The sequence below is a fragment of the Corynebacterium amycolatum SK46 genome (assembly GCF_000173655.1).
In the GTDB taxonomy this organism is placed as follows: domain Bacteria; phylum Actinomycetota; class Actinomycetes; order Mycobacteriales; family Mycobacteriaceae; genus Corynebacterium; species Corynebacterium amycolatum_A.
The window spans coordinates 57,672-109,730 of the sequence record NZ_ABZU01000009.1; the positions used below are offsets into that span (position 1 = coordinate 57,672).

General features: G+C 58.9%; 48 protein-coding genes and 2 tRNA genes (1 of these 50 cut by a window edge). 19 read left to right on the top strand and 31 right to left on the bottom strand.

Annotated elements, in window-relative coordinates:
* Together aceE and CORAM0001_RS10905 are read left to right on the top strand one after the other, a co-directional pair.
* Positions 1–227 carry the end of a pyruvate dehydrogenase (acetyl-transferring), homodimeric type gene (gene aceE, locus CORAM0001_RS07040; RefSeq protein ID WP_005511071.1) on the top strand. The gene continues 2,530 nt to the left of window position 1, outside the view, so only the last 227 of its 2,757 coding nucleotides appear in the window; its start codon lies off the left edge, out of view; it ends in the stop codon at positions 225–227.
* A complete protein-coding gene (locus tag CORAM0001_RS10905; RefSeq protein ID WP_005511016.1) occupies positions 227–592 on the top strand; it encodes an acyl carrier protein in 366 nt (121 codons plus the stop codon). Before aceE ends, CORAM0001_RS10905 begins: the two co-directional genes overlap by 1 nt.
* Here the strand turns inward: CORAM0001_RS10905 and CORAM0001_RS07050 are convergent.
* The 4 genes from CORAM0001_RS07050 to CORAM0001_RS07065 form a co-directional block, all read right to left on the bottom strand.
* Entirely contained in the window at positions 568–1,191 is a 624-nt protein-coding gene (locus CORAM0001_RS07050; protein ID WP_005511047.1) for a DUF3145 family protein, read from the bottom strand. The two genes, CORAM0001_RS10905 and CORAM0001_RS07050, sit on opposite strands and share 25 nt — an antisense overlap.
* A 266-nt stretch (positions 1,192–1,457) precedes the next feature.
* A complete protein-coding gene (locus CORAM0001_RS07055; protein ID WP_005510991.1) occupies positions 1,458–2,312 on the bottom strand; it encodes a serine hydrolase domain-containing protein in 855 nt (284 codons plus the stop codon).
* A 10-nt stretch (positions 2,313–2,322) separates the two neighbouring features.
* Positions 2,323–3,675, bottom strand: coding sequence for a dicarboxylate/amino acid:cation symporter (locus CORAM0001_RS07060; protein ID WP_005511009.1), 1,353 nt, complete (start codon positions 3,673–3,675; stop codon positions 2,323–2,325).
* Positions 3,676–4,002: 327 nt separating this feature from the next.
* Complete coding sequence (locus CORAM0001_RS07065; protein WP_100066810.1) at positions 4,003–5,646, bottom strand: DHA2 family efflux MFS transporter permease subunit; 1,644 nt, start codon at positions 5,644–5,646, stop codon at positions 4,003–4,005.
* Between the two features lie 219 nt (positions 5,647–5,865).
* Between CORAM0001_RS07065 and CORAM0001_RS07070 the strand changes: the two genes are divergently transcribed.
* Positions 5,866–5,939, top strand: a tRNA-Ile gene (locus CORAM0001_RS07070).
* Positions 5,940–5,959: 20 nt separating this feature from the next.
* On the opposite strand, the gene CORAM0001_RS07075 is transcribed toward CORAM0001_RS07070, so the two are convergent.
* Entirely contained in the window at positions 5,960–6,526 is a 567-nt protein-coding gene (locus CORAM0001_RS07075; RefSeq protein ID WP_040361499.1) for a thymidine kinase, read from the bottom strand.
* A gap of 94 nt (positions 6,527–6,620) precedes the next feature.
* Between CORAM0001_RS07075 and CORAM0001_RS07080 the strand changes: the two genes are divergently transcribed.
* Positions 6,621–7,619, top strand: coding sequence for a PfkB family carbohydrate kinase (locus CORAM0001_RS07080; RefSeq protein ID WP_005511007.1), 999 nt, complete (start codon positions 6,621–6,623; stop codon positions 7,617–7,619).
* 79 nt (positions 7,620–7,698) lie between these two features.
* Here the strand turns inward: CORAM0001_RS07080 and phoH2 are convergent, their stop codons facing one another.
* The 3 genes from phoH2 to CORAM0001_RS07095 all read right to left on the bottom strand — a co-directional run bounded on the left by phoH2 (position 7,699) and on the right by CORAM0001_RS07095 (position 11,293).
* On the bottom strand, positions 7,699–8,973 hold the full coding sequence (phoH2, locus tag CORAM0001_RS07085) for an RNA 5'-3' helicase PhoH2 (protein WP_005511083.1): 1,275 nt from the start codon (positions 8,971–8,973) through the stop codon (positions 7,699–7,701).
* Between the two features lie 170 nt (positions 8,974–9,143).
* Entirely contained in the window at positions 9,144–10,580 is a 1,437-nt protein-coding gene (locus tag CORAM0001_RS07090; protein ID WP_005511058.1) for an FtsX-like permease family protein, read from the bottom strand.
* Positions 10,577–11,293 carry an ABC transporter ATP-binding protein gene (locus CORAM0001_RS07095; RefSeq protein ID WP_005510994.1) on the bottom strand — a complete coding sequence of 239 codons (717 nt, stop codon included), beginning with the start codon at positions 11,291–11,293 and terminating at the stop codon, positions 10,577–10,579. The genes CORAM0001_RS07090 and CORAM0001_RS07095 overlap by 4 nt, the downstream gene beginning before the upstream one ends.
* Positions 11,294–11,419: 126 nt before the next feature.
* On the opposite strand from CORAM0001_RS07095, the gene CORAM0001_RS07100 reads away from it, so the two are divergent.
* The 3 genes from CORAM0001_RS07100 to exaC all read left to right on the top strand — a co-directional run bounded on the left by CORAM0001_RS07100 (position 11,420) and on the right by exaC (position 14,578).
* Positions 11,420–12,214 (top strand): sensor histidine kinase, encoded by a 795-nt coding sequence (locus CORAM0001_RS07100; protein ID WP_005511005.1) that lies wholly within the window; start codon positions 11,420–11,422, stop codon positions 12,212–12,214.
* Positions 12,211–12,936 carry a LuxR C-terminal-related transcriptional regulator gene (locus CORAM0001_RS07105; RefSeq protein WP_005511017.1) on the top strand — a complete coding sequence of 242 codons (726 nt, stop codon included), beginning with the start codon at positions 12,211–12,213 and terminating at the stop codon, positions 12,934–12,936. Before CORAM0001_RS07100 ends, CORAM0001_RS07105 begins: the two co-directional genes overlap by 4 nt.
* A 121-nt stretch (positions 12,937–13,057) precedes the next feature.
* Entirely contained in the window at positions 13,058–14,578 is a 1,521-nt protein-coding gene (gene exaC / locus CORAM0001_RS07110) for an acetaldehyde dehydrogenase ExaC (protein WP_005511030.1), read from the top strand.
* A gap of 172 nt (positions 14,579–14,750) precedes the next feature.
* On the opposite strand, the gene CORAM0001_RS07115 is transcribed toward exaC, so the two are convergent.
* A complete protein-coding gene (locus tag CORAM0001_RS07115; RefSeq protein WP_040361501.1) occupies positions 14,751–15,197 on the bottom strand; it encodes a hypothetical protein in 447 nt (148 codons plus the stop codon).
* A 292-nt stretch (positions 15,198–15,489) separates the two neighbouring features.
* Between CORAM0001_RS07115 and CORAM0001_RS07120 the strand changes: the two genes are divergently transcribed.
* Complete coding sequence (locus CORAM0001_RS07120; protein WP_005511015.1) at positions 15,490–15,963, top strand: hypothetical protein; 474 nt, start codon at positions 15,490–15,492, stop codon at positions 15,961–15,963.
* Positions 15,964–16,726: 763 nt separating this feature from the next.
* On the opposite strand, the gene CORAM0001_RS07125 is transcribed toward CORAM0001_RS07120, so the two are convergent.
* A tRNA-Asn gene (locus tag CORAM0001_RS07125) sits at positions 16,727–16,798 on the bottom strand.
* Between the two features lie 330 nt (positions 16,799–17,128).
* Between CORAM0001_RS07125 and CORAM0001_RS07130 the strand changes: the two genes are divergently transcribed.
* A complete protein-coding gene (locus tag CORAM0001_RS07130) occupies positions 17,129–18,295 on the top strand; it encodes an S-(hydroxymethyl)mycothiol dehydrogenase (RefSeq protein ID WP_005511078.1) in 1,167 nt (388 codons plus the stop codon).
* Positions 18,292–18,924, top strand: coding sequence for an MBL fold metallo-hydrolase (locus CORAM0001_RS07135; protein WP_005511039.1), 633 nt, complete (start codon positions 18,292–18,294; stop codon positions 18,922–18,924). Before CORAM0001_RS07130 ends, CORAM0001_RS07135 begins: the two co-directional genes overlap by 4 nt.
* A gap of 14 nt (positions 18,925–18,938) precedes the next feature.
* On the opposite strand, the gene dnaG is transcribed toward CORAM0001_RS07135, so the two are convergent.
* A complete protein-coding gene (gene dnaG, locus CORAM0001_RS07140) occupies positions 18,939–20,870 on the bottom strand; it encodes a DNA primase (protein ID WP_081451112.1) in 1,932 nt (643 codons plus the stop codon).
* 119 nt (positions 20,871–20,989) lie between these two features.
* On the opposite strand from dnaG, the gene CORAM0001_RS07145 reads away from it, so the two are divergent.
* Positions 20,990–21,508 carry a guanyl-specific ribonuclease gene (locus tag CORAM0001_RS07145; RefSeq protein ID WP_005511100.1) on the top strand — a complete coding sequence of 173 codons (519 nt, stop codon included), beginning with the start codon at positions 20,990–20,992 and terminating at the stop codon, positions 21,506–21,508.
* A 4-nt stretch (positions 21,509–21,512) separates the two neighbouring features.
* Here the strand turns inward: CORAM0001_RS07145 and CORAM0001_RS07150 are convergent, their stop codons facing one another.
* Positions 21,513–22,805 (bottom strand): deoxyguanosinetriphosphate triphosphohydrolase, encoded by a 1,293-nt coding sequence (locus CORAM0001_RS07150; protein ID WP_005510988.1) that lies wholly within the window; start codon positions 22,803–22,805, stop codon positions 21,513–21,515.
* Positions 22,806–22,833: 28 nt separating this feature from the next.
* Here CORAM0001_RS07150 and CORAM0001_RS07155 point away from each other — a divergent pair, with 28 nt between their 5' ends.
* Positions 22,834–24,867: a TPM domain-containing protein gene (locus tag CORAM0001_RS07155; protein ID WP_244262015.1), complete on the top strand. Its 2,034-nt coding sequence runs from the start codon at positions 22,834–22,836 to the stop codon at positions 24,865–24,867.
* A 27-nt stretch (positions 24,868–24,894) separates the two neighbouring features.
* On the opposite strand, the gene CORAM0001_RS07160 is transcribed toward CORAM0001_RS07155, so the two are convergent.
* From CORAM0001_RS07160 to CORAM0001_RS07170, 3 genes are read right to left on the bottom strand one after another with little or no spacing between them, the layout of a single operon-like run.
* Positions 24,895–25,311, bottom strand: a complete 417-nt coding sequence (locus CORAM0001_RS07160) for a hypothetical protein (protein ID WP_040361503.1) — start codon at positions 25,309–25,311, stop codon at positions 24,895–24,897.
* Positions 25,299–25,868, bottom strand: coding sequence for a hypothetical protein (locus tag CORAM0001_RS07165; RefSeq protein WP_005511064.1), 570 nt, complete (start codon positions 25,866–25,868; stop codon positions 25,299–25,301). Before CORAM0001_RS07165 ends, CORAM0001_RS07160 begins: the two co-directional genes overlap by 13 nt.
* Positions 25,868–27,250 (bottom strand): glycine--tRNA ligase, encoded by a 1,383-nt coding sequence (locus tag CORAM0001_RS07170; RefSeq protein ID WP_005511098.1) that lies wholly within the window; start codon positions 27,248–27,250, stop codon positions 25,868–25,870. The genes CORAM0001_RS07165 and CORAM0001_RS07170 overlap by 1 nt, the downstream gene beginning before the upstream one ends.
* Before the next feature lie 190 nt (positions 27,251–27,440).
* Here CORAM0001_RS07170 and CORAM0001_RS07175 point away from each other — a divergent pair, with 190 nt between their 5' ends.
* Positions 27,441–27,935 (top strand): Fur family transcriptional regulator, encoded by a 495-nt coding sequence (locus tag CORAM0001_RS07175; RefSeq protein WP_005511059.1) that lies wholly within the window; start codon positions 27,441–27,443, stop codon positions 27,933–27,935.
* 28 nt (positions 27,936–27,963) lie between these two features.
* On the opposite strand, the gene CORAM0001_RS07180 is transcribed toward CORAM0001_RS07175, so the two are convergent.
* The 12 genes from CORAM0001_RS07180 to CORAM0001_RS07235 form a co-directional block, all read right to left on the bottom strand.
* The gene (locus tag CORAM0001_RS07180; RefSeq protein WP_167317512.1) at positions 27,964–28,686 is read right to left on the bottom strand and encodes an isoprenyl transferase; all 723 of its coding nucleotides are present in this window, start codon (positions 28,684–28,686) and stop codon (positions 27,964–27,966) included.
* A gap of 28 nt (positions 28,687–28,714) precedes the next feature.
* A complete protein-coding gene (gene recO / locus CORAM0001_RS07185; RefSeq protein WP_005511001.1) occupies positions 28,715–29,464 on the bottom strand; it encodes a DNA repair protein RecO in 750 nt (249 codons plus the stop codon).
* Positions 29,465–29,468: 4 nt separating this feature from the next.
* A complete protein-coding gene (era, locus tag CORAM0001_RS07190; RefSeq protein ID WP_050773626.1) occupies positions 29,469–30,410 on the bottom strand; it encodes a GTPase Era in 942 nt (313 codons plus the stop codon).
* Positions 30,411–30,414: 4 nt separating this feature from the next.
* Entirely contained in the window at positions 30,415–31,743 is a 1,329-nt protein-coding gene (locus CORAM0001_RS07195) for a hemolysin family protein (protein ID WP_005511037.1), read from the bottom strand.
* Positions 31,740–32,273, bottom strand: coding sequence for an rRNA maturation RNase YbeY (gene ybeY / locus CORAM0001_RS07200; RefSeq protein ID WP_005511056.1), 534 nt, complete (start codon positions 32,271–32,273; stop codon positions 31,740–31,742). The genes CORAM0001_RS07195 and ybeY overlap by 4 nt, the downstream gene beginning before the upstream one ends.
* A gap of 16 nt (positions 32,274–32,289) precedes the next feature.
* Positions 32,290–33,318, bottom strand: a complete 1,029-nt coding sequence (locus CORAM0001_RS07205) for a PhoH family protein (protein WP_005511086.1) — start codon at positions 33,316–33,318, stop codon at positions 32,290–32,292.
* Between the two features lie 12 nt (positions 33,319–33,330).
* Complete coding sequence (locus CORAM0001_RS07210) at positions 33,331–34,110, bottom strand: 16S rRNA (uracil(1498)-N(3))-methyltransferase (protein ID WP_005510985.1); 780 nt, start codon at positions 34,108–34,110, stop codon at positions 33,331–33,333.
* A 44-nt stretch (positions 34,111–34,154) separates the two neighbouring features.
* Positions 34,155–35,285 (bottom strand): molecular chaperone DnaJ, encoded by a 1,131-nt coding sequence (dnaJ, locus tag CORAM0001_RS07215; RefSeq protein ID WP_005511084.1) that lies wholly within the window; start codon positions 35,283–35,285, stop codon positions 34,155–34,157.
* Between the two features lie 2 nt (positions 35,286–35,287).
* Positions 35,288–36,325, bottom strand: a complete 1,038-nt coding sequence (gene hrcA, locus CORAM0001_RS07220) for a heat-inducible transcriptional repressor HrcA (RefSeq protein ID WP_005511093.1) — start codon at positions 36,323–36,325, stop codon at positions 35,288–35,290.
* Between the two features lie 9 nt (positions 36,326–36,334).
* Positions 36,335–37,498, bottom strand: a complete 1,164-nt coding sequence (gene hemW / locus CORAM0001_RS07225) for a radical SAM family heme chaperone HemW (protein WP_005511011.1) — start codon at positions 37,496–37,498, stop codon at positions 36,335–36,337.
* Positions 37,495–38,181, bottom strand: a complete 687-nt coding sequence (locus CORAM0001_RS07230) for a hypothetical protein (RefSeq protein WP_005511067.1) — start codon at positions 38,179–38,181, stop codon at positions 37,495–37,497. The genes hemW and CORAM0001_RS07230 overlap by 4 nt, the downstream gene beginning before the upstream one ends.
* Before the next feature lie 205 nt (positions 38,182–38,386).
* Positions 38,387–40,219, bottom strand: coding sequence for an AMP-dependent synthetase/ligase (locus CORAM0001_RS07235; protein WP_005511088.1), 1,833 nt, complete (start codon positions 40,217–40,219; stop codon positions 38,387–38,389).
* A gap of 154 nt (positions 40,220–40,373) precedes the next feature.
* On the opposite strand from CORAM0001_RS07235, the gene malQ reads away from it, so the two are divergent.
* On the top strand, positions 40,374–42,593 hold the full coding sequence (gene malQ / locus CORAM0001_RS07240; RefSeq protein ID WP_005511054.1) for a 4-alpha-glucanotransferase: 2,220 nt from the start codon (positions 40,374–40,376) through the stop codon (positions 42,591–42,593).
* 357 nt (positions 42,594–42,950) lie between these two features.
* On the opposite strand, the gene CORAM0001_RS07245 is transcribed toward malQ, so the two are convergent.
* Positions 42,951–43,166 carry a hypothetical protein gene (locus tag CORAM0001_RS07245; RefSeq protein WP_005511099.1) on the bottom strand — a complete coding sequence of 72 codons (216 nt, stop codon included), beginning with the start codon at positions 43,164–43,166 and terminating at the stop codon, positions 42,951–42,953.
* 75 nt (positions 43,167–43,241) lie between these two features.
* Positions 43,242–45,296, bottom strand: coding sequence for a M3 family metallopeptidase (locus CORAM0001_RS07250; RefSeq protein ID WP_005511036.1), 2,055 nt, complete (start codon positions 45,294–45,296; stop codon positions 43,242–43,244).
* A 108-nt stretch (positions 45,297–45,404) separates the two neighbouring features.
* On the opposite strand from CORAM0001_RS07250, the gene CORAM0001_RS07255 reads away from it, so the two are divergent.
* From CORAM0001_RS07255 to CORAM0001_RS07275, 5 genes are all read left to right on the top strand, one after another.
* Complete coding sequence (locus CORAM0001_RS07255; RefSeq protein ID WP_005511066.1) at positions 45,405–46,679, top strand: carboxylesterase family protein; 1,275 nt, start codon at positions 45,405–45,407, stop codon at positions 46,677–46,679.
* Positions 46,680–46,921: 242 nt separating this feature from the next.
* Positions 46,922–47,410 carry a PH domain-containing protein gene (locus CORAM0001_RS07260; RefSeq protein WP_005510980.1) on the top strand — a complete coding sequence of 163 codons (489 nt, stop codon included), beginning with the start codon at positions 46,922–46,924 and terminating at the stop codon, positions 47,408–47,410.
* A 60-nt stretch (positions 47,411–47,470) separates the two neighbouring features.
* Positions 47,471–48,574 carry a PH domain-containing protein gene (locus CORAM0001_RS07265; RefSeq protein WP_167317513.1) on the top strand — a complete coding sequence of 368 codons (1,104 nt, stop codon included), beginning with the start codon at positions 47,471–47,473 and terminating at the stop codon, positions 48,572–48,574.
* A 32-nt stretch (positions 48,575–48,606) separates the two neighbouring features.
* Positions 48,607–48,789 (top strand): hypothetical protein, encoded by a 183-nt coding sequence (locus tag CORAM0001_RS11695; RefSeq protein WP_005510984.1) that lies wholly within the window; start codon positions 48,607–48,609, stop codon positions 48,787–48,789.
* A 53-nt stretch (positions 48,790–48,842) separates the two neighbouring features.
* Positions 48,843–49,853 (top strand): LacI family DNA-binding transcriptional regulator, encoded by a 1,011-nt coding sequence (locus tag CORAM0001_RS07275; protein WP_005511025.1) that lies wholly within the window; start codon positions 48,843–48,845, stop codon positions 49,851–49,853.
* Between the two features lie 10 nt (positions 49,854–49,863).
* Here the strand turns inward: CORAM0001_RS07275 and CORAM0001_RS07280 are convergent, their stop codons facing one another.
* The gene (locus CORAM0001_RS07280) at positions 49,864–50,589 is read right to left on the bottom strand and encodes a DUF1868 domain-containing protein (RefSeq protein ID WP_040361518.1); all 726 of its coding nucleotides are present in this window, start codon (positions 50,587–50,589) and stop codon (positions 49,864–49,866) included.
* 19 nt (positions 50,590–50,608) lie between these two features.
* The gene (locus tag CORAM0001_RS07285; RefSeq protein ID WP_050773624.1) at positions 50,609–51,946 is read right to left on the bottom strand and encodes an extracellular solute-binding protein; all 1,338 of its coding nucleotides are present in this window, start codon (positions 51,944–51,946) and stop codon (positions 50,609–50,611) included.
* Positions 51,947–52,059: the final 113 nt, after the last annotated feature.

A 52,059-nucleotide genomic window follows, 5' to 3' on the forward strand; every position in this document is an offset into this window, starting at 1 on the left:
GCAAGTGGGTTCCGGGTGACTACACCGTCCTCGGCACCGACGGCTACGGCTTCTCGGATACCCGTCCGGCCGCTCGCCGCTACTTCAACTCCGACGGTGAGTCAGTCGCTGTCGCAGCTCTGGCCGCACTGGCACGTGCTGGCAAGCTCGACATGAATGTCGCCCAGGAAGCAGCTGAAGAGCTGCAGATTACCGATCCAACCGCAACCACTCAGGACGCTGAATAATGACCTCTAGTCTTGGAGATCAGCTCAGCGCCCTACTGGGCACACAGGTCACCGGTGCCGGTGACGCTGACGATGCCTCACCCAATGCAGCGAACGCGGGCTCGAAGAAGGGTTCCGCCGACGCAGACCTGCCTGCAGGTGTGCACGGCGATGTCGCCGCAATCGTCAAAAAGATGGCTAACGACGAGGTGGAGTCCTTAGAGCTCTCCACTCCACTGACCGACTACGGCTTTGACCGCTTGAGCGTCGTAGAGTTGGCCGTCCGTTGTGAGGAAGAACTGGGAGTCCGCATTGAGGACGAGGACATTTCCTCGTTTAAGACCCTTGGCGATGTAGTTGACTACATCGCCGCCCGGCGCGGGTAGAGCTGCAGCACGTTAGCTGCCTCTATCCCACCGAGGTCTGCGTTGCCAGCGGTCGAGTTGCCGCTGACACTGTCGGGTCCGGAAGGGGTGGACGTCGTAAAGCACTCTTCGGGGGCGTAGCCTGCCGTCATCATGCGCATCGGCTCTAACACGCGGTCCCACGGCCCGCCGATGGCCGCGTCGAGGGCGTCTTCGATGTCGCCGCCGCGTGCCATGATGGAACGCAGCGCGTCTTCGTTGACCACGATGTTTCCGGCGGCATCGGTCTGTCCGGCGAAAGTCCCCAGCTGCGGGGTATGGCAGTAGCGCATGCCATCGATGACGTAGCCGTCATCATCCACGGCTGGGTCTTGCGCCAGCTCGAAATAGAGGCGCGGCCACCTAGCCAGTTTGTCCACCAGTGTGGCGATGGTGTCAGCACTTGTAGTGAAAGGCACCTCGGCGCACAAAGTGGCATCCTGGTCGGTCTCACGCCAAATATCCCGGCCTGGCTTAGTGCCATCGGGCATGCTGAGTCGGGCCAGCGCCCACGTGATGTGTGGTTGCAGCGGCCCTGGCATGCTGTGAATCCACAGAACGCCTGAAAGTTGGGTGCGCATAGACGAAGGTCCTCGGAAAAGTTGCGGTCAATTGGTGTAAGACGAGATTCGTCTTCCCCTACGAACTCATCCAACGACACTTGCCACACTGCAGAAAAGCACTGCGGTTAAACAACACTTCTGAGGTTTGCGTTGCACGTGTTTCTGATTGTTATTTCCGAGACGGCTGCTGGCAACCCTCAAGTTGTCCTTAATCCCCCAGATGTGATTTAGCGCCGAGACGAAAAATCGGCGCCACAAGCGACGCCGACTTAGCTCATATCTCCTTAATCCTCAGCGTGTTCTTCCAGCTCACGCCAGAGTTCATCATTGAAATCTGTCCACAGCGGCTTTGCCCACTCGCCGAATGCTCGATCGGTTAAAGCGATCGCCGCCCGTCCGGTTGGACGATGCAACCACAGGAACGTGCCCGCCTGCCCGAAGTGGCCTGCGACATCCTTGGGCATCGAAGCACCAAACCACAGCCCCTGTTTGGAATCGGGGTGTCCGAAGATCTCAAAGCCCAGGCCCCAATCGGCCGGACGTTGCATACCATAGCCCGGCACGACACCATTCAGGCCCGGGAACTGCACGGTCAACGCTTCGGTCACGGTATCGGGATGCAGAAGAGTCGGGGTGAAGATCTCATCGACGAAGGCCATCAAATTAGCGACGCTGCTCCGCGCGCCATGCCCTGCCGAGCCATCCAGCACGGAATCATCCATCCCCAGCGGCTCAAACACTGCCTGGCGCAGGTATTCACTAAACGGCATCTCCGCCTCAGCCGCGATTACATCGGCGATGATGTCAAAGCCCGCGGAGGAGTAAATGCGCCGCTCCCCTGGTTCTTTCTCCAGATCACGCCTGGCAAACCCCACCCCGCCGGAGTGCGCTAAGAGGTGTCGCACAGTCGCCCCGTGACCGGGTGGCGTGAGCTCTTGGTCGAGCTCCACCGCACCCTCTTCGACGGCCACAAGCATTCCCACGGCGGCTAGCAACTTGGTCACACTGGCCAGTTCAAAAACGCGACCGCTATCACCGTGGGTGTGCCAACCGCCATCGTCGGCACGCACGGCAGCCGCGACCGTGTCAACTGGCCACTGGTCAACTTGCGCAAGAACAGAGGGCTTCCAAGAAGTCATATCCTCAAGACTACGCAAGCGCGGCGGACGTGGACTTTTCGGCAGGCGCATCCGCAGACTCGTCGGCTGGCGACAGGTCGGCGTTGGCGCTGGCGTCCCACTCGTCCTTGTCCCAGATTCCCGCACGCTTTGCGACGACCAACGGGACCACGGCCTGACCGGTGACGTTCACCGCAGTGCGACCCATATCCACGATCGGCTCAACAGCCAGCAGGAGGCCGACGCCGGCAAGTGGCAGGCCAAGGGTCGACAGGGTCAGGGTCAGCATGACAGTAGCGCCGGTGGTACCAGCAGTTGCAGCCGAACCAATAACGGAGACGAAGATGATGAGCAGGTAGTCCGTGAAGTCCAACGGCACACCGTAGAACTGCGAGACGAAGATAGCCGCGATAGCCGGGTAAATGGCGGCGCAACCATCCATCTTCGTGGTGGCGCCCAGCGGTACTGCGAAGGAGGCGTACTCATCCGGTACTGCCAGACGACGGGAGACAACACGCTCAGTGACCGGCATGACGCCCATAGACGAACGGGTGAAAAAGCCGAGCGAGGTCACTGGCCAGACGCGACGGAAGAAGTCGATTGGGCTAATGCCGTGCATCTTCAGAATCACCGGGTACACGACTGCGATAACCAGGAACAGGCCAATGTAGATGGCAATGGCGAACTTGCCCAGGCTGCCGAGTGCTTCCCAACCGTACTCAGCGACCGCATGGCCGATCAGAGCCGCAGTACCGATTGGTGCCAGGCGGATGACCCACCACAGCACCTTCTGAACGATGGTCAAAAGAGAACCGGAAAACTCGATGAATGGCTCAGCCTTCGGACCGACCTTCACTGCAGCAATACCGAAGACAATGGCGATGACCAGCAGCTGCAGGACATTGAAGTTCAGCGAGCCGGAGACAGCACCATCGGTTTCGCTAATCTTCACTCCAAGGCCGAGGAAGTTCTGCGGGACAATGCTCTGCAGGAATCCCCACCACGAGCCCACGGAATCCGGTTCCTGCGCAGCCGAGGCATCGACGCCGGAGTTAACGCCCGGTTTGATGACCAAGCCAAGCACGATGGCGATGACCACCGATACAAAGGATGTGATAGCGAACCAAATAAGCGTCGAAACAGCCAGCTTGGCTGCACCTGCGACCTGGCGCAGGTTGGCAATCGACACCACAACCGCAGTGACCACCAGCGGCGGGATGAGCAGCTTCAACAGCGTGACGTAGGTACTGCCGACCTCGTCGAGCGCTGTGCGCAGCGAGGAGTCATCGCCAGTACTGCGGGCCATGAAGCCCAAAATAAGACCAATAATCAGGCCATAGACAACTTGGGCACCGAAGCCGGTCGCCCATTTGAATTTATTCACTTTTCCTCCTGGATTTTTATTTCTCTGAAAACACTTGTGCCACGCCTTATGCCGTCTGACAAATGCGTGCGACGGAATCCGAAGCCGCTGAACTCAGTCTCGAAGAGACAGACGCAGCGAGGCGGAAGCCCGAAGTGTTTAGCGACAGGAGGAAGTGGAGATTCGGCCGTAATCAAGCCAACGCCGCTTTGTGAGCATTTTCATGTTGGTCATTTCTATCTAGCAAGTCCGGTTAAGAGACAAACGATAAGACTGCCACGATTGATGTTGTGACACCAATTTCCAACACGGATCCTCACCCGAATATTCCGAATCCTTAATTCATCTTTAATTCGATTTCTCAGCCTGCCTGCGCAAGTGCAGTACCTTCAGCGAGCAGAGGAAGCCAATAGTCAACGCGCCGACAGCGGAGTACAGCGCAAACTGTGTGGCATGTGCAAACGCATTTGTCAGCGGCACCAACACACCGTCGAGAGCACCCTGCGCGCGCAGGCCAATCAGTATGGAGCCGGCGGAATCCTTCAACCCCTCCCCCATCTGTTCCAATCCTGGCGACAGCTTCGCAATCTCACGATCCAGCCCAATCGTCAGCGCCATGCCGCCGAGCGCAGCACCGAGCGCCGAACCAATCTGCCGAATTGTCGACTGCGTTGCCGATGCCTGCCCCGACAGCCGCACTGGAATATCACCAAGCACCAGCGAGGTCAGCTGCGCCGATGCCAGACCAAGCCCCAGACCGTAGACAATCAATGCAAACACAACCAGCCACAGCGGCAGGTCAACGCGCTCTTCCGCCGCCAACTGCAGCGAACCAAAGACCTCGAGCCCCAGCCCCACAATCACCACGCCGGCCGGGGTAATCCGAGCTGCCAGATGACGCGCCATGGCACCTGCGAAGAACGCACCGAGAGCCATTGCTGCCAGGACCAGGCCGGTTGCAATCGTCGATAAGCCAATCGCCGACACCAGATAGAGTGGCAGCACGAAGACCAGCGCGAACTCCCCCACCGCGACGAGCATCGCCGTGGTATTTCCCCAGCTGAACGTGGCGTAGGAGAACATCGACACGTCCAAAAGGGCGGGATCCGCGTTCTTCCGACGACGGTTTTCCCACAGCACGAAGGCGACGAGCACCACCGCACCAATCAAGAGCGTGACGACGGGTGCGGAGGGAAAAGCAAACCCTATCTTGGCGCCCTGAATGATGCCGAAGACCACGGCACCAAAGCCAATTCCCGACAGCACCAGGCCAAGGACGTCGAAACCGCCATCGCCATTGGTATCGCCTGCGGTGTTCGGCACCCAGCGCAGCGCAAGGACGAAAAGCACGACTGCGATGGGCACATTGACCCAGAAGATAGCTTCCCAACCAGCAAACTGCGTAAGCACACCACCCAGGAGCGGGCCGACCGCCGCTGCGCCGGACATGACCGCGCCCCAGATGCCGAATGCAGTGGCACGATCTTTGTTACGGAACAGTGCGTTCACGCTGGACAGTGTCGACGGCAGAATGCACGCACCACCAATGCCCTGGATGACGCGGGCTATGACCAATGGTGCCAAGGCGGTGGAAAGTGCGGCCACGACGGAGCCGACCGTGAAGATGACCAGGCCGACGAGGAAAAGCGTTCGACGGCCGAAGCGGTCACCAGCACGTCCGGAAGTTAAGAGCAGTGCAGCAAAGACGACGGAGTAGATCGTGGTAATCCACTGCGCGCCCACGATGTCGAGGCCCAGCTCCGAAATGATGGTCGGCAATGAAACACCGACGATGGTTCCGTCGAGAACAATCATGCCGAGGCCAACCGCGAGCACGAGCAACCCCCACCATCGCTGTGGCGACGCCGCGAACTCAGCGATCTGATCCTCGTTGGCGATTGCCGTAGCGGTGGTGCCCTTCACTTTCGCTGTGGCACCGGTTTGTGCGTCGGCTGAGACGTCGGCGCTGCTCAAGGAAGGTTTCGTACTCATAGGAACAATTTTAAAAATGCTCTAAGCCCGATTCATCAACCAAAAGTCGTAAATCCTCCAAATTAGTTGGATAATCTGAAGAAAAAATCACCGAAAATGCTAACGAAGCCTCTGGATATCGGCCTTTTATCAATGCACGGTGACTGATTGCTATGATGCAATGAGGCCTTGGGCGCTGATTGCTGGTTCCTTCTTTCCACTTCACAGTTCCCAAGCCTTGCCCCTATAGCTCAGTCGGTTAGAGCAGAGGACTCATAATCCTTTTGTCCCAGGTTCGAGCCCTGGTGGGGGCACTAAAAGCTCCGGGCTCTACTCACGCCCACTTACCCGACATCCGGTTGTAACAGCTGGCACACAGGGAGATGTACTTCGGCGCTTCGAGTGCCTCAATTTCCACGGTCTCACCGTCGAGGATAATGCTGCCGTCCGGATTCAACCGTGCAGTAAAAATCGCTTTCTGCCCACAGGTGCAAATTGTCTTAATTTCCTCAATGGTGTGGGCGACTTCGAGCAAGCGCTGGGAGCCCGGGAAGGCGTGGGTGCGAAAGTCGGTACGCAGGCCATAGCAGAGCACCGGGGTACCGCGAAGGGTGATGCCCAGCAACTGATCGACCTGGCCAGGGGTAAGAAACTGTGCTTCATCGATGATTAGGCAATCGTAGCCGTCGGCAAGCGAGGAAAGGTCATCGCCGTCGTGGATGAGGTGCGCGCGTTCCGCGATTCCGATGCGGGAGTGCACGTCGCCGTCAGCCAATGTATCGACGGCCGGCTTGGCAATCAACGGTCGCATGTCGCGCTCGCGGTAGTTGTGGGCGACGCGGAGGACCTCGATGGATTTTCCGCTGTTCATGGTTCCGTAGCGGAAGTACAGTTTTGCCATAGCCATTGATTGTAGGGCATCGATTCGCGGGCTCTGACGGGCGTGAGACCGGGCGGCCAACGCGGATCTGAAATCCCGACTATCCTATGTTTTTATGCAGCCGATTCCTGACCTGAATGAGAATCCAACCGTTGTTGTATGTGGCTCTATCCACCTAGATACCCTGGTCAAGGTCGATAGCGTCCCCGCCGAAGGCGGCACGCTCATCGTTGATGACGGCACTAATTCGCTAGGTGGCAAGGGGGCCAACCAGGCCGTTGCTATTGCTTACGACGGTGTTCGTGCGGTCATGGCCGGCACGGTTGGCGAGGACCGCGCCGCCGATGTCGTAGTCGAGGAGCTCAACGCACACGGCGTGGATGTCCACTCCATTCAGACTTCCTGGGATCTGCCGACCGGCAGCGCTTTTGTGGCAACGAACCGTAAGGGGCGGCCAGTCATTTTTGTCCAGCGCGGTGCCGACGCACTGACGGACCCCACCGATTTCGTCGACGAGTTCGCATCTGCAGATGTCGTGCTCGCACAGGGCGAGCTCCTCCCCGAAGCAACTGAGGCGATCGCGTCCGTCGCGTCTATGTACAACGCACGACTGGTGCTGAACCTAAACCCGGTCACAACCGTCACACCTGCGCTGATTGACCATGCTGATCCGCTGATCGTCAATATGAAGGGTGCCTGGGAGACGATTCGTCGTCTGGACATCGCCGAGGGCATCCGCGCCACCGACTACCGCGCACAGCTCGAGGCGCTACTGCAGTACTGCCCCAGCGTCGTCATGCTCCGCGGCGACAACGGCTGTCTCTTCGCACAGCACTCCGACGGCCTCGACGACGACCCGACAATCTACGAACATCCTGCGCTCAAACTGCCAGAGGAGAAGATTGTCGACGGCACCGGCTCCGGCGATGCGTTCGTCGGCACGCTCACCGCAGAGCTGGCTAAGGGCACCTCGCTTTACGACGCCGTCCCTCTGGCCACCGCAGCAGGTGCGGCAGCCGTACAGGCGGTTGGCGCATGCTCCGCGTTTGTCCGCCGCGACAAGCTGCTCGAGATGGTCGAGGCGGAGGATTTTCCCGCTATCCGCGTTTATTAGTGGTTTTCTAAGCGACGGTTCTGGGTAGGCGACGGCTTACCTTCTTACTAGAGGGCGATGCCAAACTTAGGCATCGCCACTAATCCAGCATGCTGGTGACCAGCTCTGCAATCTTCGAGCGCTCCGAGCGCTTCAGTGTGATATGCGCAAAAAGCTCGTTGCCCTTGAGCTTTTCAATCACCGCCTGCACACCGTCATGGCGGCCGACGCGCAGGTTGTCGCGCTGTGCGACGTCATGAGTGAGAATGACCCGCGAATTGCTACCAAGACGAGACAGCACCGTCAGCAGTACGTTACGCTCCAGCGACTGCGCCTCATCGACGATCACGAAGCTGTCATGCAGGCTGCGACCGCGAATGTGGGTCAGCGGCAGAACTTCCAGCATGTCGCGCGAGGCAATCTCATCCATGACATTCTCCGAGACCAGCCCCTCCAGAGTGTCGTAGACAGCCTGCGCCCACGGGTTCATCTTTTCGTCCTCACTACCGGGCAGGTAGCCAAGGTTTTGGCCACCGACCGCGTAGAGCGGACGGAACACCACGATTCGGCGGTGCAGCCCACGCTCCAACACCGACTCCAGCCCCGCACACAACGCGAGCGCCGACTTACCCGTACCGGCTCGACCACCGAGGGAGACAATTCCCACCGAGTCATCCAACAGCAGGTCGAGCGCAACACGCTGCTCCGCCGACCGCCCCTTCAGACCAAATGCCTCAGTATCGCCCCGCACAAGCTTGACGACGCCCGGGGCGCTCACTCGTGCCAGCGCAGACTGGCTACCAGCGCTGAGCTGCACACCGCAGTGCAGCGGCTGATCCTGGATCTGCTCGAGCTCAAGGAACCCATTGGCGAAAAGACGATCAATTTCCTCCGGGTCGACGTCCACTTCCACCATTCCTGAGTACCCAGTTAGAACGACGTCTTGGGCGCGGTAATCGTCGGCAGGCAAACCGACCGCACCAGCCTTAACGCGGAGCGGAATGTCCTTGGTGACCAGCACGACATCATGGCCATCGTGCTGAAGATTGAGGGCGCAAGCGAGAATGCGGTGATCGTTTTCGGCGGTGCGGAAGCCTGCGGGAAGGATGGAGGGATCAGAGTGGTTGAGCTCAATATGCATAAACCCGCCAAGATCATTGGCGGGCACAGGCCGGTCCAGGTGGCCGTAGCGGTAACGCAGCTCTTCGAGAAAACGGAGCGCTTCTCGGGCGAACCACCCCAGCTCTGGGTGGTGGCGCTTGGCCTCCAGTTCACTCACCACGACCAGTGGAAGAACAACTTGGTGCTCATCGAACTTCTTGGTGGCGTGGGGATCGGACAGCAGGACCGAGGTATCAAGCACGTAGGTACGCATGACTTCAGGCTAAAAGTCAGAGGTAGAAATTACGTGGTTGTGAGATGAATGCTTGGTTATCAGATGACCCACAATTGGTTACAGGCTCTAATCCTCAAGTTGAACCCTAAGGAAGTGGCCGAGCACCGAGCACCGCTGCCCGGCCTCTTCACTGTCTTCAGTAATGACAACTAGTCGTTGTGGCGAATCTGTCGCCCCAGCAGCTTGTGGCGAAGTGGATCAACCGCCAAGGTCACAACGCCAACTGCTACAACTCCCACGAGATACGCCAGCGCAACAACAAGTGAGCGTTGGCTAAAGGAAACTTCATACGCGCCCGAACCGAACATGACCACTCCCAACAGCGCACCCATGACAAAGCCGATGATGCTGGTCGCAAACATGGGGAAGAATGTCTGCTTGAAAGTGACCGTGCGATGGAAGGTGATTGGCGTACCAATGAAGTCCAATGCCTTTGTCAGCGAGGCCTCTTCATAGACGGCTGAGGCCTGCGTCAACACCGTCGATACCAGCAGCAGAATGAAGCCAATTACAAAGGTGATAGTCACACCGGTTGCAATATCGTGCGCGAATGTAACATCCGCAACTTCTTCAATCTTGTCTTCGCTCGGCATCATCATCGTGTACCCGAGCAGCAAGGACAGGAAAGTCATGGAACTGACTCGACGCCATGATTCCTTGGCATTAGTGGCCACTCGCCTTGTCGCCACAAAGTCGCTCGAAGTACCGAAGAAGCTGGCGATACGAGCAACCACCTGAATGAAGAAAGGCGCCACCAGGCCAATTGCCCAGACCATCAGGTACATCATTGCTGCGACACCAAGCGTGGTAGCCACGGTTCCACCCGCGATATTGGAGTTGCCTACCGCGTACAGGACGCCCGCACCGATGACAACGGCCACAATCATGCGCCATGACTTCATCGCCTTAGGCACTTCCTTGCGAGAAACACCAAGTGGCGAAATCATCACCCTTCGCAAACCGACCACAGCCGCAAAGAGCGCGAGGAGCACCACCGCTACCCAGACCAGTGGGTAGCCCCACCAGGGCAGCAACATGTCCCAGGTATCCAGGTAGTCATTGTCGAACTTGATCATCGCCCAGAATGGTGCGGTGGCAACCGACAACAACGTGCCCACCACAAGCCCAACAGCAGCCAACACGAGGGTCTCGATAACTACCATGCGTGTAACTGCCCCGTTGGAGAGACCAATCAAGCGCAGAGTTGCCAACCTCTGCTCACGTCCTGCAGCGCCAAGCACCGCCGACTGTGCCACCAGCGAAACCATTGCCGGAATCACAAACACACAGGCCACCAGCGCCAACTGCAGGTACATCTCGCCCTGGCCTTGATTCATGTAATCCTCAGGGGTTGGGTTCGGCGGCAGCTTCGGCTCAGCCTGCCAACGGCGGTAAAACATCGCCGTGCCGCCAACCACGACCAACGCCAACCACGTACTCACGGTCATAGCTACCACGGACAGTGCGGATAACCAGCCGTTTCCCGAATGCGATTCACGCCCGGCGCGTTGTAGCCGCGTGCTCAAGTCCGCTAGTGCACCGGTAGGAATTCTCTGGGGTTTCGCTGATTCAGTTACGGTGCTCACTTTGTAACCTCCGCTCCTGCCAGCATGCGATCATCGTGAATCAGGCCATCGCGGATCTCCACACGTCGACGACACCAGTCGGCCACCTTCACATCGTGAGTAACCATCACCAACGTCGTGCCGGTTTGCTCCACCAACGCAATCAGTTGCTGCATGACCTCATGACCTGTGGACTGGTCCAACGCGCCAGTCGGCTCATCAGCAAAGATGACACCTGGCTCACCGGCCATCGCGCGAGCAATGGCGACACGCTGCGCTTGACCGCCGGACATCTGTCCTGGGCGACGGCGCGTGAGGTCTGTTAGCCCCAGGCGGTTGAGGACATCGTCGGCAAGCTCGAGTGACTTTGAGCGCTTCTTGCCCTGCAGAATCATTGGCAGAGCAACGTTTTCCCTGGCAGTCAGCTCGGGAAGGAGCTGGCCATCCTGGAAAACGAAGCCGAAGTCGTGCAGGCGGAGGGCGGAGCGGTCGGCATCGGAAAGCGAATTGATCTTGGTGTCACCGAAGATGACATCGCCGTCGTCCGGCAGCAACACGCCGGACATGCAGTGCAGCAGTGTCGACTTACCAGAACCTGACGGTCCCATGACTGCAACGGTTTCGCCGGGCTCAATGGTCAGCGAAATGCCGGTGAGAACGGGAGCGGAATTGTAGGACTTAGTGATGTCACGAATACAAAGTCGTGCGTTTCTTGGGCTGTTGTTGTCTGTCATGGCACTCATTTCACTCGCACGGAGGCGTTTTCAACACCGTGCCCACTTTCCTTTTGCGGTAGTGCTAGGTCTACTATGCCGGAAATTAATTCCTCCGCACGCAGAGCTTTCGTACCATAGGAAACTATGGAGCTGAAGGATTATTTCCGCAAATATATCGGCGCGAACCGCCGCGAAAAAGCGCATAAACGCAGCTACGAGGAATCCGCCGCCGCTCGCATCGCCGAACTTACCGCTTCACGACGAACAATTGCCGAAGCCTTCGAGATTGAACGTCGCCGCATTGAAAATGACCTCCACGACGGAGCTCAGCAATATATTGTTGCGGCTTCAATGAAATTGGGCCTTGCGGAGTTAGAGGCCTCCAATACGGACAATGAGGAACTAATGCAGCTCCTGGCGGAAACGCGCGGCCATTTGGAGGATGGACTGCGGGCCCTGCGGCGAACAGTCCACGGAATTCACCCGCAGGTGTTGCGCGATCGCGGTCTGCAAGCGGCTGTTGAAGAGATTGCTGAAGGGTACGGCCCTCACGTTGTTGTGCACACTCCCTATCCCCTGCCGGAATTGGAAGAAAGTGTGCTCGCCGCGGCATATTTTTTCTGTGCAGAAGTGCTGACTAATGCGGCGAAATATGCTCCGAATGCCCCAGTTTCTGTGCTGCTCACCTCAGATCAAACACTGAATATTTCAATTACGGACCAAGGTCCAGGCGGGGCAAAATTGGGGCGCGGATTGCGGGGCATGAAAGAGCGTCTGGCCACTTTCGACGGTGCGATGACCATGCACTCTCCCGAAGGCGGACCAACGCAGGTAATAGCCAGAATTCCCTTGATGCTAAACCGCTGGGAATCGGGCATTGGAGAAATGGAAGGTGCGGAAATGGAAAGCGTGGAAATGAAAGGTGCGGAGAAGAAATGAAAATTGTCATTGCGGATGACTCGGCACTCCTGCGGGAGGGGGTCGCGGGGCTCGTCGAAAAGCGTGGACATGAAGTGATTGCGATGGTCGACACTGCCCACGGCCTGGTGGCGGACATCGATGACCGTTTTGATGACACGGGCGAGCTGCCAGACTTGGTGATTACCGATGTGCGCATGCCTCCAAAGATGAGCGATGACGGCCTGCGGGCGGCGGTCGAGTTGCGCGAGCGCTATCCGCAGCTGAATGTGATGGTGCTGTCGCAGTATGTGGCGCCGGCGTATGCGCGTGAATTGTTCTCGTCGAGCGGTGCTGGAGGTAGCGCTGGGGTTGGTACTGGGGTCGGCTCGAGTGGCAGCAGCTCGAGTGGCGGGACCGGGTATCTGCTCAAAGACCGCGTTGGCCAGGTGTTGGACTTCTTGGGTTCGCTCGAAGTTGTCGCCGGTGGTGGCGTGGTGATTGACCCTGATGTGGCGACGGCATTGATGCAGTCCGGCAAATCAGGGCTAGCCAGTTTGACGGCGCGCGAACGCGAAGTGCTCGAGCTGATGGCACGTGGCAAGTCGAATAAGCAGATTGCCGATGACCTCGTGCTTTCCGGGGCGGCAGTGGCGAAACACGTGTCCAATATCTTTATGAAGCTGCATCTGGAGCCCGGGGAGGAAAACCGCCGTGTGCGGGCAATTTTGGAATTTCTCACGGCGACGTCGGGGCAGATTTAGGGTCGGCAGCAATCGCATCTCTCGCAAAGGCGATGAAAAAATAAGTGTTGATTGTGGCACGAGTCACAAATTAAAGTTGGCTCGTACGTTTGTTGTTTCCCTATCGAAAGGACGTGTCTACATGACTGTTTACGCCAACCCCGGCACCCTCGATGCAATCTTCACATACAAGGAGCAGTACGAGAATTTCATCGACGGTAAGTGGACACCTCCAGTAGACGGGCAATACATGGACAACTCCACCCCGGTCACGGGCGAGGTTTTCTGCCGGGTTCCGCGGTCTAACGAGAAAGACATTGAGCTCGCCCTCGACGCCGCACACAAAGCGAAGGACTCTTGGGCCTCGGTTCCTGCGGCCGAGCGGGCGCTAATCCTCCACCGCATCGCGGACCGTCTGGAGGAAAACCTTGAGAAGATTGCCGTCGCCGAGACCTGGGAGAACGGCAAGGCCATCCGCGAGACCCTCGCCGCTGACATCCCGCTCGCAATCGACCACTTCCGCTACTTCGCCGGCGCCACCCGCACGCAGGAGGGGCGCATCTCGCAGATCGACGACAACACGGTCGCCTACCACTTCCACGAGCCACTCGGCGTCGTCGGCCAGATCATCCCGTGGAACTTCCCCCTCCTGATGGCCGCTTGGAAGATCGCCCCGGCCCTCGCTGCCGGCAACTGCATCGTGCTCAAGCCTGCAGAGCAGACCCCCGCGTCGATCCTCATGCTCACCGAGATCATCGCCGATCTGCTTCCGGACGGCGTCCTCAACATCGTCAATGGCCTCGGCACCGAGGCCGGTGCTGCGCTGACCGCAAGCGACCGGATCTCCAAGATTGCGTTCACCGGATCGACTGCCGTTGGCCAGATGATCAATAAGGCAGTGTCCGACAAGATTATTCCAATCACGCTGGAGCTCGGCGGCAAGTCCCCATCCATCTTCTTCCCCGACGTCATGGACACCGACGACGCGTTCCGCGAGAAGTGCATCGAGGGCCTGGCCATGTTCGCGCTTAATCAAGGCGAGGTCTGCACCTGCCCGTCGCGAGCCCTGGTCCACGAAGACATTGCTGATGAGTTCCTGAAGCTCGCGGTCGAGCGCGTCAAGCAGATTAAGACCGGCAACCCGCTGGACACGTCGGTACAGATGGGCGCCCAGGCCTCCCAGGAGCAGCTGGACAAAATCTCCGGCTACTTGGAGTCCGGACCGAAGGAGGGCGCGGAGGTTCTCACCGGCGGCAACGTCGCCAAGCTCGAAGGGCTGGAGGGAGGCTACTACGTCGAGCCGACAATCTTTAAGGGCAACAACTCGATGCGTTTCTTCCGCGAGGAGATCTTCGGCCCGGTCCTGGCCGTGACAACCTTCAAGACTCTGGACGAGGCTCTCGAGATTGCCAACGACACCATCTACGGCCTTGGCGCCGGTGTGTGGAGCCGCAACCAGAACAACGCCTACCGCGCTGCCCGCGGCATCCAGGCCGGCCGCGTGTGGGTGAATAACTACCACAGCTACCCTGCTCACGCAGCCTTCGGCGGTTACAAGCAGTCCGGTATCGGCCGCGAGAACCACTTGATGATGCTCGAGCACTACCAGGAGACCAAGTGCATGCTCGTCTCTTACGACGAGAACCCGACTGGCCTGTTCTAAAGAATCCACCCCCTCTGGGCTGGGCAATCTTTCGATTCCGATTCACGCCCGATGAAGGTGGCGACGATTGCCCTTGCCCCCCCCAAAAAAAACCTCCGCGTCTGGCAGGTTACGATGGTCGGCCTTAACCTGACGCATCAGGCGCTGGCGACTCCAGAGTTAGAGGCCTAGCTCACGGCCGACGGCTAGGCCTCTCTTTCTTCACTTGCCGGTACCACCTACGCATCCGATTAATCGCGGCACTGGCGGCCCATCCGCCGAGAAATAGTAGCGGGATGTAGAAGAACACGACATAGGCGACGGCTAGACCGTCCTGCCCGTCGGGCGGCGTGGTGAGAAATAGGAATGCCAGATCTCCAAGCGCGGCAATTCCTGCGCCGGTAGCTGCTGCGACAATGCTCCGCGCGCCGGTCATCCCCCGAGCCGACGAGCCATCACCGGCGAAAACGGCTATTGCTCCGACCAGCATTACTGAGACCAACATGGACACAATCCACGACGCAATTCCTTCGTCGTAGGCGAGATTGGGCTCCGGCAAGATTAGCCCACCCAAAACACTCCACGCGACCGCGGCAAAAAAGGACGCCAGCAAGGGGCGGGTTATACTGTCGAGCCTCATGCGTCCCAGGTTACGTGAGATGACCTTAAGAAAGACCGAATCTCCCCTCCCCAGTGAAGAATCGAGTCACACCCACAAGAGCACAATCCTCCGAGCATAAAGTGGGTTACGTAGAAAAACTGACAACCCGAAAAACTTACGGGCTGCAAATGTGAAACTGTGCGAGCTTATGACACTTTCAGGCAATTTTCCGGGCCATTTTTGACATAACCACAGTCAGTAACTCGGATCGGCCCAACGCCACCGGTCATAAACGTGGTCAGTAACTCGCATTGGGACTAAACGGAAAAAGGTGCCCACCGGCGAAACGCCGACCAGACACACTTTTTGCTACTTAACCCATATTTCGGTTCACGAAGATACCTACGCGCTGGAGAAGCTGGCCGAGGTCAAGTCAGCGCGCAACCTCACCATGATTCTGACTCCTGGTAACCACGATCAGATTCACCCCAAGTTCCAGCCTGCGGTGCAGATGGAATGGATGGGCGCCTTCCAGAATGTCTTTGACCTCATCAGCCTGAATCTCCAGATTAAACAGGTCAAGAAGGCCTATCTCTTCAACCACTACCCCACGCTGATGGATCGGACCGCGTCCAAGAATGCCGTCCGCTGGGCTCCGCACGCTAATCGTTGGACCGGCATCGTTCACGGTCACACGCATTCGTCCGTGACGCTCATGCCCGGCCACGTCAACGTCGCGCCCGAAGCCCACGACCTGCAGATTATCCACAGTTCGACACTCTGGGACCTCCTAGATCAGGTCTAACCTTTAGCTTTACGACGGTCCCCGCGCCCCAGCCCAACCGCGCCACCTGCGGCTTCGGCTGGGGAACTCATAGCGCCCACGTCTCTAAGTACTCAGGTACTGGCTAGCTCGGGCAGCTTTGTGCCCCCCAAAAAAAAGTGCTCCATCGCCTCCTATGCGCCTGTCCACTTATGGCTTAACTGTCCGCCTATGGCCCAAAAGTGACCTGTGGCGCAAATGTGTACATATGGTCGCGTATACAGAGCCAAACGTTACTGTCGAGCCATACGTCATCTTCGAGCCATACGTGGCGTGCTGCCGCGATGCCGTGATGGCTCCTCTTCACTTGTCATTGCGCTATTGGGATTCTAGAACCCCCGCATAAGTGGCGAGTAAGTGGCAAGCTTTCGGCTCCAGCGCTCTGGCCCAAGACTCCAGCGACTTGTGGCCAAGGTATTCACCTATCGATGCGCTGGAGCGTGGCCATAAGTGAATACCTCATCGACAGGTGAGAGACCCGGCCAATACCGTGCGCATAAGTGCCGAAAAACCATCGACAAGACCCCGACACCATCGACAAGACCCCGAAACTTGGCCATAAGTGGCGGAATAGAAAATAGACCGCTCACTCCCACGGCCCAACCCCTCGATAACCAGCCGGGGCGCGTCGGGGGAAAGACACGATTTTTGTCCTTTGGCCCGAATATTTAATGATTGTTTTAGTGGATTAACACTCCGAATAAAAAACCAGGCCAGAGAAAAACTCTCTGACCTGGCCTAATTGCTCCTCCAGCTGGACTCGAACCAGCAACCCTTCGATTAACAGTCGAATGCTCTGCCATTGAGCTATGGAGGAATATCCACCGCACAGAACCAGCTGAACCAAACTTCGGCCATGCCGTTCCTTGCGACGGATAGATACTTTACCCAGACCCCTTGAAACTCACAAATCGCCAGGTCACAGGTCAATTTAGACTTCTTTTACCCACACTCCATAACACCGCTGTGAGTTCTCGGAGCCACGCAATCCGGGCACACCCCAGGCGCACGCCCCAGGCACACACCCCAGGCGCACACCCCAGGCACACAACCGACATTCCCAGTCCACGCACACAAACAGCCCCTACCAGTACTGAAAACGTTTTCCATCATGCACTTTTCATAGCGCGTTCATACGATGGGGCTTATGTCTGAACAAACCAACAAAACCAAAAATACCGAGCAAACCGAGCAAACCGCACGCGTTGTTCGTGGCGTTATCGCACGCGAAAAAGGCGCACCTGTAGAACTTACTGATATCCACATCCCGTCCCCGGGCCCGAACGATGTCATTGTTGACATCCAGGCCTGCGGCGTGTGCCATACAGACCTGGCTTACCGCGACGGCGATATCACCGACGAGTACCCGTTCTTCCTCGGCCACGAGGCCGCAGGCGTGGTCTCCGAGATTGGCGAAGAGGTCACGCATGTTGCCGTCGGCGATTTCGTTGTCCTCAATTGGCGCGCCGTCTGCGGCGAGTGCCGCGCCTGCAAGCGGGGAGAACCGCAGTACTGCTTTAGCACTTTCAACGCCTCCAAGCCCATGACGCTTGCCGACGGCACCGTCCTCACCCCAGCCCTTGGAATCGGCGCTTTTGCGGATGCCACCCTCGTCCACGAGGGCCAGTGCACCAAGGTCGATTCGGCAGCAGACCCAGCCGTTGCGGGCCTGCTGGGCTGCGGTGTCATGGCCGGCATCGGTGCGGCCATTAACACCGGTGAAGTCAAGCGCGGTGAATCGGTAGCCGTCATCGGCTGCGGCGGCGTTGGTACCGCAGCTATTGCCGGTGCGAAGCTGGCCGGCGCTAGCAAGATTATTGCCATCGACATCTCAGACGAGAAGCTGGACACCGCCCGTGAATTCGGCGCGACCGAGACCATTAACTCTGCGGAGCTGGCTAAGAGCGATAAGGGTACCGGGGAAGAGGATCCCGTCGTTAAGCGAGTGCGTGAGCTGACCGATGGTTTCGGTGCTGACGTCGTGATTGATGCGGTCGGCCGTCCGGAAACTTATAAGCAGGCGTTCTACGCCCGTGACCTGGCTGGACGCGTTGTGCTGGTCGGTGTCCCCGCGCCGACGATGGAGCTAGACATCCCGCTGGCGGATGTGTTTAGCCGCGGCGGTGCGCTGAAGTCGTCCTGGTACGGCGACTGCCTGCCGGAGCGCGACTTCCCGATGCTGGTGGATCTGTCGTTGCAGAATCGCCTGCCGCTGGAGGGCTTCGTGACGGAGCGCATTGGCATTGAGGATGTTGATGAGGCCTTCGAAACTATGAAGGCCGGTAAAGTACTGCGATCGGTGGTCACACTGTGAACAAGGATTTGAGGGTTGACCACGTTCTCACGTCGGGCACGTTCTCGCTCGATGGTGGCGCGTGGGACGTAGACAACAACGTATGGGTGCTCGGCGATGACCGTGAGGTCATTGTCATCGATGCGGCACATGAGGCGCAGCCGATTATTGATGCGGTGGATGGTCGAAAAGTAAAGGCCATCGTGTGCACCCACGCGCACAACGACCACATCACTGTGGCCCCTGAACTGCAGGAGAAGCTCGACGCTCCCCTGCTCGTCCACCCGGGCGACCAGATGCTGTGGGAGCAGTCCTGGCCGGACCTGGCGCACGAGGATTTGGCGCACGGTCAGCGCCTGGAGATTGCAGGCACGGAGGTTGTCATTATTAATACTCCGGGCCACTCCCCTGGCTCGTGCTGCCTGTACGTGCCGGAGGCCGCGGAGCTGTTCTCGGGTGACACGCTGTTTTCCGGCGGTCCTGGAGCGACCGGTCGGTCCTACTCGGATTTCGACACGATTATTAACTCCATCCGCGACAACCTGTTGACCCTGCCTGCGGAAACGACTGTCCGCACGGGGCATGGCGACCACACGACGATTGGTCGCGAGGCTCCGCACTTAGAAGAGTGGATTCGCCGCGGCTACTAGTCGCTAGCCACTAGCTACTCAAACACGACCTTGACCGCCTCTGCCTGCAGTTCGCGGCGGTACTGCTCCATCGCGAGCAGATCCGCGAACAGCGAGTTGTAGGCGGTTTCGTCGTCCGATGGTCGCATCCGCGATAGCATCGCCTTCAGCTGCGCAATCTGGTCACCGACCCACACTTCCTGCAGCCGCGCCAGAATCGCCTGTGCATACGGGCGCAGCGTCTCTGTATCGACGGCGATCTGCTCCACTCCCAGCTCAGTCACGAGATGCTTGACGACGTCCTCCCGCGCCTGATCCATAATTGCGGTCGCCCAACTATGTGGCTGTGTGGCCGCTTCCCCGCAGGCACCACCTGCAGCCATGATGGCGTCGAATACCGCTCGGTAGGTCGGATGCCCAAAGGTCTCGGGTGCGAGCGCATCGAATACCGGGCCGGTGGTGGCGGGCTCCTGAATTGCCAGCTTGAGGGCCTCCCGCTGCGCATAGAGCACAGGGTCCCGCGGGTTTGGATACGGCAGTGCCGGGTTGCGCCGGCGCCGCGCTTCCTCCGCCTCTTCGCGGGCACGGGCCTCTTCTTGGCGACGCTGGTAGGGAGTGCGCTTTTCATTCTGTGGCCGACTGGCCTCCTCACGGACGCGCTGCACCAGCTCGGCCTCATCATTCCAGCCAATCCAGCCGGCAACTTCGCGGGCATACTCATCGCGCAGCGCCGCGTCCTTGAGCTGGGCCAGGACAGGCACCACGCGGCGCAGCCCGGAGACCCTGCCATTAGCGGTGGTCAGGTCATAGTCGGCCAGAAGTGTGCGGAGGACAAATTCGATCAATGGCCGTCGTGAAGCGACGAGATCGCGCACTGCAGCCTCGCCCTTCTTCTGGCGCAGATCACACGGATCCATGCCGTCCGGCGCGACAGCGACGTAGGACTGGCCGGTGAAGTTCTGCTCCCCCTCGAAGGCGCGCATGGCGGCCTTCTGCCCTGCCTCGTCGCCGTCGAAGGTGTAGATGAGTTCGCCGCGGAAGAAGTTATCGTCGAGCATGAGACGGCGCAGCAGCTGGAGGTGTTCCTCACCGAAAGCGGTACCACAGGACGCGACGGCTGTGGTCACGCCTGAGGCGTGCATGGCCATGACGTCGGTGTAGCCCTCCACGATTACAGCCTGATGACCAGCGGCAATGTCCTTCTTTGCCAGATCCAGACCGAAGAGCACCTTGGACTTCTTGTACAGCATGGTCTCGGGCGTGTTCATGTACTTGCCCAGATTGTCATCGTCGAAAAGCTTGCGGGCACCAAAGCCGATGACATCGCCGGACATATTGCGGATCGGCCACATGAGACGACGGTGGAAACGATCAATCGGCCCCATGCGCCCCATCTTGGAAAGACCCGCCTTATCCAGCTCCTCGAAGCTAAAGCCTAGGCGCTGCAGGTGCTTGGTTAGAGTGTCCCATCCGGCCGGCGAGTAACCACAGCCGAACTGGGCCGCGTGCTCGGCGGTGAAGCCGCGGTTCTCCAGAAACTCGCGCGCGGGCGCTGCCGCTGGCGTGGAGAACTGTTCGCGGTAGAACTTCTGTGCCTCGCGGTTTGCGGCGATGAGACGCTGGCGAGTTCCCGGTTCCTCGCGACGGCCCGTGCCACCGCCCTCATAGTTAATGTGGAAGCCAATTTTCTCCGCGCAGGCTTCGACAGCCTCCGGGAAAGACAGGTGTTCCATCTCCATGAGGAAGCTGAATACATCACCGCCTTTTCCGGTGGAAAAGCAGTGGTAGTAGCCATGATTGGGGCGTACGTGGAACGACGGCGTGCGCTCGTCTTTAAAAGGCGAAAGCCCTTTCAGAGAATCCGCGCCAGCCGGTTTGAGGTTCACGTATTCTGCAACGATCTCCTCAATCGGAGTCCGTTCGCGGATTGCCGCGATATCGGAGTCCGGAATTCTTCCCCTAGCCATGAAAATAACCTTACCCAAACCGTCCAATCGACTCCGCCGTAGAGGTTTCGCTTGCCGACGAGCCGCCCGCGCCCAACCCATAACGTGCCGGCGGCGACAGATATGGAAAGATACTAGCCATGGCTGAGTGGAAGAAGATTGCGAGCGGCGTAGGCGCTGCCGCCCTGGTGCTAGCTGGTAGCTATCTGGGGCTCGATGGCGGAGATCAGAACTCTACGGCATCCGAGGACTCACAGGGGACGCAGAATACCGAATCGCAGACTTCCGCTGCGCCCAGCTCGAAATCGAGCCCGAAGCCTGGCACTAATTCGGGAAGCAACAAGTCGGGCACCAAGGGTGCCACCTGCGCAGTAGATACCCTGCCGCAGGAGGCCGACGATGTTATCGACCGCATCCTGACCGACCAGGACCATATCTACTCGCAGCACGACGGCAAGCACTTCGGCAACTACGAGGGACGCCTGCCGAAGCAGCGCGGTGACTACTACCGCGAGTACACCGTGACCACCCCGGGTAATTCCAGCCGCGGTGCACGTCGCATTGTTGTCGGCGGCGGTTCCGAAAATGACCCGGATGTCTGGTACTACACCGACGACCACTACGAGAGCTTCTGCGAAATTCCTGACGCGGAGGAGTAGACAACTATCCCCACGCCGCGGCCACACCAGCAATCTGGCGATCAAGCCGCTCTACACGCGACTCCGTCATCGACGCTAGCTGATCAACGATAACCCGCAGCCGCGTTTGGTCACTCTCCGCCCGGGAGTAGAGCCACTGGAACATCGGATCAAGAGTTCCCGGAGCACCCTCCTGCAGATACTCGGCCAGCCGGAAAAGACGATCGCGCTCACGCTCCTGACGGCGAATATGACGCGGAAGATCCATCACGTACAGCACGGCGATGGTCTTCAGCATGGTGACCTCCGCCAGAATCGAGCTGGGCACGGCGAGGTCCGCGTCGTAACGCCCGAGCGGAAGCGTCGATCCGGAGGCAGCACGCGTACCCGCGACGGAAGCCGTGACAAAACGGCCGACCAGCTCCGAGGTCATCCGTTTCAGCGCGACCAGCGAGCGCAGCGAACCATCATAGGACGCCGCAGCTGATACCACCGGCAAGCTGGCAAGACGCCCGGCAGCTTCGACGAGCTCTGCCGGATCGCCACCAAACGCGGCAGCGCCCTTGTCAGCGAGCGCGGCCAATTCCACCGTGTCCCAGAGAACACCCAGGTCAACACGGCCAGAGACGATGCCATCCTCGACATCGTGGACGGAATAGGCGACATCGTCAGACCAGTCCATGATCTGCGCCTCAAGACACTGCTTGCCGTGCGGAACGCCCTGGCGAATCCACTGCAGAATCGCAGCATCTTCCTGGTAGGCGCCGTACTTGTGGCGGAGCTGACCATCGGGACCAACCGGTGTCCACGGGTACTTACAAGCCGCATCGAGCGCCGCCCGAGTGAGATTGAGCCCACAGGGCTCACCTGTACCATCGAGCACCTTTGGCTCAAGGCGAGTGAGAATACGCAGCGTCTGAGCGTTGCCCTCGAACCCGCCGCAACCAGCGGCAATCTCGTTGAGGGCGCGCTCACCGTTGTGGCCATACGGCGGATGCCCGATGTCATGCGTCAGGCCGGCCAGCTCTGCGAGATCCTCATCTGCACCCAACTCGCTGGCGATTCCGCGGGAAATCTGCGCGACCTCCAGCGAGTGAGTCAGGCGTGTGCGCGGAGTATCGCCCTCCCCTGGCCCCACAACCTGAGTTTTGTCAGCCAGCCTGCGCAGCGCTGCGGAGTGCAGCACGCGAGCGCGATCTCGCGCAAACGCCGCCCGGTGGGTTTCCAAGGACTGCACCCCGGGCAGCAACGACTGCTTCGGAGACTCCTCGACAATACGAGCGAGTTCAAAAGATGAATACGAAAATTTACCGGCCACGTAATTATTGTTACGTATCCTGGTAGTTATGTCTGACAGGAATCGCGTGTTTCGCCCCCTTTACCTTGCCGCATCGGGTGCTTTTCTCGGCCTGAGCATGCCGCTCATCACAGCTGCGCTTCCAACACAGCCTCCGGTTGATGCGCCCGCATCGCTACTGGCACTCGCACCGTCAGCATCACTCGCACACGCCGAGACACCGACAGAGGTATCGGGCGACGTGGACGATCTCGCAGGTGTGCTGAGCGGCGGCGATGAAGCTCGTCTGAAGGAGCAGATTCAGCAGCTCAAGGCAGAGAAGCGACTCCTGTTCTCGGTGTTTTACATCAAGAGCTTCGACGGCATTCAGGGCGAACAGTGGGCACAGCAGGCCTGGGAGCACCTCGGAGCTGCCGACAACCGCGGTGTCCTGGTCGTCGCCGTGGAAGACCGAAACCTCGGCGCTTTCGTCGGAGACTCCTTCCCCCGCAACGCAGAAGCCGTCAACAGTGCAGCTCAAGGACAGCTGTTAGAGGATGACAACTGGGCGGCTGCAGGCGAAGCTGCCATCGCCGAGGCAGGCGGTGGCAGCGGCTCCGCCGGTGGGTGGGCACTCGGCGCCGGCCTCGGTGGTGCCGCCGTTGTCGGTGGCGCCACCTGGGCCGTGGGCCGTCGCAATAAGAAGAAGCGCGATGAGGAGGAGATCGCTCGTGGCCGCAACATCGACCCCAGGGATGTCTCTTCGCTGGACTCGCTGAGCACTAGCTCGCTCGATGTTCTTGCGCGCGATGAGATTGTCAGTACCGATGAGTCCATCCGCAAGGCCAACACCGAGCTCGACCTCGCCCGCGCTGAGTTCGGCACCGAACGCATCCGCAGCTTCGACAACGCACTGAAGCACTCTCAGTCCACGCTCGAGCGCGCGTTTGCACTTCGCCAACAGCTTGACGACGGCTCCGTAGCCGACGAAATCGAGCGCCGCAGTGTCCTGCTGGAGATTATCTCCACCTGTGGTGTTGCAGATGACCAGCTCGACGGCGAGGCCGCAAACTTCCAGAAGCTCCGCCAGGAGTTGATGAATGCTGAAGCGACCATTTCGAAGCTCACTCAACGAAGTGTCGAGCTGCGTTCACGTATGCCGCGTGCCGGCGGAATTCTCGACGGTCTGCGCGCACGTTACGAAGAGCAGATGCTCAGCTCTGTGACCGACAATATTGACATGGCCACGGAGCACCTGAATCAGGCTGACCAGTCAATGTCTGAGGCCCGACGCATAGCTGACCTGCCCGCCGGTGAGCAAGGTGGTCTGATTGATGCGCTGTCGGCCACCGACTTTGCGCTCACACAGGCAGAGAGTCTTCTGGAGGCCATTGAACACGCCGATAGCGATATTCACGCTGCAGTCGCTGGACTGGCTTCCCTTATCGCCGAGGTCCGCGGTGAAATCGATGAGGCCTCGCACCTGATGTCGGCACCGCAAGGCGCCAACATCAACCGCGAGCGCCTCAATGCGGCCATCGAAGCAGGCCGTGAAGCACTCGGCGTGGCAGCCAATAAGTCCGAAGTGGATCCGCTGAGTTCCTGGACCGCACTGACCGATGCCGATGAGCTGCTCGACGAAGCCCTGGACTCCGCTCGAGACAAGGCCGCGTCGTTCGCCCGAGCTGCCGCCACTTTGCAGCACAGCATGCAAGATGCCGACAATCACATTCGCGCCGCGGCTGACTTGATTGCTACCCGCCGTCGTGTGGTTGGCGCTGAGGCTCGCACTCGCCTCGCGGAGGCGCAGCGTGCTTACGGCTCTGCACAGGGCTTGGCCAATGACGAGCCGAGAAAGGCGTTGGCCTACGCACGTCGTGCGCGCAAGCTCGCGGCTGAGGCCGCTGACTTGGCTCGCCGCGACATCCGCCGCTACCAGGATCAGCGCCGTGGTGGCGGCAGCAACGGTTCAATGGTCGTCGGCATGGTGCTGGGCAGCATGCTCAGCAACAACAGCGGCTTTGGTGGCAGCATCGGCGGCTTCGGCGGTTTCGGCGGAGGTTCGAGCCGACCAGGAGGCTCCGGCAGCACAATGGGCTTCTAGCCGGTCAAGAAAGCCACTCGCAGGACTCTAAATCCGCATCTGGCGTGGTCCATCCACAGACCACGTCGCCAGTGCGGCGGCAATCAGCCAGTCTTCGAAACTCCCCCGGAAGTCTCCCTCCTGGGCATAGACACCAAATACCCCTCGTCCTAGGCTGTCCTCTCTGACGATTCGGGCGAGCTCATAGCCTGGCCGCTCGATGTCGTAGACCGTGCGAATTCCTCGTCCTTCTCTGTTTAGGACAAAAGAATCCCCCTCATCCGGATTCGTCATTACTAACGCGTTCGTGCTAAAAAAGCGGGCTTTCACCTGCCAGCCACGCCCTTGTGGCGAGGTAATCCAGAAAGCATTAAAGACCCCGTCCTGACAGCTCCAGCCGTCGGACAGGGTCTTTTTGTTCTCGTCGTAAACGACGCCGTCTGCAATAGTTGCTACACGATCCACACCCAAATCATATAGGCAATCAACAAGAGCAAGCAGACAGTGAGAATCCAGGTCGAGGAAACCATGCGGGACTCCAGCACTCGACGAGCACTGTAGACCAGGAAGATCTTCTCCTCTTCCGGCAGCGCACGGCCCTCGTCGGTGTCGAACTGCACCTCTGCGTGGCGCACGCCACGGGACGCACCGGTGAACTGGCCCCACTTCTCGCCGGTCTTCGCGTTCTCGATGACGTAGTTCGTCGATCCCTCGCACACCAGCTTGCCTTCGGGACGATTCGGCCCGAAGGTCACTGAAAGCTGCTTGGCTCGCGAAATCTTGTCGCGGTCAGCAGCAACGGTCGAGAACACGCGGCCGTCGGGAAGCGTGGCGGAAACACGGTGATTAGCAGAGGCGTCAATGACCCACTCCCCTTCCGGGGTGTTGAGGCGATCGCCCTGCTCATCACGGATGTACGTGCCGATTTCGGTGCTTTCCTTCAGAATCGGCCAGGTTTGCTCGGATTTTTCCCGAGAGCCGTCGCCGAGACTATAGGATTCCCAAAAAACTTCTTCGGCCATTAGCAGCCCACCAGGCGAGCGGCGAGGTAGCCTTCCAGCTCGTCAATCTTGACGCGCTCCTGCTCCATGGTGTCGCGGTCGCGGACGGTGACAGCGTTGTCCTCGAGAGTATCGAAGTCAACGGTGACACAGAACGGAGTACCAATCTCATCCTGGCGACGGTAACGACGGCCGATAGCACCGGAGGTGTCGTAATCGACGGCCCAGTACTGGCGCAGCTTGTCCGCGACAGCCTCAGCAGTAGGAGTCAGGGTGTCCTTCTTCGACAGTGGCAGAACAGCAACCTTAACCGGCGACAGACGCGGGTCGAGCTTCAGCACGGTACGGGTGTCGGTGCCGCCCTTTGCGTTCGGCACCTCTTCCTCGGTGTAGGCATCGCACAGGAAGGCCATCAGGGCGCGGGTCAGACCGAAGGACGGCTCAATGACGTACGGAACGTACTTTTCGCCGGTGACCTGGTCGTGGTAACGCAGGTCTTCCTTGGAGTGCTCGATGTGGCAGCCGAGGTCGTAGTCCGTACGGTTGGCGACACCCATCAGCTCGCCCCACTCGTTGCCCTGGAAGTGGAAGCGGTACTCGAAGTCAATCGTGCGTGCAGAGTAGTGAGCGCGCTCGTCCGGAACGTCGAACTGACGCATGTTCTCCGGGTTAACGCCCAGGTCGATGAACCAGTTCCAGCAAGCGTCGACCCACTCATCAAACTTCTCTTCCGCCTGATCCGGTGCGACGAAGTACTCGATCTCCATCTGTTCGAACTCGCGGGTACGGAAGATGAAGTTACCCGGGGTAATCTCGTTGCGGAATGCCTTACCGGTCTGGCCGATACCGAACGGTGGCTTAATACGAGCCGTGGTCATAACGTTCTTGAAGTTGACGAAGATGCCCTGAGCGGTCTCCGGGCGCATGTAGTGCAGGCCCTGCTCATTGTCCACCGGGCCGAGGTAGGTCTTCATCAGACCGGAGAACATCTGCGGCTCAGTCCACTTACCCGGCTGACCGGTCTCCGGATCCGGAACATCTGCCAGACCATTGGCCGGCGGGTGACCGTGCTTGGCCTCGTAGGCCTCCAGTAGGTGGTCAGCGCGGTAGCGCTTGTGGGTGTGCAGGGACTCCACCAGCGGGTCGGTGAAGGTAGCGACGTGGCCGGAAGCTTCCCAGACCTGGCGCGGCAGGATAATGGAGGAATCCAGGCCGACGACATCCTTACGGCCGGTGACGAAGGTCTTCCACCACTGGCGCTTGATGTTTTCCTTCAGCTCCACACCCAGGGGACCGTAATCCCATGCCGAGCGTGTACCGCCGTAAATTTCACCACACGGGTAAACGAATCCCCTGCGCTTACACAGGTTGGCGACGGTATCGACAACTGACTTAGGTGCCACGGTCTAGACCACTCCTTATAAATGGCTTCGCATCGCACACCACACGCCTTTTCCGGACACTCAATTCAGCCCGTTCCGTGCGGCGGACGACATAATGAAAAGCAAAATGTACTGACCCCGACAGGCCAGTTAAAAGTTCCCCTATACTCTAGCGCATCTTGTCCAACCGATACCGGGTAGTGTCGGTTACATGGCTGGCGAAGATATGCACGAAGTTAGTTCTGGCGAAAACCCACGCGATACGGGCTCCCCCGCTAGCGCCGGGGCACACGCCTCCGCGCGGCCGGCCGCAACCCGCATCGGCCAGCGCAGTACTCGCCAACGCCGCGCCGTCGTGTCGATTATGAGTGAGGCCCCTAATTTTCGCTCCGCTGCTGACATTCATAAGTCGCTGACGGAGCGGGGGGACAAGGTCGGCTTGACGACGGTCTATCGGACGCTCCAGTCCCTTGCGGAAATGGACATTGTCGATGTTCTGCACAATGCCTCCGGAGAGGCTCTCTACCGGCTGTGCGGTGACCACCACCATCATCACCTGGTCTGCACCGATTGTGGCAGCACCGTTGAAGTCGCTGGCGGACCAGTCGAGCAGTGGGCTCGAAGCCTGGCGGAGGAGCACGGTTTTAATCTGACCGGGCACACTGCCGAAGTTTTCGGCCTGTGCAGGGACTGCCAGAAGAAGTAGCCCGGCCTCCCGCCCCAAAAAACCAGCTTTAGGCCTTGCCGAACCTACGGTCGCGCTTGGCGTACTCCACCACTGCGGCGCGCATGTCATCCCGACCGAAATCCGGGAAAAGCTTGTCCTGATAGACCATCTCCGCATAGGCGGACTGCCAGATCAAGAAGTTGGACGTGCGCTGCTCGCCCGACGGACGCAGGAACAGATCAACATCCGGCATGGTTGGCTCGTCCAGGAATTGCGCGAAAGACTTCTCGGTCAAGTCATATTCGCTGAGCTCCCCTGCTGCTGCCTGACGAGCAATTTCCCTGGCAGCGTCGACAATTTCGGCACGGCCACCGTAGTTGACGCACATATACAGAGTTAGCGCGTCATTGTCCTTCGTCTGCTCCTCGGCAATCTCCAGTTCTTTAATCACTGAGCGCCACAGTCGCGGACGACGCCCTGCCCAACGCACGCGAACGTTCTTCGAATCCAGCTCATCACGACGTCGGCGCAGCACATCGCGATTAAAGCCCATAAGGAATCGGACCTCATCGACCGAACGGTGCCAATTCTCAGTGGAAAATGCGTAAGCCGACAGGTGCTTGACGCCCATCTCCAAACAAGCATCGACGCACTCCATCAGCACGGCCTCACCACGCTTGTGCCCCTCAGTGCGTTTGAGCCCACGCTGCTGCGCCCATCTACCATTGCCGTCCATCACGAGCGCGATGTGATTGGGCACGAATTGCTGCGGTACAGGAGGATTCAACACGCTTCCTATTGTGCCCCACCGCTACTGTTTACTGCCAAAAAGCATCCACGTGTTCCAGCGCTGGCACTCGGCGGCCCAGGTAGTACTGCAGGTACTTCGCCGTCAGGGTACGCGCCGTCGCCATCCGTCCCTCGAATTCGCTTGACGACGTATCGATGCCCGACCACTGCTCATGGGCAAGTTGCCACATCAGATGCAGAACCTCAGTCGGCGGAGTATCCGCACCCGGTGGCCGGCAGTTGGTACACACTGCTCCGCCCAGTGCGGGGGAAAACGCATGATGTGGCCCGGCCTTGCCGCAGCCTGCGCATTCAAACAGGCTCGGCTGCCAGCCGGCTTGCGCCATTGCCCGCAGGATGTAGGAGGTCAACAACAAATCGGGACGATGTCGCCTGGCTGCAATATCATCGAGCGATTGGGTGGCGAGGTCCCACAATTCGGGAGCCGGTACTTGCTCCTCGCCGACAATGCGTTCGGCGACGTCCAGGACTGCACACGCACAGGTGTAGCGCGCATAGTCGTCGACAAGCGGTGCCGCCCACGTGCGCACGGTATCTGCGCCTGCGATAGTGGACAGCCCCCGGCGTGGGTAGATGTTGACATTCACGTCGACGAATGGTGACAAGCGAGAGCCGAATCGGCTCTTCGCGCGGCGCACACCTTTGGCGACACCGCGGACTAGGCCGTGGTCGCGGGTGAAAAGGACGATGATGCGGTCGGCTTCGCCGAGGTCGTAGCGGCGCACGACCAGCGCACGGTCGCGATACGGCTCGACCAATTTTTTAGAATCCCAACTTGCCCAGCTGCTTCGGGTCCGACTGCCAGTCCTTCAGCACCTTCACGCGCAGGTCGAGGTAAACATTCTGACCGAGCAGCGCAATGAGTTCCTTACGAGCCTTGTGAATGGTGGTGCCCATGCGTCGACCGTCGCGCCCCATGAGGATGGACTTCTGCCCCGAACGCTCGACATAGATAACGGCGTGGACATCCAGGACGCCTTCGCGGTCCTGGTTTGGCAGCACCTCATCAATCTGGACCGCCACGGAGTGCGGCAACTCATCGCGCAGACCGCCGAGGGCCGCCTCGCGGATGAGCTCTGCCATCCGGGTGTGCAGATCCTCATCGGTGATGTGCCCCTTCGGGTACAGGCGCGGACCCTCCGGCAACTGGGAAGCCATGACATCAATCAGCGTGTTGATGTTCTCGCCGGACTTCGACGACAGTGGCACCAGCTCGGCATCCGGACCGAGCAACTCCTGCAGCTCGATCAGGCGCTCAATAATGGTGTCGCGCGAGACCTTATCCACCTTGGACACAATGCCCATGATGTTCTTGCAACCTTTGGAGACATTCTCGTAAATCCAGCGGTCACCAGGGCCAATTTTCTCGTCGGCAGGCACGACCATCGCGACCAAGTCCACATCGGAGTAGGTCTCCTGAACCATGTCATTCAGGCGCTCGCCGAGCAGCGTGCGTGGCTTGTGCAGACCTGGCGTATCCACGACAACAATCTGACAGTTCTCGCGGTGGACTACACCTCGGACTGGATGACGCGTGGTTTCCGGCTGGTTAGCGGTAATAGCGATCTTCTCGCCCACCAGGGAATTGGTCAGCGTGGACTTACCGGTATTCGGACGCCCCACGATAGAGACGAACCCAGAGCGAAAGCCCTCCGGCGCACTGTAATCATCAGCAGCTCCGCCAAGTCCAGCATTGGCCAGCATGTCATCAAGATTGCCCATCAGTATCTTCTTCCTCGGAGTAAAACTCCGCAGTCGGCTCCACCACCACAGTGCGTACTCGCATACGACCACGACGGTCACGCGAGCCCTCGGCGGTAAACTTCAGTCCTGCATATTCTACGTACGAACCCGGCAGTGGCACACGTCCAAGCTCATATGCCAACAGACCGGAGACCGTATCCACCTCATCGGTGACCTCGTCATCGAAGACGAGTTCGCGCCCATGAGCTTCGTCGTAAAGCTCAATGAGCTCGCCCAAGCTGAGGCGCGCCTGCACGCGGTAGGAGGCATCCCCCAGCGGTTCGATGGGGGCCTGCTCGGCCTCGTCGTATTCGTCGGCAATCTCACCGACAATCTCCTCGAGGATGTCCTCAATAGAGATAAGACCGGCGACCGATCCGTATTCGTCGATGAGAATGGCGATGTGATTGCGGGTGCGCTGCATTTCATCGAGCAGATCATCCAGTGGCTTGGAGTCGGGCACAAAGACGCAGTCGCGCATGACCTCGGAGACACGGACACCGCGACCGCCATCAGTACGCGAGTACGTCTGCTGGACAATGTCCTTTAAGTAAATGACGCCGACGATGTCCTCAACGCTCTCGCCAATCACCGGCAGTCGCGAGTGACCCGACTTCACGCATAGAGCCACTGCCTGACCACAGTGCTTATCCGCCTCGATCCACACCATCTCTGGGCGCGGAACCATAACAACGCGTGCCGACGTTTCCGCGAGATCAAACACAGACTGAATCATGCGGCGCTCATCGTGCTCCACAATGCCGCGCTCCTGGGCGATATCGACCATCTCGCGCAACTCGACTTCGGTGGCGAACGGGCCATCGCGGAAACCACCACCAGGGGTGATGATGTTGCCGAACCAAATCAGCAACTTTTCAAGTGGCCCCAACACCTTGGCCATAAAACTCAGGACGACCGCGGTGGCAAGGGAAATCGAGTACGGATTCTTCCGACCCATCGTGCGGGAAAACACCCCGAGGACCAGGAAGGTGAACAGAGCCAGCAACACCACTGCAGCCACAATGGCCCAGCGTTCCGGCTCGAAAAGCTTGAGACAGACTGCCGCAAGCGTCACTGCACCGATTGATTCGCACAGCGTACGCAAAATCACCAACACATTTACGTGCCGAGCCCGATTCTCTACGACCTTGAGAAGAGCATTAGCACCTGCGACCTCGTCATGCTGCAGTTCTGCCACGCGCGCACGGGAAATGCCTGCGACCGCAGTTTCGACTGTGTTGAGTCCGCCAGCGCAGATCATCGCCACAACGGCGACAATTATCAAAGTGATCATCGCTCGTTAGAACGCTCCGGGAACGCATTGGGGTTAATTGGTTTTTCGGAAAAGCTCACGCCACGACGATCGATGTCGTCGTACCAATCCGCCAACAGGCCATTTTGCAGGGAGAACATCTGGCGCTCTTCCTCCGCCGTGACATGGTCATAGCCCAACAGGTGTAGTACCCCGTGCACGGTGAGCAGAACCAACTCGTGGCTCAGCGGATGGCCTGCACGCTCAGCCTGCCCCGCGGCAAACTCCGGGCACAACACAATATCGCCCAGCATCGCAGGCCCTGGGCTAGCTGCGTCTGGTCGGCCAGAGCCGGGAGTGAGCTCATCCATCGGGAAGCTCATCACATCCGTCGGACCCGGCAGATCCAGCCAGCGCACATGGAGGTCTTCGATCGTCTTCAAGTCGACAATGTGAATGCTCAGCTCAGCTGCCGGATGCACGTCCAGGCGGCCCAGCGCATAACGGGCAACGTCGATAAGCGACTCTTCATTGACGCCCTGACCGGACTCGTTGAAAACTTCAATGCTCATGTAACTTCAGCGTCCTTTATCGCTTTGTGGCGGACTGTCGCTTTTGTGGGGACTCGGCGCCCTGCTCAATACCTTCGTTATAGGCATCGTAGTCATCGTAGGCCTCGACAATTGCGGTTACCAGCGGGTTGCGCACCACATCTGCAGCGGCCAGCGCCGGAAAAGCGATTCCCGGCACGCCGCGCAACACCTCACGGGCGACGGCCAGACCGGACTTCTGCCCTCGAGGCAGGTCGACCTGGCTGGCGTCACCGGTGATCACCATCTTCGAACCGAAGCCCAGGCGGGTGAGGAACATTTTCATCTGCGCCGGAGTAGTGTTCTGTGCTTCGTCGAGAATGATGAACGCATTGTTCAAGGTACGGCCGCGCATGTACGCCAGCGGTGCGACCTCCACTACCCCAGTTTCCATCAGCTTTGGAATCAGCTCTGGCTCGAGCATTTCACGCATCGCATCGTGCAATGGGCGCAGGTAGGGGTCAATCTTCTCGTGCAGAGTACCCGGCAGGAAGCCCAGGTTCTCACCCGCCTCCACTGCGGGGCGAGTCAGAATAATGCGTTCTACCTGCTTATTCTTCAGCGCAGCAACGGCCTTGGCCATGGCCAGGAAGGTCTTGCCCGTACCGGCGGGGCCGATACCGAAAACAACGTTATAGCGGTCGATGGCATCGACGTAGTTCTTTTGCCCCTCGGTCTTGGGACGCACGGTCTTGCCACGATGTGTCACGATGCCGCCACCGAGCACCTCGCTGGCGGACTTCTCCCCGCGATCCACAATGCCCACCGCGTGCCGCACCGACTCCGGCGAGAGCTCATGCCCACGACGGGCCATCGCCTCTAGCTCCTTGAACGCACGGACAGCCAACGAAACATCCGCCGGGGCGCCCTTAATGGTCACAACCCCGCCGCGGACATGAATATCCGCTGCCAGCAGAGATTCCAACAGACGTAAATTCTGGTCCGCATGACCGACCACAATCGGCGCGAGATTGTCATCGAGCTCGACGACGGCGGTGGTACGAGCAGTTACTGAATACTTTGTCATTATGCGTCTATCCTACTGACCACGCGTGGGTGCGCCGCCCCAGCGCTTTGTCAACGGACCCAGTGCGCAAAGAGCAGCAGCTCCCGCGAGGGCGCTGCGGAGAACTGTCGGGCCAAGTACTACCGAGCTCGCACCCGCGGCACGAAAGGCCTCGAGTTCTCCGGGGCTGACTCCCCCTTCTGGGCCGACGATGAAAAGAACCTTGTCAGCGTTTGCTGCCTGTGCGGCGAGTTTCACGAACGGAGCGGTTTCCTCCTCGTGCAAAACGGCTGCCACACCACCTGCTGACGTGGTTTCCCGGATGAGTTGTTCAATATCGGCGGAGCTATGCAGGTCAGCGACCGGCGGAATCCATGCACGACGAGCCTGCTTGGCTGCCTCGCGCGCAGCCGACTGCCACTTGGCGCGGGCCTTAGTGACCTTCGCGGTACCCTGCCATCGGGCCACACAATTCACGGCCGCCCAGGGGATAATCTCATCGACCCCGGCCTCGGTCATCAAATCGACCGCAAGCTCAGCACGATCCGACTTCGGCAGTGCCTGCACCACAGTGACGTGCGGGCGCGGACGTGGACGTTCCTCGGCGGCAATCACGCGAACGTGGACCTCACGCGAATCTACGTGCATGAGCTGTGCCCGCACCACCTTGTCCGCACCATTGGCAAGAAGAATCTCCGTGCCCGCCTTCAGTCTGCGAACGCTGATGTGTTTTGCCTCCGACCCAAGGATTCGAATGATTTCTTCCGGGCGCGGCAGCTCGGTGAACTCACCGAGGAATACGGGCAAACTCATGTGTGCTTCACACTCACTGGAGGGGGCGTTGGGGATGGCGTGTTTTAACGGCGGCGGAAACGGGAGAAGAAACCGCGGCGCTCACTCGAGTCTGCCACCTTGGCATCATCATCGCGGTGCTCGCGTAGCTTCTCCAGCAGCTCGCGGGACTTGCGGTCCAGCTTCGTCGGCACCGTGACATCGACGTGTGCGACCACGTCGCCGTTGCCCTCGCCGCGCAGATGTGGCATGCCCTTACCCGACAGGCGAATCTGCTCTGCCGGCTGGGTGCCCGAATCAACCTTGATGGTCATTGGCTCGCCGAGCAGGTCGTCGACCTCAAACTCGGTACCAAGAGCAGCGTCAGCCATGGGCACCTGCACGTTAAAGTGCAGATCGTCGCCCTCACGCTCGAATACAGGGTGCGGGTCCATGGCAACTTCCACGTAGAGGTCACCCGCCGGGCCGCCGCCCGGGCCGACCTCGCCCTGACCTGCCATGCGAATACGCATGCCATCAGAGATACCTGCCGGAACGTTTACCGTCAGATCACGGCGAGCGCGCACGCGGCCGTCGCCACCACAGTTGTCACAGGGATCGGGGATGATTTCGCCGGTGCCCTCACAAGTCGGGCACGGCCGCGAGGTCATCACATTGCCCAGGAAGGAACGCTGGACCTGTTGAATCTCGCCAGTGCCATCACAGCTGGTACAAATCTTCGGCTTGGATTTGGACTTCGAGCCGGTTCCCTCGCACTGGTCACACAGCACCGCGGTGTCCACCGTGATGGGCTTGCGGACACCGGTGAATGCCTCATCGAGGCCCAGAGAAATACGCAGCAGAGCATCTGCACCTGGCTGTACCCGCGAGCGACGCTGACGGGTCCCGCCGGCACCGCCGAAGAATGCCTCGAAGATATCGCCGACTCCGCCGCCACCGAAACCGCCGAAGCCACCGCCTGGCATACCGCCCTGCGGATTGAGAGGGTCTCCTCCCATATCCACAATCCGGCGCTTTTCAGGATCCAGCAGGACCTCGTTCGCCTCAGAGGCCTCACGGAACTTCTCCGCAGCTTCTTCATCACCCGGATTACGGTCTGGGTGGTACTTGAGCGCCAGCTTTCGGTACGCCTTCTTAATCTCAGCGTCCGTAGCGTCCTTCTCCACTCCGAGGATGCCGTAATAGTCGCGTGCCAACTTTAGCTACTTCCTTTCAATACCCGGCCAACGTACTGTGCAACAGCAGCAACCGAGGAAATTGTTCCCGGATAATCCATAAATGTGGGGCCAACTACTCCCATGCCACCCAAAATTTCGGTGCCGGTGCCATAGCCAGTTGAAACAACTGAGGTAGCGCGCAGCTCCTCGTCCTCGTTTTCCTCACCGATAGAAACGCGAACGTGGTGCAAATCCTGCGCGGCCGACAGCAGTTTCAGCACGACCACCTGTTCTTCGAGAGCTTCAAGAACCATGGGCAACGTAGAAGGTAAGCGACCGGCCATATTACCACGGGTCAAATTCGACGCTCCGGCCAGGATGAGTCTGTCATTCGGCTTCTCAATCAGCGACTCCACCAGCACCGTCGAGCAGCGAATAAGCACATCCCGCAAATCACGCGGGGCGTTAGCCGCAAGATCGGAGATCGCAATCGACGCGTCGGCAAGCGTGTGCCCCGACATTGCACGGTTGAAATGCTCGCGCAAGAGCGGCACGAGATCGGGATCCATCGGTGCTGGCAGTTCAACATTGCGCTGCTCCACGCGCCCGGTGTCGGTGATGACTACCAGCAACAACCGCGCGTCGGCGAGCTGGACGACCTCGCAGTGCCGGACGCGGGAGACTTCCAGCGTCGGAACCTGCACCACTGCGACCTGGCGAGTCAGCTGGGCCAGCAGCTGCACACTGCGGCGCAGAACGTCCTCCAGATCGACACCGCCTTCGAGGAACTCGAGGATAGCTCGGCGCTCAGCCCGGGACAGCGGCTTAATCTGCGAAAGGTTGTCCACAAAAAGGCGGTAGCCCTTCTGAGTCGGGATGCGCCCGGACGATGCATGTTCCTGCTGGATATACCCCTCGGCCTCCAGCACCGCCATGTCATTTCTAATGGTCGCCGAGGACACACCCAGATTGTGGCGCTCCACCAGAGCCTTCGAGCCAACGGGCTCCTGGGAAGCTACGTAATCCGAGACAATTGCCCGAAGAACTTCCTGCCTGCGCTTATCCGTCTGAGATGACATGCGGATAGTTTAACTAAGGATGTCAACAATTATTGCGTCGGCCAGCAAACGACCGCGATTGGTCAGCTGAATCCGCTGGCCACCATCGACGGAAACAAACTCCACCATGCCCGCTTCCGCTTGCCGACGTGCCTTGCCCAGCTCATCCTCACCGAGCAGATTGGCATCGATGCCCTCGGCCAGGCGGAGGCCCAGCATAATCTTCTCGGTGTGCCGATCCTCTGCGGTTAGTTCCTCTGAATCCTTGATTGGCAACTCGCCGCCGGAAATAGTCGCCGCGTAGCGAGCCGGATGCTTGGCGTTGTAAAACCTCGTGCCATCCAGGTGCGAATGTGCACCGGGACCCGCACCCCACCAATTTCCATCGCGCCAGTAGATCATGTTGTGGCGACATTGGCCGCCCGGTTTTGCCCAGTTGGACACCTCGTACCAGGAGAAACCGGCTTGACTCAGTGCAGCATCGATGCGCTCGTAGCGGTCGGCGAGATCGTCGTCGTCAGGCATCGGCAGCTCACCGCGACGAACCTTACGCGCCATTGCGGTACCTGGCTCGACGATCAGCGAGTACGCCGAAACATGATCGACCTCCGTGGCCAGGACCGCCTCCAACGTCGTATCGAGGTCGGCCATCGACTCCCCTGGCGTGCCATAGATAACGTCGAGGTTGATGTGCTCAAAACCAGCTGCGCGTGCCTCCGCCACCGCTGCCGCAGGACGCCCCGGCGTGTGCGTGCGATCCAGAGTGGTAAGCACATGCGGCACAGCCGACTGCATGCCCAAGCTCACACGGGTAAATCCTGCCTCGGCCAGGCCTTCGAAGAACTCCGGAGAGGTCGACTCGGGATTCGACTCGGTGGTGACCTCGGCGTCGTCGGCAAGCCCAAAGCTATTGCGCACACCGTCGAGCAGACGACGAAGACCGCTCGCCCCCAACATCGACGGCGTACCACCGCCGACGAATACGGTATCGGCGCCACGCGCGAGTTCAGGGTGCTTTACGACGGCCATCTCGAGCTCAGCCACGATGGCATCGAGGTAGTCTCCCTGCGTTGCGCCACTGCCCAGCTGACCTGGCGTGTACGTGTTGAAATCACAGTAGCCACAACGGGTGGCGCAGAATGGTACGTGTAAGTAGACACCGAAGGAATCGGTGTGTGCGGAGGCTTCGCTCACGCATGCTCCTTGGCTCGACGTTGCTTGACGCGGCGGACAATTTCATCGATGCGGGCGCGTTCCATCAGGAACTCCGGAGGCCTGCGGCCGCGCAGCGCATTGGCAACTGCCGGATGAGTCTCGGGAACAGCAACACACCAAGCGGCGGCAGCGGATAGTGCTCGGCGACCAGACTGCGCGTACAGCTGCGGAAGCACCACACTACCGAGCTTTTCCACGCCTCGGATGTTTTCGGCGGAAACCCAGTCGGCTAGTTCCTCCAGGTAGGAGGCCACGGCATCGGAGCGGGCAATCATTGCCTGCGTGACCGTAGGGACTGCAACCGGATGCTTCAATGGCGCCGGGATGAGCGACAATGACTGCACATCCGGAGACTTCGGTGCCGGATGCGGGTGTCGCCGCGGTGTCGAAGCGGAGGAAAGAGTACCGATGCGCCCCGAGCGAATGCCTGAGGTAAACGCTTGGCGTAGACCATCAAGTTCACCAATTAGCGGGCGGCAGTCCTCAACGGCCTCGTCGACGATGTCAGCGAGCTCGAGGACACATTCGTCCACCAACTCACGATCTACATCAGCAACCGCCTCAGCGAGGTGCTCGATGTGTTCGGCAACTTCGTCACCAATGTCGTAGAGTTCTTGGGTCACTTCGCGCAGGCGTAGCCGAGCATCGAAGTGGTTAATCATTGCCCGCCCTCCCACGACGTCTTCGGTGTCGGTGACATCATCGCAGTTTTCCGCTTTCGAATATCGACGAACATTGACGAATGCCGACTTTCGAAAACTGAAAACTCCTTAAAAATTTCTAGCGCCCCTCACCTTAATGGGGTGAGGGGCGCTAGCGCGGTAACAACACGCTGCCGTTTTCTATCGACGGCTGGCAGACCGTGAATTAACGCTGGTAGAGAGCCTCAATGTCACGCGAGTAGTTGTCCATGACAATGTTGCGCTTGACCTTCATGGTCGGGGTCAGCTCACCGCTTTCCTCGGTGAAGTCACTGTCCAGAATATGGAACTTCTTAATAGCCTCTGCGTGAGAAACCAGCTCGTTAGCGGAGTTGACGGCGTCCTGAATCTCGGCGCGCAAAACTGCGCTGGAGGCAGCGAGTTCACGGATCGAGGTGTGCTCGGGGACGGAGTGCTCAATCTTCCACTTCTCCAGTGCCTCCTCATCGAGAGTGACCAACACGGAGACGAACGGACGACCATCGCCGATGACGACAGCCTGGGACACCAGCGGGTGCGCACGCATGCGGTCTTCCATCGGGCCCGGCGCGACATTCTTACCACCGGCGGTGACAATCAGGTCCTTCTTGCGGCCGGTGATCTTCAGGTGGCCTTCTTCGGTCAGCTCACCGAGGTCACCGGTCTTAAACCATTCGCCGTCGATGAAGGCTTCCTTGGTTGCCTCTTCGTTCTTCCAGTAGCGGTCGAACACAACCGGACCACGGAGCAGAACTTCGCCGTCATCAGCGATAGCGGCGGAACAGCCACCGACCGGACGGCCAACGGTACCAATGATTTGCTCGCTCGGGTTGTTCACGGTGATGGCAGCCGTGGACTCGGTCAGACCGTAGCCTTCGTAGACAGGCACACCGAGACCACGGAAGAAGTGCCCGAGGTCAGAGGACAGAGCCGAACCACCGGAAATGGTGTACTGCACGGCCTCACCCATAGCCGCGCGAATCTTCGAGAACAGCAGGCGATCGTAGAGCTCGCGACGCAGCTTCAAGACACGCGACGGACCTGCCGGAGTATCCAGCGCCTTGGAGTACTCGATGGCGGTGGCCTCAGCACGCTCGAACATGGCCTGCCCGAATGCGCCCTTCTCCTTAGCGGAGGCGTAGGCGGAGTCACGAACCTTCTCGAACACGCGCGGCACACCGAGAATCATGTGCGGACGGGAACGCTGGAACTCCAGGGTGACGGTCTTGGTATCTGCCCAGTGAGATTGGGTAGCACCGGAAATCATCGAAGCCAGGGACACTGCGTGAGCCAACACGTGCGCCAACGGCAGGAAGGTCAGAATGCGGTTACCAGGACGGGCAATCAGGCCAATCTCGTTGGTGAGGATGGCGCGAGCCTCCGCCAGCCAGTTGCTATGCAGGAGCACGCAGCCCTTCGGACGGCCGGTGGTACCGGAGGTGTAAATCACGGTTGCCAGGTCGTCGGCCTTGGTGTCCTTGATGCGACGCTCGACCTCGTCGCCGTCAATGTCACGGCCTTCGTAGCTAATGGTGTCAGTAGCGGAAGCGTTAATCTCCAGTACACGACGCAGCTGGGACTCGCCCTCCGGGTTCTCAGTGCCCTTTTCGACCAGCAGAGGCTTCATGCGGTCGGTGTGCTCACGCGACTCAGTAAATGCGAAAACAGCACCGGAGTTTTCAATAATCCAACGAATCTGGCCAGACGAAGAAGAGCCGTAAATCGGGACAACAGCAGCGCCTGCCATCCAGATAGCGGTATTGATTAGGTTCCACTCGTAGCGAGTCTCACTGAGCAGCGCTACGCGGTCGCCCGGCTGCACACCGTTGGCAATTAGCCCCTTAGCGACACCCTTTGCCTCGTCATAAAACTCCTGAGCGGTGACATTTACCCACTCAAAGTTCTTGGGGCGGGTGAAAAGCACCAGCTTCGGGCGCTTCTGCACCAGCTCCTGCAGCGAGGTAATAATCGTTTCGTCCTCGCCGATGACGTATTTCGCCTCGGTAGTATATTCACGCATCGAGTTACAAACCCCTACTTTCGGTAGTTCTGTCCGTCGTTGGTTTCGTTAGGAATCAACTTAGAACATCAAACCCTACGCCGTTGTGATTTCAGTAAATATTTCGATAACGAAGTGATTTGTCTTACTGCTGGCAAAGTTTTTCGAAACTGGCATGATGGAAAGAGTGACACAGGCAGCTTCCAATCCTCCCCTTTCCTCTCCACTCGCCGACCTCGCTAAAGATGTCGGAGTTGGGGTTTCCTACTACTCCACCGAGGGCCAACTCGTGCACGTCTCTCGTGAGACAGTGCTAAAAACTCTCGCTGCTCTCGACATCGATTTGGGCCCAGATCCCAGCGATGCCGAAATCAACGACGCCCGTCGTGAGTGGGCAGACACGCAGTGGTCTCGCCTTCTCCCGCCCGTGGTAGTTACCCGCCAGGGCACCTTTCACCGAGTTCTGGTTCACGTCCCTCACGGCAGCAATGTCAGCGTGACTGTGAAACTGGAGGACGGCGCAGAATGGCCCTGCGCTCAGGTGCACCACTTGGTACCGCCACGCCAGGTCGGCGATGTGTTGATGGGAGAAGCCGCCTTCGCAATTCCAGAGGATCTGCCACTTGGTTGGCACCGCTTGCGCGCAGTCAACGACGACAACGTCGCTGAGTGCGATGTGGCCGTAACCCCCAACCGTCTCGCCACTGCCGACAGGTACGTGCAGAATCCTGCGCATGGTGTCATGGCACAGCTGTACTCGGTACGCTCCAGCCGCAGCTGGGGTATCGGCGATTTCGCTACCCTCGGCGACTTGGCACAGGTCAGCGCTCAGCACGCGGGCTCTGATTTCGTCCTCATCAATCCGTTGCACGCCGCAGAGCCGCTGCCTCCGGTAGAAGACTCGCCGTATCTGCCCACCACGCGCCGCTATGTCAATCCGCTGTATGCGCGCCCAGAGCTTATCGACGAGTTCGGGTACCTGGACAAGGACGAGGCCGATGAAGCCCGCGCGTTAGCGGACTCTTTCCACCAGCTCAATCACAGCCCTGATGAGATTGACCGCAACCCCATCTACGCTGCAAAGCTCAGGGTATTGCGGGCAATTCACAAGATCCCCCTGTCCAGCGCACGACAGGCGGAATTTGACCGTTGGCTCGAGGCCGAGGGGCGTGGCATTTATGACTACGCGTCGTGGTGCACCGAGCGCGAGCTCGCGGATCGAACTGCTGCCCGCGATGCTGCACGCGCTGCCACATCCGATTCTGGTGCCGTAGCCGAAAACGGTATCGAGTTGATCCCTCCGTTGGGCAACCATGCCAGTGTCGAATCACTGCGGGAGGAGATCTTCCAGTTCCACCTCTGGGTGCAGTGGATTCTCGATCAGCAGCTCGGTCAGGCGCAAGAAGCCGCCCTGGATGCGGGTATGCGCATCGGCATCATGGCCGACCTTGCCGTCGGCGTGCACCCTGGCGGTGCGGATGCCGAGAACCTCGCGGAATGGCTCGCTCCCGCTATCTCTGTTGGCGCACCGCCAGACGGTTTTAACCAGCGCGGTCAAGACTGGTCGCAGCCGCCGTGGAACCCGCACAAACTAGCCGAGGCCGGATACCGCCCCTGGCGCGACATGCTGCGCACAATCCTTCGCCACGCAGGTGGCATTCGTGTCGACCACGTGCTGGGCATGTTCCGCCTCTGGGTCATGCCGCGGATGGAGTCCCCCGTCAATGGCACCTACCTGTACTTCGACCACGAGGCAATGGTCGGCATTCTCGCACTTGAGGCCGAGCTCGCTGGGGCCGTCGTCGTAGGCGAAGACCTGGGCACTTTCGAGCCGTGGGTGCAGGACTACCTGGCCTCACGGGGCATCATGGGCACCTCGATTGCGTGGTTTGAATCCGAGGGCGACCAGCCGAAACCACCGAGCGCTTACCGCAGCCTGTGCCTGTCCTCCATCACTACGCACGATTTGCCGCCGACGGCAGGCTACCTCGCAGGCGAGCACATCAAGCTGCGGAAACGCCTGGGGCTATTGCTTTCCGACGTCGCGGAGGAAGACCGCCGGGACTTCGAGTGGATTCGAAAGGTATTGGGCGCGGCCAAGGAAGCCGGCTGCTTTGGTGACACGGCTGCCGCGAACATGGATGTTCAGTCCCTTACCCGCGATAATCTGCCACCAATTGACGCACTGGTCACGGGTCTGCACCGCTTCCTCGACCAGACGCCATCCGCGCTGAAGTGTGAGGCCCTGGTGGACATGGTCGGCGATCGTCGTACCCAGAATCAGCCGGGCACGACCCACGACCAGTACCCGAACTGGTGCATTCCGCTAACCGATGCCGAGGGCAAGGCCGTGCTTGTCGAGGACCTGCCTCGCTTTTCCGGATTCAAGCGTTAATTAGTTCGTGAGCGCCTAATCCCTCATTTTGCTGTTCACCGATTTTTCAGGCTATGTGCCTGGCACTAAAACCAAGGCTAAAACTGGAAATCGGTGACTGCACCAGCGATGAGGATGAGAAGAAGCAAAACGATTAGGGCAAGTAGGACCTTCGAGTGCCTCGACCGATGCATGCTAACTCAGCTCCCTACTGCGAGATTTTTGCGAACTACCCAACTCTAGCCTGTTGGGCAAATTTCCTAATACTTTAAGACATACCTTAGGGCAGCGATAGCGATCCAACGCTTAAAGGGGGCTTGTCCCAGCTCAATTCTTCGGGCCTCCCGGTGAGCTATCCGCAGGCCACTACCTCATCGGCTAGCTCTCGCTGCCCGCTCCTCGAAGCTCCTGCGAACGCTCCCGCCGGCGCACCGACCTCTGCCACAGACGACCGCTGACAACATCGATTGCACCAACGAGAACGAAAGCAACAAACCCTCCGACTACCAGCAGAACCACGCATAGCACGCTGACCTGCGCAAGCAGTGGCAATTGAATCAGCCACTGCCCTACTCTGTCGAATGCTTCTGCCATGAGTGTCAACCTACCCTGCCGGTGACCGGATTAACCAGTGAGCGGCGGTCGCGGGGATCGTCGTAAAGCGTGAAGCTAGGCATCAGTGCCCGACAGTCCGCGGCGTTCGAGGAGCGGCTGGATGTCCTTGTCGCGACCCCGGAAGGCACGGTAGGCGGCCATAAAGTCGATGGCACCACCACGGGAGAGAATCTCCTCGCGGAAGTGGCTGCCGCCGCTGATTGTGGCGCCGCCGTTGTCGGTGAACCAACCGAAACCGTCCGCATCGAGCACCTCTGCCCACAGGTAGGAGTAATAGCCCGCCGAGTAACCGCCGGCGAAGATGTGGTTGAAGTAGCGGGAGCGGTAACGCGGAGCCAGGTGGGGAACGTCGAGGCCGAGTTCAGCGAGTGCTTCCGCTTCGAAAGCGTCAACATCGGTGACCTGAGCTGCTTCCTCCTCAGTGAGGCTGTGCCAGGCAAGATCGATGGCGCAAGCCGCGAGGTATTCAACTGTGGCGAATCCCTCACCAGCGGTGCGGGCCTTCTTCACCGACTCGACTAGCTCGGCCGGGATCGGCTCACCGGTACGAACGTGGACGGCGTAATTGGCCAAAATGGATGGCTCAAGCGCCCAGTTCTCGTTGATCTGAGAGGGGAATTCCACGAAGTCGCGCGGGACGTTAGTGCCCGAGAAGGTCGGGTACGTGACGTCGGAAAGCAGACCGTGGAGGGCGTGCCCGAACTCGTGGAAGGCGGTGGTGACCTCGTCGAGCGTCAGTAGCACCGGGGTTCCCGGCTCGGTTTCGGCGATGTTCATCACGTTGACCACGACTGGCAGACGTCCCAGCAGACGGGACTGATCCCTAAACGAGCTCATCCACGCTCCACCGCGCTTGGTCGGGCGTGAGAAGTAGTCCGTAATAATCAGGCCGATGGTCTCGCCTCCGCCCTGGCGTACCTCCCACACGGTCGTGCCCGGCGCGTATCCCTGCAGGTCCTCGCGCTTGATTACCTCGATGCCGTAGAGCTTGCGGGCAGCGTAGAACACGCCGTCTTCGATGACGCGGTGCAGCTCAAAGTAGTTCTTGAGTTCCTCCGTGTCGACTGCGAATTCTTCCGCTTTACGACGGCGCTCCCAGTATGGCCAGTCAGCGCCAGTGACCGTCTCATCGCCAGCCAGATCAGCGACCCGCTTGTACTCGCCTTCAGCATTGGCAATGGCAGCTGGCGCCAGGTCTGCAATGAGCTTCCGAGCAGCCTCTGCGGTGGTTGCCGTCTCCTTGGCAATGACGTAATCCGCATGCGTGTTGTAGCCGAGCAGCTTGGCGCGGCGGGCACGCAGGCGTGCCATTTCCAGCACAATGTTGGAGTTGTCGAACTTGCCGGAGGCAGCACCCGCGCGCCCCAGCGAGGCTTCGTAGAGCTTGGCGCGAGTAGCAGGATTATCCAGGTCAGCCAGCTGTGCCGGAGTTGACGGTAGGTCCAGCGGAATCAGCCACGGCGCATCGGTGTCTGCCTTTTTCGCGTAGGCGGCGAAGGACGCAATGGCGTCGTCGGAAAGCCCGGCGAGTTCCTCGCGGTCGTAGATTTCCACGGCGCGCGCAACGGTGTCCTTCAGCAGGTTTTCGCCGAAGGCGGTGGAAAGCTCAGAGAGGCGGGAATTGATGCGGCTGAGCTCGGCTTTGTCCTCGTCGCTGAGGTCCGCACCAGCGCGCTGGAAGTCTTCGCGGACCTTCTTCAGCAGCAGCTTCGCCTCGTCCGGGTTGGCGGCATCGTCAACGCTGTCAATGGCATTGATGCGCTGCCACAGGTCACTGCGCATGCGAATCTGATCCAGGTGTGCTGTGAGCTGCGGGGCAATCTCGGCTTCAATTTCCATGCGGACATCGGTGGCGTCCGTACCGGCAACGTTGAAGAAATAAGCAGCGACGCGGTCCAGATCCTGGCCGGCTTTCTCCATCGCCTCGATGGTGTTAACAAAGGTCGGTGCCTCCGGCGACGTGGCGATGGTGTCAATCTCGCGCGCATGGCTGCGCATTGCTTCGCTAAAGGCCTCGCGAACGTGACTGTCATCGATTGCCGCAAAATCTGGCAATTCGCAGAACAATTCCGACGGTGTCAACAGTGGATTTCGTGCATCATTGGTCATAGTGAATTCAACTGTAGCGTGCTCGAAAATCCAGAGTGCGCCTACCGTCTGAAACAGACTCCCCGCCCTTCTGGCAGGACCAACCGTGACGAGGAGGCGTTTTCCGCCATGACAGAGACGACTATTTCCGCTCCCTGCGGGCAACTGACCGGCCGTATTCACGATGGCGCAATACAAGTTTTCAATATTGATTACGCAGATGCTGCTCCGTTCGCCGCGTCGGCACCGGTGGCAGACGGCCCACAGTCGGGCACTCGACGCTGTGAACCCGAGCGCGAGTTAGTTCTCACCGTCACCGCACCGGCTGGGCCCGCGGACGCTTCCTATCCCGTATTGCTGTGGATCCACGGTGGTAGCTACGAGTTTGGGCATCCCTCCGAACCCTGGACGGACGCGACGGCCTTCGCACAGGCGGGCATCGTCACCGTTTCGCTTGGATACCGCAAGAGCCTCGAGGGCTTCTGGCGCGACAGTGAAACAGAGACTTACCGGGCCATTGATGACCTGTATCTGGGGCTGCAGTGGGCTCGTCGTAACGCGCCTGCCTTCGGCGGCGATATCGACAACATCACTATCTCGGGGCAATCGGCGGGTGCGGCGCTGGCGCTCTCCCTCGCAGCCGACGAACGCACGCGCGGCCAGATCCAACGCACCATTGCCATGTCGCCCGCCTTCTCACTGCTGTCAGGCTCGCGCCTCCGCCGCACGTTGGCGGGCATCGGTGTGGGACGTGCTCCGTCCACCGAGGTCTTTTCGCGTGCCGATGAACGCAAGGTCGCTCGGGCCCAGAAACTGGTGTCGGCATCCTCGCCTTCGGATCCGGCAATTGGGCCTCGCTTTGACAGCTTTGCTCCCACACTGCCCACAATGGTGACTGCCACCAGTGAGGAGTTCTTCTCAGAACCGCCGGTTGTGGCGATGGACAAGTTGCCCATGCGGGAGTGGATGGCTCGGCGCTACGCCAAGGGGCATCGCGGCCACGGCGAGTACCCCACCAACGCCTATGCCGAGCGTCCGATGGGAAATGTCATTTCTGACTCAGCGATTCGCTCTTACGCTGTTAAAGTCGCCGAACGGTCCGTGGCGGCCGGGCTGGATGTGTGGGCGGCACAGTTCGAACCGGGAGAAGGGTTGGGCTATGCACCTGCTGGCCGCACCAGTGGTGCTCCGCATTGCATCGACATTGCACGCTTCTTCGGTATGAAAGAGCCCAACCATCCATTCCACCAAGTGGCGGTCGAGTTCATCCGCGAAGGCACCTCACACATGCCCCGCTACAACGATGACCGCAAGGTGACTACCTTTGCCGGCGCTGACGCCCAGGCAGTCGAGGGCATCGCCATCGATGCGTGGGCGGCTCCGCGCCAGCTCTTTGGCGCATAAGACATAAGGCGGGTGAGGCTTCGACTTAGGCCGCGCTGGTTAGCGCTGTGCTGTTGTGCTCAACAACTGAGCCCAGCAACTTAGGCCGGCAGAGTCTGCATGTACCGATAAATCTCTACGCAGACCAAAATGGTGATCAGCGTGATGAGTACGGCTATGAGTTTCCTGCGATCCATAGCCACCGTTCTTACCGAAGCACCAGGCCAGACGCAAGCTTTACCCTCTGTGTTTAACTGTCAACTATGGAGCCTCTTGATTTATTAGTCCCCGAGAATTCCGCGCTACAGCCAGTCGACCCCGCGCTGGCTAAGGTGAAGCGAATCGCGCACGCCGCTCCTCTGCTAGTTATCACGATTGCCGCCGTCGTCACCGCTGTGATGTGGACTCCGTGGATGTGGTTGGGTGTCCTCGCCTGCGTGCTCTACTTCGCATATATCTACTGGCTCATCGGCCGCCGAGTTCGCGCCCACCGATACCTCGAAGGGGACAATGACTTCATTGTTGCGTCCGGACGCTGGTGGCGCTCGGTCACTGTCGTCCCTTACGGACGAATCCAGTTCATCGACATCGATGAAGGACCGCTGCTTCGACTGTTCGGGCTGGCGACGCTGAAGCTCAACACGGCATCGGCAAGCTCGGATGCTGCAGTCCACGGTTTGCCACGTGAAGAAGCTCTCGCCCTGCGCGCCCGTCTATCTCAGCGCGCCCATGACCGAATGGCAGGTCTCTAAATGAGGCATAGAGTTCATCCACTATCTCCGCTGCTCAAGAGCTTCGCCACAATCGCTGCGGTGACTGCATTCGCAGTTGCAAATCAGTGGCAACTGGCCGTTGCTGTCGTGACTCAGCTCTACGACTGGGCATGGCTCGGTCTGCTTATCGGTACCGGCGCGGTCGCCATAATTATTGGCCTGATTGCATTTTTCTCGTGGCTATCCTGGCGATATACGTTCTACGAACTCACCGACGATGAGGTTCGCTACGGCTCCGGATGGCTACTGCGTTCTCGACGCGCGGCTCGGCTCGACCGCGTGCAGGCGGTGGATATCAACCAACCATTGTTGGCGCGCATTTTCGGGCTCGCCGAAATCGTTATTGAAACAGCCGGCGGCTCCGATTCGCACTTCACAATCAAATACCTCACTCCCCCGCAATGCGAACAGTTCCGCGCTGACGTGTTGGGCGAGGTAGAAAAGCTGGACACCGAGCTGGCACATTCGCTTTACGACGGCGACAGCCCCGCCGCTGCTCAAGACTCCAACACCCACATGTCCTCCCACATGTCCGACGCGAAGACCATCTTTGGCCCGGTCGATGTCGGACGGTTGGCCGCATCCGTGGCCATTGGGCCCGGTCTTTTCGTCGGCCTAGCTCTATTCCTCCTCGCCGTTGTCTCTGCGCTGTTCACCGACCTCATCGTGGAAATCCTCAGCGGCGTAACCATCACTACTCTGATTGTGATTGGCAGTTTCGCTGTCGGCCTTTTCGGGGTACTAAATCAGTCGTGGGATTTCACGCTGAAGGTGTCGTCGGAAAGCAGACGCCTGGCGATTACCGCCGGACTGTTGTCGACGCGCGCTCAAACCATTCCCATAGATCGCATTCATGGCTTCAAAGTGGTGCAGCCACTGTGGTGGCGCCCGTGGAAATGGTCCCGTGCCGATGTCTCGGTGGCGGGCTATGGCCTGGACAGCACGCAGTCGAACAACACACTGGTGCCAGTGGCGCCGACGGCGGAGGCGGATTCAATTGTCGACTTTCTAATGACTGAGATTTCGGGACCAGCCTCTGCCGATGACCTGTTGGGCTCCTGGCAGACTCCACGTGCAGCTCGGTGGCTCAGCCCAATTGACTGGAAATCCAAAAGGTGCAGGCCACGCGGCGGGGTCTTTTAGTGACAAAGGGCCGGTTCTGGCATACGCGGTTCATGGTCCCCTGGCAGCGCATCCAGGGGCATACACTAACCATTTCTCCGCTGAAGAAAGCGGCGGGAGTGGCGAACGTGCGGATTGACATGGTGCCAGGAACCGTCACACCGGTGGCAACGGAGTTGAAGTTGGATGATGCGTACCATCTTGCAGACATCATCGAAGAACATAAAGTTGTGTAGATAGCTTTTTAGCTTGCCAGCGGTTGTTTGAACGTGTGTTAAGGATTCCCCAAATGGCTAGATCTAACATCACAATTTATGACGTAGCGGCGCGCGCAGGTGTCTCCAAGTCCACTGTTTCGCGCGTGCTGCAAAACGACGATCGCGTGTCAGACCGAGCTCGCGAGGCAGTAGAAACCGCTATTCAAGAACTAAGCTACGTTCCGGCTGCTTCAGCACGTGGCCTTCGGTCCGGAGAAAATACGAGCGTCGGACTCCTGATCCGAAATATCTATACGCCCATCTACGCCCAACTGAACTACCATCTACAAAACCAATTTCTGCGACTTGGAAGGCACATTATTCAGGAATCCGTCGTTGGCCCGTATCGGGAATTTAACGAGGAACGACTTCTACAAAACCTGGTTTCTTTGAGGGTCAAAGGCATCATTGTCGCTTCCGGCACAATTCCCTCGGAAGCTGTGGCCAACTATGCGAAACGACTGCCGATTATGGTAGTTGGTCGCCCTGAGCCCAATGAAACTCTGCACAATGTCGCTTACGCCCAAGAGTCGCATGGCCAAATGATGGCCGAACATCTCTATTCCATGGGGCACCGAGAAATTGTCATCGAAACCGTGGAAATGGAGTATTCGATGGGTAGCTGGGCTAGGAACGATGCACTTATTCGGCATGCTGAGAAACTGGGAATGACTACGCATCCAGTTGATGTGACACATGAGCCTGATTACTCTGACATCCTCAATCGTGTCATCAGGGGAAGCGACTCTACTGCCGTTGTCGCGCTGCATGACAAACGTGCCTTGCAGTTGTGGCGCTTACTCCGTGCCGAAGGCATTCGAGTACCAGAGGACTTGTCCATCATGGGTTCTGACGGAGTATTGCCCGGTGGCGACTTGCTGGGTTTGGTGTCCCTGCGCCAGCCAGTGGAAAAAATAGCTGAAGTAGCAGCCTCAAACATGAATGATTTAATCGATGGTCGCGCACCTGCCACCCCGCCCATTAGAGAGTCTGTTCGTGGTTGGATTACTAAGGGAACAACAGTAGCCCGAATCGAGCTTTAGCTTTCCGGACCTACATCTTTCGTGTTGGAGGGAAAGACACCATGGAATCAAAGATGCTAAAAATCGGGCGTTCGAGTCGAATTGGCCCCAGTGCCTGAATTTCCTCCAAAAATGGCTTTAACATCTCATCCTGATTGACCTGAGTTCCCTGCTCTTCCGGCGTTAGCCGGTACGCAAACGTGATGTGGTAACGGACATCGTCGTGATTGGCTCGGCGGAATCCTGTCTTCTCTGCAATAGTGTCCCGAAACTCCGCAAGTGCTTCAGTGAGTTCAGCTGTCGCTGGGACCACGGTAAGCGAGAGGTTTTCATCCCAACGCGCGAAGTCCGTCGCCTCTACTACCAGTGGTACATCTGGAAAAACAAGTTCCGATACGGCATCAGTGGCGCGGTCAAGACCTTCACGCAGGTTGATTCCCGTCTTCTCAAAGTCATATTGAGTCTGGCCAGAAAACACAGTCATGTGCAAACTAGTCAGCGGATGAATGCTCCACTCACCTGCCTGGTAATCAGACTTAATTGAGTCCAGGACTTTGACTGCAGCGTCCATAAATGGGGCACCCATCGGAACGTTCGCAACGACTGTCCAACCGATGTAGCGATTGGGCTCACTCGCCGTCAGCCACTTACGCCGAGCATTTCGATCCTCCTGAATCGGGGGCTGCCCTAGCTCGTGTCGCAACTGATCGCTGAATTCGCGTAGTGGGCTTTCGATGCGAGTGCCTGCGTTATTCATTTGAATTGAGAGTCCCTTTCTATTTTTCAGTAACAGCTGCCCGCGTTTCATAACGCTCGATTGCGAGCTCAGCTGCTTCATTAACCTTGGAGAATGCTTCCTGTGGTGCGGTTCCCTTCGCAACAGACTGTACGGCTGTATCAACTTCGCTACGAATCTGGCTCATCGCGCCGATGTGGCAGCCCGCTGTAACTGTTGTAGCTGGAGTCTCTACCAGATTTTTCACCAATGCCATTTGCTGAGAAGGCAGACCCGAAGTGTGTTCTGCTGCGGACTTGGTTGCCGGAATATAACCAGATTCTGGGAGAACTCGCTCTTGCCAGCCATCCGATGCAACAAACTTGGCGAATTCAGCCGCCGCATCAATCTCTTCTTGGGATTTGTTGTTCTTAAGGATCCACAGGGAGTTTCCGCCAGGCACTGCTCCGGCCTTCTCACTGGCACGCGGGAGCGGCCGAATAGTAAATGGAATGCCAGTTTCCTGGACGGACGTTACATTGCCCGAGGAGTTGAACTGCATCGCCACATTTCCCGAAGTGAGCAACGCTGCGCCATCAGAGCCGCTATCACCGACATCCACAATTGAACCCTTTTCATAGCCTTGCTGAAGACGGTCCCACAGCGCATAGAACTCATCATTGAGGAATCCGAGTCCATCAGCTCGCTCGCCTTCTACGCCGTTGCCGGGTGTGCAGTACGTCTGATTGAGGCCAGCCACGAACTCCTCGTTAAACCAAGCTGACGTAGCGAAGACCAGTCCCGGAGTGCCAGTGACCTCGTAAATCTTGTCGGCCGCATCGAGGTAGTCGTCGAATGTGACGAGCGTGGTCGGATCAACTCCGGCCTTCTTCAGAATATCGGTGTTGATATAGGCAGCCGGCTGGGAAACAAACATCGGCATCGACCACAATTCGTCGTCCATGACGTAGTAATTGCTCACTGCCGGCAGGAGGTTATTCCTAATTTCGGCTCCCTGTTCACCCAGTGCCTCCTGCATCGGCAACGTGATACCAGAGTCTTTCATGTATGCAGTCTGAACGTCGGATGCCTGCATCAATGTTGGAACATTACCGGTCTGAATAGTCGCAGCTAGCTTTGCAAAATTATCTTCATAGCTGCCTTGGTAGACTGCATTGACTTCAATCTTTCCTTGTTGTTCTTCGTTGAATTGCTCAACCAACTTGTCTAGAAGATTGCCAGCATCACCAGACTGCGCATGCCATAAATCAACGACGATCTCTCCGTCAGCATTCCTCTTCAATCCTCCGTCATCCGCGGCAGAGCACGAGGCCGTTGTAAGAGCACCGACGGTAATCATGGTTAAAGCTGCCAGTGTTTTCTTATATGAAATCTTCATGGTTTGTTGCACTACCCTTCTTATTTCACCGCACCGGCTGTAAGACCTCGAGAGAGGAATTTCTGGCTGATAGTAACCAGAATCAACATCGGAATTGAGGCGAGCAGCAATCC

Coding starts and splice junctions, on each gene's coding strand:
- CORAM0001_RS07115 (WP_040361501.1), bottom strand. CDS start 15,197: ATGAGGCTCGACAGTATAACCCGCCCCTTGCTGGCGTCCTTTTTTGCC.
- CORAM0001_RS07250 (WP_005511036.1), bottom strand. CDS start 45,296: ATGACCAATGATGCACGAAATCCACTGTTGACACCGTCGGAATTGTTC.
- phoH2 (WP_005511083.1), bottom strand. CDS start 8,973: ATGCGTACCTACGTGCTTGATACCTCGGTCCTGCTGTCCGATCCCCAC.
- CORAM0001_RS07205 (WP_005511086.1), bottom strand. CDS start 33,318: ATGACAAAGTATTCAGTAACTGCTCGTACCACCGCCGTCGTCGAGCTC.
- CORAM0001_RS07100 (WP_005511005.1), top strand. CDS start 11,420: ATGGAGCTGAAGGATTATTTCCGCAAATATATCGGCGCGAACCGCCGC.
- CORAM0001_RS07195 (WP_005511037.1), bottom strand. CDS start 31,743: ATGATCACTTTGATAATTGTCGCCGTTGTGGCGATGATCTGCGCTGGC.
- CORAM0001_RS07165 (WP_005511064.1), bottom strand. CDS start 25,868: ATGGCCGAAGAAGTTTTTTGGGAATCCTATAGTCTCGGCGACGGCTCT.
- CORAM0001_RS07130 (WP_005511078.1), top strand. CDS start 17,129: ATGTCTGAACAAACCAACAAAACCAAAAATACCGAGCAAACCGAGCAA.
- CORAM0001_RS07095 (WP_005510994.1), bottom strand. CDS start 11,293: ATGACAGACAACAACAGCCCAAGAAACGCACGACTTTGTATTCGTGAC.
- CORAM0001_RS07105 (WP_005511017.1), top strand. CDS start 12,211: ATGAAAATTGTCATTGCGGATGACTCGGCACTCCTGCGGGAGGGGGTC.
- CORAM0001_RS07175 (WP_005511059.1), top strand. CDS start 27,441: ATGGCTGGCGAAGATATGCACGAAGTTAGTTCTGGCGAAAACCCACGC.
- CORAM0001_RS07080 (WP_005511007.1), top strand. CDS start 6,621: ATGCAGCCGATTCCTGACCTGAATGAGAATCCAACCGTTGTTGTATGT.
- CORAM0001_RS07285 (WP_050773624.1), bottom strand. CDS start 51,946: ATGAAGATTTCATATAAGAAAACACTGGCAGCTTTAACCATGATTACC.
- CORAM0001_RS07075 (WP_040361499.1), bottom strand. CDS start 6,526: ATGGCAAAACTGTACTTCCGCTACGGAACCATGAACAGCGGAAAATCC.
- CORAM0001_RS07210 (WP_005510985.1), bottom strand. CDS start 34,110: ATGAGTTTGCCCGTATTCCTCGGTGAGTTCACCGAGCTGCCGCGCCCG.
- CORAM0001_RS07280 (WP_040361518.1), bottom strand. CDS start 50,589: ATGAATAACGCAGGCACTCGCATCGAAAGCCCACTACGCGAATTCAGC.
- CORAM0001_RS07255 (WP_005511066.1), top strand. CDS start 45,405: ATGACAGAGACGACTATTTCCGCTCCCTGCGGGCAACTGACCGGCCGT.
- CORAM0001_RS07230 (WP_005511067.1), bottom strand. CDS start 38,181: ATGATTAACCACTTCGATGCTCGGCTACGCCTGCGCGAAGTGACCCAA.
- CORAM0001_RS07065 (WP_100066810.1), bottom strand. CDS start 5,646: ATGAGTACGAAACCTTCCTTGAGCAGCGCCGACGTCTCAGCCGACGCA.
- CORAM0001_RS07245 (WP_005511099.1), bottom strand. CDS start 43,166: ATGGCAGAAGCATTCGACAGAGTAGGGCAGTGGCTGATTCAATTGCCA.
- CORAM0001_RS11695 (WP_005510984.1), top strand. CDS start 48,607: ATGGTCCCCTGGCAGCGCATCCAGGGGCATACACTAACCATTTCTCCG.
- CORAM0001_RS10905 (WP_005511016.1), top strand. CDS start 227: ATGACCTCTAGTCTTGGAGATCAGCTCAGCGCCCTACTGGGCACACAG.
- dnaG (WP_081451112.1), bottom strand. CDS start 20,870: ATGGCTAGGGGAAGAATTCCGGACTCCGATATCGCGGCAATCCGCGAA.
- hrcA (WP_005511093.1), bottom strand. CDS start 36,325: ATGTCATCTCAGACGGATAAGCGCAGGCAGGAAGTTCTTCGGGCAATT.
- CORAM0001_RS07145 (WP_005511100.1), top strand. CDS start 20,990: ATGGCTGAGTGGAAGAAGATTGCGAGCGGCGTAGGCGCTGCCGCCCTG.
- CORAM0001_RS07235 (WP_005511088.1), bottom strand. CDS start 40,219: ATGCGTGAATATACTACCGAGGCGAAATACGTCATCGGCGAGGACGAA.
- CORAM0001_RS07155 (WP_244262015.1), top strand. CDS start 22,834: ATGTCTGACAGGAATCGCGTGTTTCGCCCCCTTTACCTTGCCGCATCG.
- CORAM0001_RS07055 (WP_005510991.1), bottom strand. CDS start 2,312: ATGACTTCTTGGAAGCCCTCTGTTCTTGCGCAAGTTGACCAGTGGCCA.
- CORAM0001_RS07050 (WP_005511047.1), bottom strand. CDS start 1,191: ATGCGCACCCAACTTTCAGGCGTTCTGTGGATTCACAGCATGCCAGGG.
- ybeY (WP_005511056.1), bottom strand. CDS start 32,273: ATGAGCATTGAAGTTTTCAACGAGTCCGGTCAGGGCGTCAATGAAGAG.
- CORAM0001_RS07260 (WP_005510980.1), top strand. CDS start 46,922: ATGGAGCCTCTTGATTTATTAGTCCCCGAGAATTCCGCGCTACAGCCA.
- exaC (WP_005511030.1), top strand. CDS start 13,058: ATGACTGTTTACGCCAACCCCGGCACCCTCGATGCAATCTTCACATAC.
- CORAM0001_RS07275 (WP_005511025.1), top strand. CDS start 48,843: ATGGCTAGATCTAACATCACAATTTATGACGTAGCGGCGCGCGCAGGT.
- era (WP_050773626.1), bottom strand. CDS start 30,410: ATGCTGGCCAATGCTGGACTTGGCGGAGCTGCTGATGATTACAGTGCG.
- malQ (WP_005511054.1), top strand. CDS start 40,374: ATGATGGAAAGAGTGACACAGGCAGCTTCCAATCCTCCCCTTTCCTCT.